The following is a 55864-nucleotide window of genomic DNA, read 5'->3' on the forward strand; positions in this document are numbered from 1 at the left end:
ACTCGGCCCCCGACACTTCGCCATTGCTCAGCGTCAGGTTGCCGTTGACCTGGGGCGCCAGCAGCGTACCGGTGATCTGTCCGCTGCCGTTGAGCTGGCCAGCCAGGCGCTCGACCATCGGCGCGAACGGCCGGCCCACCGACAGCTCCAGCCCGCTCAGGCGGAAGTCTCCGCTCAGCGGCTTGTTGCGCGCCAGCGGGTCGATGCGCGCCGACAGGGTCAGCTCGCCCAGGCGCCCGCCCACGAACTCCAGGCGCGTGTCCACGCGGCGCGGGCCCAGGGTGCTGTTCAGGCGCAGCGCCTGGTACGGAAAGTCCAGCCATCGATCCTTTTCCCGCACCCGCAAGGTGCCGCCACTGGCGTCCACCACGATCGACCCCTTGGGCCCGCTGGCCGGCAGGTCGAGGTTGATGTCGGCATTGAGCATGCCCTGCCAGGCGAAGTCCTTGGGCAACCACTGCGCCAGGCTTTGCAGCGGGAACTGCTTGAGGTGGTAGCGCAGGCGCGGGTCGGGCATCAGGCGCTGGTCTTCACCACACAGGCTGGCTTGCCCGGAGCGCCAGCAATGGGCGCCGAAATCCACCTGCCCATTGGCCAGGCGCTGCAACCTGGCCGGTGCCTGCAGCTGCCAGTCCTGCCCGCCCGCCTGCACCTGGCCGCGGGCCAGGCGTCCGCGCCAGTTGCCCTTGTCGAGCTGACCGTCCAGGCCCAGGTCGAGCTTGAGCTGCGGCCCATCGAGGGCCAGTTGCAATTGCTGCTTGCCAATGTCGCCCTGGCCTTTGGCGGTCAGGGTGCCCAGGTTGGTTTCGCCCAGGCGGATCGACCCGGCCTGCAGGTCGATCAGGGCACGCTGGGCGCTGTCCAGCCGGGCGTCCAGGTCAAGGCGTTGCACGCGGTTTTCGGCCTGGCCCAGTTGCTGGCCCTGCAAGGTCAGTTGCCCCTGCGGCGCCTTGAGCGTACCGGCCACATCGAGCCGACCCTTGAGCTGGCCTTGCAGTTGCGGCCACAGCTGGCCCAGGCGCGGCAGGTTGAGGTCAAGCTGACCGGCCAGGCGTTGCTGCACACTGGCGCTGCCGTTGATCTTGTTGTCCCCCAGCTGGATCAGCAAGGTGCCCAGGGTCCAGTTCTCGCCTGCACCGTCGGCCTTGGCCTGCAGCACGGCGGGCTGGCCGCGCAATCGCCCCTTGAGGTCCAGGTCGGCATTCAGGCGCAGCGTGTCGCCCTTGAGTTCGCCCTTGCTGCGCAGCGGGCCCGCCAGGGTACCCGGCAGCTCGGCCAGCCAGTACGCCGGGTTGAGCGCCGACAATTCCAGCGCCGCGTCCCACGCCACGCCCTCGGCAAACTGCACGGCGACGCTGCCGGCCACCTTGCCCTGGCCGGCTTCAAGGGCCAGCTGTGGCAGGCTGACCTGGCCCAGGTCGCCCTTGAACGGGCTGCTGACCTTGAAGGCACCTGCCGGCCCGTCCAGGTCGCCACTGAAATCGCCCTGGTAGTTGCCGTCGCGGTAGTTGACCTTGGCGTTCAGGCGCCGCAGCGTGACCTGCGGAGCCTCGTCCAGCGGGTACAGGCGCAGCCACGGGAAGTCCAGCCAGTCGATGCTGGCATCGGCAACCAGACCGCTCTGCCAGTCGGCAGTGGCGCTGAGCGTGACACGCTGCTGCGCGGCGGCGCTCAGGTCCAGGGCAGCGATCTGGGCGCCCTTGGCATCCACCCGGCCACGCAGGCTCAGGCTGATCGGCCCCTGCTCGGCCGGCAGGCGGCCGGCGCCCACCAGTTGGTAACCTTTTGCCAGGTCGCCATAGGCACTGAGTTCCAGCTGCTCGAACTGCAGGGTGTCCGGCAATCCGGCCGATGGCTTGAAGCCGGTGGCGCTCAGGCGTACCTGGGCCGGCAGGTGCTCGGCCAGGGGCTGCAACTGACCCGCCAGGCGCCCTTGCAGGTAGCCGCTGCTGTCGGCCTGCAGGTCGAGGCTTTTCTGCAGGTCGCCTTTTATCTGCACCGCCAGTTGCCAGGGCTGGTCGTCGATGGCCGGCAGTTGCACCTGGCCCTGCAGCTGCAACGGCCAGTCACCCACCGGTTGCAGCAGGCCGCTGAGGTTCAGGCTGAGGTCTTCGCGTTGCAGGTTCAGGCTGTCGATCTGCAGGCCCTGGGCGGTCCAGTGCGCAGCCAGTTGCAACTGGCTCAACTGCTCGCTGCCGTCCAGATGCAACTGGCCGACCTGTACTTCGCCCAGTTCGATCGCCACTGGCAACTGGAGGCTGGGCAACTGCAGCGGCCCGCTGTCGGGCGCTGCCTCGCTGGGGGCGAAGTCCAGGTTGACCTGCCCGGCGCGCAGTTGGTCGATACACAAGGTCATGCGCAACAGGCAGCCGGGCGACCAGGCAAACACCGGCGCAAGCACTTCGACACGGTCCTCGCCCTGCTGCCAGATCAGCCGATCGGCCTGCCATTGCCCGCCAAGGCGGCCTTGAAAATTGTCCAGCTGCAAGCCCGGCACCAGGCTCAAGGCCCAGCGGCTGCCGGCCTGGGTACCCAGCAGGATACCCACGGCCAGCACCAGCACGACCAGCAGCGCCAGCAGGGCCAGCCCGCCGCGTTTCAACACCTTGCTCACAACTCGGGCCCCATGGAAAAGTGCAAACGTATGCCGCCGTCATCGTCCAGCGCCTTGGCCAGGTCGAGCCGCAGCGGGCCGACCGGCGACACCCAGCGCACACCGAAGCCGACGCCGGTCTTGAGGCTGGGAAGCTCCAGGCTGTTGAACGAGTTGCCCTGGTCGACGAAGGTCGCCAGGCGCCACTTCTCGGCGATCGAGTACTGGTACTCGGCACTGGCGGCCACCAGGTAGCGCCCGCCGATACGGTCGCCATCGGCGTTCTTGGGTGAAAGGGTCTGGTAGTCGTAGCCACGCACGCTCTGGTCGCCACCGGCAAAGAAGCGCAGCGAGGGGGGCACCGACTTGTAGCCGTTGGTGGCGCTGCCGCCGAACTGCACCCGGCCCAGGAAGCGGTGGTTCTGCGCCACGGTGGTCAGGCCCTTGAGCAGCACGTTGCCATGCAGCAGGTTGGTGTCGGACAGCAGCCGTTCCTTGGCCACCTGCGCGTCGAACTGCAAGCGGTAGCCGTTGTGCGGGTCGATGCGGTTGTCGCTGCGCAGGTAGCTGTAGCTCACACCCGGCATCAGCAGGGTGCTCAAACCCGAATCGTCACCCAGACGGTACTCTTCGCGCTGCCACTTGAGCGATACCACGCGCTGCCAGCCGCTGGGCAGCTTGCTGTGCCATTCCGGGCCCACGGTGAGCAGTTTGCTGAGGCTGTCGGTGCCGGCGATCTCTTCGTTCTGGTAGCCGCCGGCAAAGCGCAGCTTGTCGGTCAACGGCGGGTCGAGCGGTATGTCGTACCACAGGCCGACGTTCTGGCGCGGCGCCGAAAGTTCGGTTTCCAGGCCATAGCTGTGGCCTTGCGGGTTGACCCAGTGGCGGGTCCAGTTGGCCTTGCCGCGCGGCCCGACGTCGGTCGAAAAGCCAAGGCCCAGGCCCATGGTACGGGGCTTGCGGGTTTGCAGTTGCACCTCTACCGGGATGCTCTGCGCCACGGCGGCAGTGGGCGCAGCGTCGACCCGCACGCCTTCGAAGTAGCCACTCGATTGCAGCGCGTTGTTCAGTTCGGCGATCAGTTCGGAGTCGTAGGGGGTGCCTTGCTTGAAGGGCACCATGCGTTGCAGCAGGCTCTCGTCGAACGGCGCGTCGCCTTCGAAGCGAACCTTGCCCAGCTGGTAACGCGGGCCGCTGTCGTATACCAGCTCGATATCCGCCACACCCGCCGCCGGGTCGACCGCCAGGCGCTGGCGCAGGAAATGCCCGCTGAAGAAACCGTAGCGCGAGGCCTGGTTCTGGATCAGTCGCTTGGCGTCCTCGTAGTTGCCATGGTTGAGCACTGCCCCAGGCCGCAGCGCCTTGCTCGAAGGAACCCGGAAGGCCGTCATCTCGCTGGCCGGGCCCTCGACGCGCACGGTCACCTCGCGCAGGCGCACCGGCTCGCCCGGCTCGATGCTGAGCACCAGTTGCGGGCCCTTGTCGGCCTTGGGCGAAGGTTTGACCTGGCTGTCGATCTGCGCCTGGTAGTAGCCCAGCGCCTGGGCGGCTTTTCTGGCCTGCTCCACGGCGCCGCGGCTGAAGCGCAGCAGCGCTTCTTCATCGCGGGTGCCAAGGCTGCCGATATAGCCTTCGACGTTGGCCTTGAGCTCGTTGTTGGCGGGCTTGATGCGTACTACCAGCTCGCTCTGTGCGTACACCGCGCAGCTGGCAACCCATAAAATCAACCCGCAGGTGAATCGTCCTGAATACGTCATAGGCGCGGATGCTACCAGAGCTTGGCGGTTGCCCGCAGCTCGCCGACGGTCTGATACACCACCCCTTCAGGCCTGTGCCTGGCGCAAACGCTGGGGATTGGGATGAAAAAACACATGCTCGCGGATTGGTCCTACAGCAATTTCACCGATTTCCAGGTAGCCCTGTCGCTTGTAGAACTCGAGGTAGTGGTCATTGCCGGTATTCAGTACCACCCCTTCGGACTGTTCGTCCTCGGCGCACCAGTCATGCAGCGCCAGCAGCAACTGTTCGCCATAGTGATGGCCCTGGAACTGCGGGTGAATGCCCAGGAGCGGCAGCACATGCACCGCGTCGCCCGGCACACAGGCCATGACCGCGGCCTGGTAGTCCAGGTAGCGCCGGGTACAGCGCAGGCCGGCGCTCAGCAGCATGCGCAGGCGCCACGCCCAGCTCTCGGTGATGCCCAGGCGCCGCTGCGGCGGGGCGATCAGGGCGATGCCGATCAGCCGGTCCTGCACCAGCAGGCCCAGCGCCGGCAGGTCCTGGAAGAAATGCTGACGCACCAGCTCGCGTACCGTGGCGCGCACGCGATGGTCGTAGCCGGGGCGATCGGCCTCGAACAGGTAGCGAAAGGTCGGCTCATGCCGGTAGGCCTGGTACAGCAGCGAGCGCGCCTCACGGCTGTAGCCGCTGTCGAGCTGACGAACTTCGGCCGGTACGGCAGGGGTATCGGACATGGTGACTCTCCTGGTGGGCTTCAATGCCTCTTTCTGAGTAGTGCGCGCTGGCCAACGTTCCCTTTGACTATAGGCCAGGACGCCACGCGTGCTGACACGCCGGGCGCCATCGGCTAGCATTCCCGATTTGCCTAGGATTGCGCCCCCCATGAAGATCGTCTCGTTCAACATCAATGGCCTGCGCGCCCGCCCCCATCAACTGGCCGCGCTGATCGAAAAGCACCAGCCGGACGTGATCGGCCTGCAGGAAACCAAGGTGTCCGACGAGCAGTTCCCGCTGGCCGAGGTGCAGGCGCTGGGCTACCACGTGCATTTTCACGGGCAGAAGGGCCACTACGGTGTCGCCCTGCTGTCGCGCCAGGCGCCGCTGAGCCTGGTCAAGGGCTTCAGCACCGATGAAGAGGACGCGCAGCGGCGTTTCATCTGGGGCACCTTCGCCGACGAGCACGGCAACCCCATCACCATCATGAACGGCTACTTCCCCCAGGGCGAAAGCCGCGACCACCCCACCAAGTTCCCGGCCAAGCAGCGCTTCTACGAAGACCTGCAGGCCCTGCTCGAATCCCGATTCCAGAACGACCAGCCACTGGTGGTGATGGGCGATGTGAACATCTCGCCCGAGGACTGCGACATCGGCATCGGCCCCGACAATGCCAAGCGCTGGCTGAAGACCGGCAAGTGCAGCTTCCTGCCCGAAGAGCGCGAGTGGATGGCGCGCCTGAAGAACTGGGGCCTGACCGACAGCTTCCGCCATCTGCACCCGGAAGTGGCCGACCGCTTCAGCTGGTTCGACTACCGCAGCCGCGGCTTCGAGGACGAGCCCAAGCGCGGGCTGCGCATCGACCTGATCCTGACCTCCCAGGCACTGCTGCCGCGCATCAAGGCCGCCGGGGTCGACTACGAATTGCGCGCCATGGAGAAACCCTCCGACCATGCGCCGATCTGGCTGGAACTGAACTGAGCCATGCGCTCGATGGCAGTCATTGGACTGTCATCGATCTGTCTTAATCTGCGCTCACCATCTTGAGTGCAGAGCACCCCCGGTAATGTTGCGATCTTTCTGTCTGCTGCTTGGCCTGCTGCCGGCGCTGTGCTGCGCCGAGCCGGCCAGCCTGCGCCTGCAAGGCTCCAATACCGTGGGCAGCGTGCTCGGCCCCGCGCTGGTACGCGGCCTGCTGCAGGCCCAGGGCGCCCGGTCGATCCAGACCCTGCCCGGCGCACGGCCCAACGAGGTGTGGGTGCAGGGGGTTTCGCCACAGGGCCAGACACTGCGCGTGAGCATTGCCGCCCATGGCTCGAGCACCGGCTTTGCCGCGCTCAAAAGCGGCGACGCCGACCTGGCGGCCACCTCACGCCCGATCAACGACAGCGAGCAGCAGGCGCTGCACGCGCTGGGCGACCTGAAAAGTGCCGACGCCGAACAGGTCATCGCCCTCGATGGCGTGGCCGTCATCGTGCACCCGGACAACCCGCTGCCCCAGCTGAGCACCACGCAACTGGCGCAGATCTTCGCCGGCCGCATCACCACCTGGGATGAACTGGGCGCCGGCAGCGGGCCGATCCACCTCTACGCCCGCGATGACCGCTCGGGCACCTTCGACACCTTCAAGGCCCTGGTGCTGGACGCCCAGCAGTATTCGCTGGCCAGCCACGCCAGGCGTTTCGAGTCCGGCGAGCAGTTGGCCGACGAGGTCAGTGCCGACCGCCAGGCCATCGGTTTCAGCAGCCTGGCGTCGGTGCACGGGGCCAAGGTGCTGGCCATCGTCGACGGCACCTCCCAGGCCATGCTGCCGACCCCCGCCCTGGTGGCCAGCGAAGACTACCCGCTGTCGCGGCGACTGTACCTGTACCTGCCGCCCGCCCAGCGCAACCCGCTGGCCAGTGCCCTGGTGGAGTTCGCCCAGAGCGCAGCGGGCCAGGCCATCGTGGCCAGCAGCGGGTTCGTCGCACAGCAGGTGCGGCCGGTCCAGGTACAGGCCTTGCCGGGCATGCCGGCGCAGTACCGCCAGTTGATCGCCAACGCCAGGCGCCTGAATGTCAATTTCCGCTTTCAGGAAGGCAGCGCCAGCCTCGACAACAAGGCGCTGCGCGATGTGCAGCGCGTGCTGGAGTACCTGCGCGAACACCAGAAGCTGCAGCACAGCGTGGTGCTGGTGGGGTTTGGCGACGCCAAGGACGACCCCGACCGCGCCGCCCTGCTCTCGCGCCTGCGGGCCATGGCGGTACGCCGCGAACTGGTGCGCGAAGGGGTGAACCTGCGCGAAGTGACGGGCCTCGGCGGTCAGATGCCAGTGGCGACCAATGCCGCCGAAGAAGGCCGAATCCGCAATCGCCGCGTGGAAGTCTGGGTCTACTGACTCACCCACCCGGGAAACCATTTGTAACAGCCTCCCCCCTCACCCTTTCCAGAGGCGAGCTAGGCTTTGGCTCAGTGACACCGGGCCCCTCTGACGGCTGATCGCCGCCATGTCGGAGTCACAGTTGTTTTCATACAACTACGACGACAAGGAGGGGCTCATGAGCGCTCTGCCGTTATTTCTCTTCGACGATTTCCTGGGCACGGCCGTGTGGCTGTGGCTGGTGTTCATCACCCTGGTGGTGGCTCTGCTGGTCCTGGACCTTGGCGTGCTCCACCGTCGCCCGCACGACATCGAAATGCGCGAAAGCCTGCTGCTGTACTCGGCCTACTTCAGCGTGGGGCTGCTGTTCGGTGGCTGGGTGTGGCTGGAGCTGGGTGCGCAGAGCGCGCTGGAGTTCTATACCGGGCTGCTGGTGGAACAGTCGCTGTCGATGGACAACGTGTTCGTCATGGCGATGATCTTCGGCTTTTTCGGCATCCCGCGCCGCTACCAGCACCGCGTGCTGTTCTGGGGCATTCTGGGCGTGGTGGTGCTGCGCGCCCTGATGATCGGCCTGGGCAGTGCGCTGGTGCAGGAATTCGACTGGATACTGTACCTGTTCGGCGCATTCTTGCTGTTTACCGGCCTCAAGATGCTGTTCACCCGCCACGAAACGCACCCGGACCTGGCACACAACCCGGTGATCAGGTTCGTGCGCCGGCACATGCGCGTAACCGATGACCTGCATGGGGCGCGCTTCTTCGTGCGCCTCAAGCCGGCTGGCCAGCCCAGGGCACTGCTGTACGCCACGCCGCTGTTCCTGGCCCTGGTGCTGATCGAGCTGGCCGACCTGGTGTTCGCGGTAGACAGCGTGCCGGCCATTCTGGCGATCACCCAGGACCCCTTCATCGTGTACACCTCCAACATCTTCGCCATCCTGGGCCTGCGTGCGCTGTACTTCGCCCTGGCGGCGCTGGTGCACCGCTTCGTTTACCTCAAGTACGCCCTGGCGCTGGTGCTGATATTCATCGGCGGCAAGATCTTCGCCCACGGCCTGATCGGCAAGGTGCCGCCGCTGCTGTCGCTGTGCGTGACGTTCGGGCTGCTGGCCGGTGGCGTGCTGCTGTCGCTGTTCAAGACACGAACGGCGGCCGAGGAGGTGAAACGGGTGGAGTAGCCTCGGGCAGCGTGTCGAATACCCTCGCGGATCAGGCCCGCCCCACCCGGTCAGCAGGCGATCCGCGAGGGCATCGACGCGGGCTCAGTGCCCGCTGCGCAGCATCTCCCGGGGCACGTACTTGCCGATCTCGTACTTGCCGATCGCCGCGCGGTGCACTTCATCCGGCCCGTCGGCCAGGCGCAGGGTGCGTTGCATCGCGTACATGTAGGCCAGCGGGAAGTCGGCACTGACCCCTGCCCCGCCGTGAATCTGGATGGCCCGGTCGATCACCTTCAGCGCCACGTTCGGTGCCACCACCTTGATCTGCGCGATCTCGCTGCGGGCCACCTTGTTGCCGACGGTGTCCATCATGTAGGCCGCCTTGAGGGTCAGCAGCCGGGCCATGTCGATCTCCATGCGCGAGTCGGCGATCTTGTCGATGTTGCCACCCAGGCGCGCCAGCGGCTTGCCGAATGCGGTGCGCTCGGCCGAACGCTTGCACATCAGCTCAAGGGCACGCTCGGCCATGCCGATCGAACGCATGCAGTGATGGATGCGCCCCGGCCCGAGACGGCCCTGGGCGATCTCGAAGCCGCGCCCTTCGCCCAGCAGCACGTTGTCATACGGTACGCGCACGTTCTCGAACAGCACCTCGGCGTGGCCGTGGGGCGCATCGTCGTAGCCGAACACCGGCAGCGGGCGAACGATCTTCACCCCCGGTGCATCGGTAGGCACCAGGATCATCGAGTGCTGCTGGTGACGCGGCCCGTCCGGGTTGCTCAGGCCCATGAAGATCATGATCTTGCAACGCGGGTCGCAAGCGCCGGAGGTCCACCACTTGCGGCCGTTGATCACCCACTCGTCACCGTCGCGCACCGCCCGTGCGGCCATGTTGGTGGCGTCGGACGAGGCCACGTCGGGCTCGGTCATGGCGAACGCCGAACGGATCTCACCGCGCAGCAGCGGCTCCAGCCACTGGCGTTTCTGCGCCTCGCTGCCGTAGCGCACCAGGACCTCCATGTTGCCGGTGTCCGGGGCCGAGCAGTTGAACGGTTCCGGCCCCAGCAGCGAGCGGCCCATGATTTCGGCCAGCGGCGCGTACTCCAGGTTGGTCAGGCCGGCGCCCAGCTGCGACTCGGGCAGGAACAGGTTCCACAGGCCCTCGGCCTTGGCCTTGTCCTTGAGTTCTTCCATGATCGCGGTCGGCTGCCAGCGATCACCTTCGGCAACCTGGCGTTCGAACACCGCCTCGGCGGGATATACATAGGCGTCCATGAACGCGGTGACGCGTTCGCGCAGTGCCTGGACCTTGGGTGAATAGGCGAAATCCATGAGCGGTACCTGCTGGGAAAGGCGAGTGATTTAAGAGATCTGGCTTGGATGCTAGATCACCGGGCAAAATCCACCTAGCCTATTCTCGGCGTGTATAAACATTCATAACCGATATATGATCGGGCCATAACTCCAACAAGAGCGGCATCCATGAACCTCAGCAAGGTCGATCTGAACCTGTTCATCGTCTTCGATGCGATCTACACCGAAGCCAACCTGACCCGTGCCGGGCAGATCGTCGGCATCACCCAGCCTGCGGTGTCCAACGCGCTGGCGCGGCTGCGCGAGACCTTCAACGACCCGCTGTTCGTGCGCACGGCCCAGGGCATGGTGCCCACGCCCATGGCCCAGAACATCATCGGCCCGGTGCGCAATGCCTTGTCGCTGCTGCGGGTGTCGGTGCAGGAGAGCCGCATCTTCAACCCCTTGCAGGCCAACAAGACCTTCCGCATCAGCATGACCGACCTTACCGAGGCGGTGGTGCTGCCATCGCTGTTCCAGCGCCTGCGCCGGCTGGCGCCGAACGTGGTGATCGAGAGCTTTCTGTGCAAGCGCCGCGAGACCACCAAGGAACTGGCCGCCGGACGCTTGGACTTTGCCGTGGATGCACCGCTGAACACCGACCCGCAGGTGCGTCACGTCAAGCTGATGCAAGACCCGTTCGTGTGCGCGATGCGCCAGGGCCACCCGCTGGCCAGGGACAGGATCAGCCTGGAGGATTACCTGAGCCTGACCCACATCCAGATCTCCAGCCGGCGCAACGGCCTGGGGTATGTGGACCTGGCGCTCGGCAAGCAGGGGCTCAAGCGCAAGATCGCGCTGCGCTCGCAGCATTACCTGATGGCCTCGCAGGTGCTGCAGCAGACCGACATGGTGATGACCGTGCCGGAGCGCTTCGCGCGGCGCCATCAACTGAGCTACGTGAGCCTGCCGGTGGGCGACGTGCCGCCTTTGGAAACCCACCTGTACTGGCATGAAAGCACCGACCAGGACCCGGCCAACCGCTGGATGCGCGAGCAGATGATCGAGTTGTGCCAGGCGGTGGTGGCGCAGGACGAGCGGGAGGCACGCGCATAAGCTGCGGGCTGCGTTGAAGCCATCGCGGGTCGAGCCCGCTCCCACCCGACCTGCGCTGAAGCTGTGGGAGCGGGCGTGACCCGCGACAGGCATCCCGAATGCCTGCTTGACGTATACGTCAACCAGCCAGTAGCTTAGCCGCATGCCCCCTTCCCCGAGCCATGCAATGAGCAGCCAGACCTACAGCATCTCCGACCTTTCCCGCGAACTCGACATCACCACCCGGGCCATCCGCTTCTATGAGGAGCAGGGCTTGCTCAGCCCCGAACGTCGTGGCCTGGAGCGTGTGTATTCGGCCCGCGACAAGGTCAGCCTCAAGCTCATCCTGCGCGGCAAGCGCATCGGTTTCTCGCTGGCCGAGTGCCGCGAGCTGATCGAACTCTACGACCCCACCAGCGGCAATCAGAAACAGCTGCACAGCATGCTGGCGAAGATCGCCGAGCGCCGCGCCCAGCTCGAACAGCAACTGCTCGACATCCAGCAGATGCAGCTGGAACTCGACACCGCCGAGGAGCGCTGCCAGCAGGCGCTGGCCACCACCCTGAACAATCAGAAAAACGGCCATTGAGGCCCACAGGAACCCTAGCCATGTCATTGCCTACCCATGTGCGTCTGGTCGAAGTCGGCCCCCGCGACGGCCTGCAGAACGAAGCCCAACCCATCAGCGTGGCGGACAAGGTCCGCCTGGTGGATGACCTGACCGACGCCGGTGTGTCCTATATCGAGGTGGGCAGCTTCGTCTCGCCCAAGTGGGTACCGCAGATGGCCGGTTCGGCCGACGTGTTCGCCAGCATCCGCCAGCAGCCCGGCATCACCTATGCGGCGCTGGCCCCCAACCTGCGCGGTTTCGAAGACGCACTGGCCGCAGGCGTCAAGGAGGTGGCCGTGTTCGCCGCCGCGTCCGAGGCGTTTTCGCAGCGCAACATCAACTGCTCGATCAGCGAAAGCCTGCAGCGCTTCGCGCCCATCATGCACGCGGCGCGCGAACACGGGGTGAAGGTACGCGGCTATATCTCGTGCGTGCTGGGCTGCCCCTATCAAGGCCAGGTAGATGCCGAGCAGGTCGCCCCCATCGCCCGCGAGCTGCGCGACATGGGCTGCTATGAAGTGTCGCTGGGCGACACCATCGGCACCGGCACCCCGGGCGCCACCCGCCGCCTGTTCGAAGTGGTCGGCGCGCAGGTGCCACGTGCCGAGCTGGCCGGGCACTTCCACGATACCTACGGCCAGGCGCTGGCCAACGTGTACGCCAGCCTGCTGGAGGGAATCAATGTGTTCGACAGTTCGGTCGCCGGCCTGGGCGGCTGCCCGTATGCCAAGGGCGCCAGTGGCAACGTGGCCAGTGAAGACCTGCTGTACCTGCTGCAGGGCCTGGGTATCGAGACCGGCATCGACCTGGACAAGCTGATCGACGCCGGCCAGCGCATCAGTGCCGTGCTGGGCCGCGCCAGCGGTTCGCGTGTGGCCAGGGCACGCGCTGCCCGGTAACGGTGCGCAGCAACAGGGTCAATGGGGGGCGAGTGTTACCGCCCCCACACCCGACAGGAAAAATCCGGGTAACACGGAAACAAATCAGCACAATTTCCCGTGACGATTTTTCCACCAAACCAGCAAACCATTGATTTTATTGGGTTTTAAAAAGTTGGCACGGCACCTGCAATATCTTTCGTACAACAACAATAAAAAATGCGACAACCCAATAAAAATAAGACGTACCGGCTCTGACATAACAAGAACAACACGGCAGAGGCGCAGCTAACAGATTTTTTTGAAGTGGATGGCTTTTCGGGGGCGTGCCCCGCGACCTGACAGAGAACAATAAAACTACCCCAAGGTAGCGCCCGTCTCGGTTGGATCAGCAATGATAAAGGTCGATCAGCGCTCAAAAAAATACGTTTGCTCTTGATCCCGGATGGGGATCGCAACGCAACAAGAGGCAAGGGTCGCCAAAAACAACAATAGACCACCCTCCAATAATAAAAAGAGCACACGCAACAAAATTTGAGGGGAGCCCAGGCTCCCCTCAGTGCTTGCTGCCCTACTCGTTCTGCTGGTCATCCTCTGGCTTATGCTTCTCCAGGCGGTCGACCACCCACGGCATCACCCCCAGCACCAGCAACGCCAGCACCGTGCTCACCAGTGCAGTGGCTTCGCGCCCCATGCCTGCGGCCACGCCGATGGCGGCGGTCATCCACAGGCCCGCAGCAGTGGTCAGGCCCTTCACATGACCCGCATCGTCCTCCTTGCCCTTGAGTATGGTGCCCGCCCCCAGAAAGCCGATGCCGGCGACGATCCCCTGCACCACCCGACTCAACGCTGCGTCGTCCGCCCCGGCCATGCGCGGCACCAGCACGAACAGCGCCGCACCGATGGCCACCAGCATGTGCGTGCGTACTCCCGCCGCCTTGCCCTTGAGCTCGCGCTCGAAGCCCAGCACCGCCCCCAGCAGCGCAGCCATCAACAGGCGCACCGTCACCTGCGTCAGTTGCTTGGCATCGGTGATATCGGCGAATTCGGCAATCAGTGTCGACCAGACTTGGTGCCACCAGGCGTCCATGAGCAGCGTCCATCAGCAAGGGGATACTGGATGGACAACAGCCTGGCGCGCGAGTGCTGTCGACCGCTGATCGGCCACGCTCAGCAACCCGGCCGGCAACGGAGTCACAGCTGTAAGCCCCCCGTTCGAGGACACCGCCATGCCCATTGAAATCAACGAAACCACCAAGCGCTGCACCCTGATAGCCGACGACCTGAACATCGAAGGTGAAGCGGCAGAGGTGCAGATCATCACCGATGCCGACCTGCGCATGTCGATCGCGACCCTGGCCGGGCAACGGGTGCCGATCACCGAGGCAGAGGCTGACGCGCTCACCGTGGCAGGTGCGGTGGATAGTCGCAGGCATTTGAAGACCTCCGAGGAGGGCTCGATCATATAAGGGCTGCAGGGTTTCAAGGGATAATCTGATACGGTTTTTATCCAGATATCTGCACCTGTTATGCAAACAGATGGGACGCCATAGTGCTCTGGCCTGATCGAGGCCTGATGAGCGACGAACCATGAGCGAACGAATTCCCGTCCAGATCGTTGAAATTGCCGAGCCCTCCACGTTCAAGAAGAAGGCCGCCAGCAGCGACAGACACATCCACACCCGTAGCTTCACCGGCTTTTTCCGAAACCTGCGCCTGGGTGGCGCGGGTTTTCTGTTTCTGCTGTTTTTCGGCACCGTCTGGCTGAACTGGGACGGGCGCCAGGCGGTCCTCTGGGACCTGGCCGACAGCAAGTTCCACATCTTCGGCGCCACCTTCTGGCCGCAGGACTTCATCCTGCTGTCGGCGCTGCTGATCATCTGCGCCTTCGGCCTGTTCGCCATCACCGTGTTCGCCGGGCGCGTCTGGTGCGGCTACACCTGCCCGCAAAGCACCTGGACCTGGGTGTTCATGTGGTGCGAAAAGGTCACCGAGGGCGAACGCAACCAGCGCATCAAGCTCGATGCGGCGCCCTGGGGCCCCAACAAGCTGGCGCGCCGCGCAGCCAAGCACACCCTGTGGCTGGGCGTCAGCCTGCTGACCGCACTGACCTTCGTCGGCTACTTCACCCCCATCCGGCCACTGACCCAGGAGCTGTTCACCCTGCAGCTGGGTGGCGTCAGCCTGTTCTGGATCCTGTTCTTCACCGGTGCCACCTACATCAACGCCGGCTGGCTGCGCGAGGCGGTGTGCATGCACATGTGCCCGTATGCACGGTTCCAGAGCGTGATGTTCGACAGGGACACCCTCACCATCGCCTATGACCCGCAGCGCGGCGAGTCGCGCGGGCCGCGCAAGAAGGACGCCAACCACAAGGCCCAGGGCCTGGGCGACTGCATCGACTGCCACATGTGCGTGCAGGTATGCCCCACCGGTATCGACATCCGCGACGGCCTGCAGATGGAGTGCATCGGCTGCGCTGCCTGCATCGACGCCTGCGACAGCATCATGGACAAGATGAGCTACCCACGCGGGCTGATCGGCTACAAGTCCGAGCACACCCTGCAAGGCGGCACCACCCAGTGGATGCGTCCGCGCCTGCTGGGCTACGTGACCGTGCTGGTGGTGATGATCGGCGCCCTGGTGATCGCCCTGCAGCAACGCCCGATGGTGTCGATGGACGTGATCAAGGACCGCGGCCTGTTCCGCGAGAACGCCCTGGGGCAGATCGAGAACATCTACACCCTCAAGGTCATCAACAAGACCCAGCAGCCGCAGACCTACCGCCTGCGCCTGGTGGACGCCGAGGGCTTCGAACTGCATGGCAAGACCGAGTTCACCCTGGCGGCCAGCGAGATGAGCGATATACCGGTCTCGGTGGCGATGCTGGCCGACCGTGCGCCCAGCAGCTCCCAGGAGATCAGCTTCGAACTCATCGACACCGACCAGCCGAACGTGCGCAGCCTTGCGCGCAGCCGTTTTGTCGCGCCTTTGAACCGCTGATCACATACACTCCGCTGAGTCAGACCGCCCAGAGCCATGATGAAACGCTACGAGAAATTCGCCGACGACATTGCCGAACTGATTCGCTCCGGGGTACTCGGCCCCGGCCAGCGCGTGCCGTCGGTGCGTTACGCCAGCCAGACCCACGGGGTCAGCCCGTCCACGGTGTTCCAGGCCTACTACCTGCTGGAGCGTCGCGGGCTGATCCGGGCCCGGCCGCGCTCGGGCTACTTCGTCAACACCCACGCCCCGCGCCAGTTCAACGAGCCGCAGATCATCGAGCAGGCCAGCGAATCGACCGAGGTGGACGTCAGTGAGCTGGTGTTCTCGATCCTCGACTCGATCAAGGACCCGCAGACAGTGGCCTTCGGTTCGGCGTTCCCCAGCCCCAACCTGTTCCCGCTGCCGCGCCTGGCGCGCTCGCTGGCCAGCGCCAGCCGCGAGATGGACCCGCGCATGGTGGTCACCGACCTGTCGCCGGGCAACCCCCAACTGCGCCGCCAGATCGCCCTGCGCTACATGGTCGGCGGCTTGATGCTGCCGATGGAAGAACTGCTGATCACCAACGGTGCGCTGGAGGCGTTGAACCTGTGCCTGCAGGCGGTAACCGAGCCGGGTGACCTGGTGGCCATCGAGGCACCGGCGTTCTATGCCTGCCTGCAGATTCTGGAGCGGCTCAAGCTCAAGGCGGTGGAGATTCCGGTGCACCCGCGCGAAGGCATCGACCTGGGGGTGCTGGCGCAGACGCTGGAGCGGCATCCGGTCAAGGCCGTGTGGTGCATGACCAACTTCCAGAACCCGGTGGGCGCGAGCATGCCGGAAGACAAGAAGAAGCAGCTGGTCGAGCTGCTGAGCGTGCACCAGGTGCCGCTGATCGAAGACGACGTGTATGCCGAGCTGTACTACGCGCAGCAGGCGCCCAAGCCGGCCAAGGCATTCGACACCGAAGGGCTGGTGATGCATTGCGGCTCGTTCTCCAAGAGCCTGGCGCCGGGCTACCGGATCGGCTGGGTGGCGGCCGGGCGCTATGCGCAGAAGATCGAGCGGCTCAAGCTGATGACCTCGCTGTGTGCATCGATGCCGGCGCAGGCGGCGATTGCCGACTACCTGCAGCATGGTGGCTACGACCGCCACCTGCGGCGCCTGCGCTATGCGCTGGAAGAGCAGCAGAACGCCATGCTGGCGGCAATTGCCCGGCACTTCCCGGCGCAGACGCGGGTCAGCCACCCCAGCGGCGGGTACTTCCTGTGGTTGGAGCTGCCGGAGCAGATGGACTCGCTGAAGCTGTTCCAGATGGCATTGGCCCAGGGCATCAGCATTGCGCCGGGGCCGATCTTTTCGCCGACGCGGCGGTTTCGCAACTGCATCCGCCTCAATTACGGCAGCCCCTGGACCGAGCAGTCGGAGCAGGCGATGGAGACGCTGGGGCGGATTGTGCGGTCGTTCTGAGGGGCTGGCATGACGGCCAACTACCCATCGCGGGTCAAGCCCGCTCCCACATGACTGCGGTGATCCTGTGGGAGCGGGCTTGACCCGCGACTGGGTCGGTGCAGCCCCTTGCCCACACCCGCACAATCGCGCACCATCCCCTCCCGCACTTGCCCACGGATGGCCCCGGATGAAACCGCTGTACCTGCTACTGGCCCTGCCCCTGCTGCCCGCCTGCAGCCTGATCGGTTTCGTCGCCAAGGAAAGCGTCGTGGGCGCCACCAGCCACTACGGCTTGAGCAGCACCACGCTGATCGCCGAACTCCCGCCCAACCACGGCGTCACCTATAACGCCAGCTACGCCCCGCTCGACCCGTACCGCTGCACCGTGGCCTCCCCCGCCACCGGCGGCATGCGCTCGCGCCCCAACCAGTACCGCACCGACCAGGCCGATGCGCACCCCGACGCGCGCACCGTCACGTTCAGGATCCCGCTGACCTACACCATCGGCAGTTGCACCCAGCAACTGGACAACATCACAGTGAGCATCAAGTCCCCCAGCGGGCGGTACAGCCTGGCGGGGGTCGAGGTATTGCCGGCACTGCCCGACGGCACTGGGCCGGTGCGCGACGCAGACCCCGAGCTGGTTGTGCGCCGCCTGTGCGGCACGGCCTACCACATCGTGCCCGGGCATGAGCGCCACGTGCTGGCCAGGGACATCGACTGCCTCGCCGCCGACAGCCAGTGGCAACCCCTGGAGCGGACCTCCAGGCACCCCGGCCCGGTCGCCAACGTCGCCTACACCCAGCTGAACAAGACCGACCTGCGCTTCGTGTACCGCCTCATCGACAAGGAGTGGCCGCTTTATCCCGAGAACTGGTCACCGGTCGGCAATGGCATGAAGCCCTGCGCTTCACAATGGAAGTGGGTTGGCGAAGCCTCCTGCAGCTACCGCCAGCAGACCTTCAGCACCTTCGAGATGGACGGGCGCCAATGCACCACCTACCCGGGCTGCTCGTAACCGCGTCGCCCCTTCAACGGGCCTCCCCCGCACGCGGCTTGTAGAACAGGAACCTGGGGGTTTCGGCGGTCTTCAAGTACGTCCTGGCCCACGCGGGATGCACATGGCGGTCATGAAAGTACATCGCACCATCGGTGCTGTCGGTCAGTTGCTGATTCAGCGCCTTGCGCGCGATTTCCTTGGCCACGGTGTACTGCACCGGCTCTTCCACATCGTCCGAGCGCCCGTCGCACCACCACGAGAACTGGCATGTACGCTCCTTGATGCCCTGCTTGACCACCTCGCACACGGTGCCCGGAAACCCTTCGTGCCCCAGCCGGTTCATCACCACGCTGGCCACACCCTGCATGTCCGCCGCCTCACCGCCCTTGGCCTCCCAGTAGAGGGTGCGCGCCAGGCAGGTGATCGCGTCATCCAGCGCGGCCTCGCCCTTGGGGTCGACCGCCTGCACTTCGCTGCGGGTGATGGCCTGGTCGCTGGGTACGCTGGCCTCGCGCCCCTGTTCGGCAGCCTTCTGCTCCAGCACCTGGGCCTTGTCTTCGGCTACCACCGCAGGCGGCGCCGCGGCGGCAGAGCCCGGCAGAACAGCGATCAACCACACGGCAAGACAGCAAACTGCAGCGAATGAGCGCATGACCGAGCCTTCTTGTGAGCCTCTGATAGATGCACAGTAGCTGCAACCGGCGATTTGCGCCGCCCTACCCCAGCAGCTCGCGCAGGCGGTACCACAACATGCCCAGCGCCAGCAGTGGCGAGCGCAGGGCCGGGCCGCCGGGGAAGGTCATGTGCGGCACCTTGCTGAAGATATCCAGGCCCTGGCTATGCCCGGCGTGGATCGCCTCGGCCAGCAACTTCGCCGTCCAGTGGGTGACGTTCACCCCGTGCCCCGAATAGCCCTGGGCGTAGAACACGTTGGGGTGCTGCTGCAGGCGTCCCACCTGCGGAAAGCGATTGGCGGTAATGCCGATCTTGCCGCCCCACTGAAAGTCGATGCGCACATCCGCCAGCTGCGGGAACACCTTGAGCAGCTTGGGCAGCATGTAGCCGGCGATATCCGCCGGGTCGCGCCCGGAATAATGGCAGGCCCCGCCGAACAGCAGGCGCCGGTCGGCAGTAAGGCGGTAGTAGTCCAGGCCGACCTTCTGGTCGCACAGCGCCAGGTTCTGTGGGATCAGCCCGGTGGCGCGCGGTGCCGACAGCGGCTCGGTGGTGATGATGTAGCTGCCGGCCGGCAGCACCTTGCCGCTCAGGCGTGGCTCCAGGTCGTCCAGGTGCGCATTGCACGCCAGCACCAGGCTGCCGGCCCGCACGCTGCCGCGCGCGCAGCGCACCTGCACGGTGGGGCCATGCACCAGTTCGAGCACCGTGCTGTGCTCGAACACCTGCACCCCCAGCGACGCCGCCAGGCGCGCCTCGCCCTGCACCAGGTCGAGCGGGTGCAGGTGGCCGGAGCCCATGTCCAGCAGCCCGCCGGCATACACCTTCGACGCCACCACCTCGTGCATCTGCTGCGGCCCGTAGAGTCGGGTCTGGTGCCGATAGCCCAGCGCCTCCAGGCTCTGCTGTTCAGCCTGGAACGCTGCGTACTGCGCCGGGGTATTGGCCAGCTCGCAGAAGCCCCAGCGCAGGTCGCAGTCGATGCCGTCCTCCTGCACCCGGCGGCCCACCACCTCCACCGACTCGATGCCGGCGCGTTGCAGGTAGGCCACCCCTTCCTGCCCCACGTAGCGGGCAAACCCCGACACCTCGTGGCCGATGCCGCGAATCAGTTGCCCGCCGTTGCGCCCGCTGGCACCCCAGCCGATGCGCCGCCCCTCCAGCAACACCACCGAAAGCCCGCGGCGAGCCAGTTCGATGGCGGTGTTGACCCCCGTGAAGCCACCGCCGATCACGCACACATCGGCGATCAGGTCCTGCTCCAGCGTGGGGTAGTCGGCCTGGCGTCTGGCCGTCGCTGCGTAGTACGAACGGGCGTGTTGCGCATTGCCATTCACGTTGTTCATTTGTTCGATTTCACTTTGCTCCACGAGCGGGTCATCAAGCGCATGATGGCCGGCGTGGGGGTGCTGGAGATGTACAGTTTGTCGAGCACCGCCTGGGGCGGATACACCTCGGGGTTGTCGACCAGGTCGGCGGCCATGTACTGGCGCGAAGCCGGCGTCGGGTTGGCGTAGCCCACCAGGGTGCTGACCTTGGCGATCACCTGCGGGTCCATCAGGTAGTTGATGAAGGCGTGCGCCTCCTTGGGGTTGGTGGCATCGGCCGGGATCGCCAGCAGGTCGAACCACAGGTTGCTGCCCTCCTTGGGAATCGAATAGGCGATGTTCACGCCGTTGTGGGCTTCCCTGGCGCGGTTGGCCGCCTGGAACACGTCGCCGGAGTAACCGAAGGCGATGCAGATGTCGCCGTTGGCCAGGTCCGTGACGTACTTGGAGGAATGGAAGTAGGTGATGTACGGGCGCAGCGCCAGCAGCTTGGCCTCGGCCTTCTTGTAGTCCTGCGGGTTTTCGCTGCGCGGGTCCAGGCCCATGTAGTTGAGCACTGCCGGGAACAGCTCGTCGGCAGAATCCATGAACGACACGCCGCACTGGCTGAGTTTTTTCAGGTTCTCGGGCTCGAACAGCACCGCCCACGAATCGATATGGTCGATGCCCAGCACCTGCTTGACCTTGTCGACATTGTAGCCGATGCCATTGGTGCCCCACAGGTAGGTCACCGAGTGGCGGTTGCCGGGGTCGTTGTCCTCCAGTTTCCTGAGCAGCACCGGGTCGAGGTTCTTCCAGTTGGGCAGTTGCGAGCGGTCCAGCTCCAGAAACGCCCCGGCCTTGATCTGGCGCGCCAGGAAGTGGTTGGACGGCACCACCACGTCGTAGCCGGTGCGCCCCGCCAGCAGCTTGCCCTCCAGGGTTTCGTTGGAGTCGAACACGTCGTAGATCACCTTGATCCCGGTCGCCCCCTGAAAGTCGGCCAGGGTGGTGGGGCCGATGTAATCGGTCCAGTTGTACACGCTGACGCTTGGCTGGGCCTGTGCGGCGGCCCCCCACAGCAACCCCAGGGCCACCGGCAACACGGATTTCAACAGACGCATATCGACACCTCTTCTGATTGTTTTATCGATGATCGGCAGGTCAGCGCATCACACGCTCAGCAGCAGGAACTCACGCTCCCACGAACTGATCACGCGCTTGAAGTTCTCGTGCTCGGCGCGCTTGACCGCCACGTAGCCGCGCACGAACTTGCTGCCCAGGTAGCGTTCGATGGTCGGGCAGTCTTCCATGTGCGCCAGCGCGTCCTCGATGGTGATCGGCAGGCGCAGGTTGCGCCGCTCATACGCACGCCCCTGCACCGGGGCGCTGGGCGCGATGCCCTCGACCATGCCCAGGTAGCCGCACAGCAGGCTGGCGGCAATCGCCAGGTACGGGTTGGCATCGGCGCCGGGCAGGCGGTTCTCAACGCGCATCGACTCGGGGCTGGAGGTGGGCACGCGCAAGCCCACGGTGCGGTTCTCTTCGCCCCACTCCACGTTCACCGGTGCCGAGGTGTCGGGCAGAAAGCGGCGGAACGAGTTGACGTTGGGCGCGAACATCGGCAACACCTTGGGGATGTACTTCTGCAGGCCGCCGATGTGCTGCAGGAACAGCTCGCTCATGCTGCCGTCGTCATTGACGAAGATCGGCTTGCCGGTGGCGCTGTCGACCACGCTCTGGTGCAGGTGCATGGCGCTGCCCGGCTCGTCGCCCACCGGCTTGGCCATGAAGGTGGCGGTGACGTTGTGCTTGAGCGCGGCCTCGCGCATCGTGCGCTTGAACACGGTGATCTGGTCGGCCAGGTCCAGGGCGTCGCCGTGGCGGAAGTTGATTTCCATCTGCGCCGGGCCGTCTTCGTGAATCAGCGTGTCCAGGTCCAGGCCCTGGGCCTCGCACCAGTCGTAGACGTCCTCGAACAGCGGGTCGAACTCGTTGGCGGCATCGATGGAGAACGACTGGCGGCCACTTTCGGCGCGGCCCGAACGGCCCAGTGGCGCCTGCAACGGCAGGTCCGGGTCTTCGCAGCGCTGGGTCAGGTAGAACTCCATCTCCGGTGCCACGATCGGTTGCCAGCCCTTGTCGGCGTACAGCTTGAGGACTTTCTTGAGCACGTTGCGCGGCGACAGCTCGATGGGGTTGCCCTGCTTGTCGAAGGTGTCGTGGATCACGATCGCGGTGGGCTCCAGCGCCCAGGGTACCGGGTAGATGGCCGTCGAGTCGGGGCGGCAGAGCATGTCGATGTCGGCCGGGTCGAGCAGGTCGTAGTAGATCTCGTCCTCGACGAAGTCGCCGGTCACAGTCTGCAGCAGCACACTTTCCGGCAGGCGCATGCCTCGCTCATGCAGGAACTTGTTGGTGGGGGCGATCTTGCCGCGGGCGATACCGGTCAGGTCGGTGACCACGCATTCCACTTCAGTGATCTTGTGTTCTTTCAGCCAGGTGGACAGCTGATCGAAGGGGGTATTCATGAGAACCTCGTTGTCGTGATGCAGGGCATGCGCAAGGGTGTGTGTGGCGCGGGCGGGCAAGGCCTGGCTTCCCCTGCGCCGCGTTGAGGTCTATCTTGGTGCCGCAGCTGCGGCTGCATCTATCCACTTTGAGCAGAAGAAAATGCACCAAAGCAGTGCATTCAGAGGTTCTCATGACAACCCCGTCGCCCTTGCGGGTACAGGCCTTCACCAGTGCCGATGTGGCCGAACAGGTACGCGCCACGCCAGGCTGGGCACAGCACTACCAGCAGATGTCACCCGGGCACTTTGCCGGCATGGTGCGCTGCCTCGACCTGCAGGGCGTGGAGGTGTACGAAGAGCGCATGAACACCCGGGTGGAGCAGAGCTTCAGCGCCCCCGGCGGTTCGCTGTCGTTCTGCTTCGACCGCAGTGACAACAGCCTGTACGTGCTCAATGGCGAAAGCCGCAACATCTGGATCACCCCCGAGAACTACCAGGAAGTGGCCGTCGTGTTCGGCCCTGCGTTCGTGCGTGAGCACGGCGTGGACGTTGCGGCGCTCGAAGGTCTGTTCATGGCACCGCTCAATTCCCAGCGCAATGCCTTGTTCAGCGGCTGGCTGAGCAGTACCCTGACGCGCCTCTCGCAGAGCGAGGACGCGCCGTGCCAGCAGGTGCTGGCCAGGCAGTTGCTGGACGATTGTCTGTACATTCTCGACACCGCCTCGGTGTGCCTGGACCGCGGCGAGCTGTGGCGGCGCACCGAGGAGCGCACCATCATGCGCAAGGTCAGCGAATGGGCGGCGGATTCGCCGGAGGAGTCATTGAACCTGCTGCAACTGGCGCAGGTGGCCGGCAGTTCGGTGCGTCAGTTGCAGCATGCGTTCAAGGCGTACACCGGCATCACGCCCAGCCACTGGCTGCGCCTGCGCCGCCTCAATGGCGCGCACCGCGAGCTGCTGACCGCGCGCGGCCACACCGTGGCGGAAGTGGCAATGCGCTGGTCGTTCTGGCACCTGGGGCGGTTTTCCAGCAGTTATCAGGCGCTGTTCAAGGAGTTGCCCAGTGAAACCCTCAAACGACGCAAGGAGACACGGTATGGCTTTTGACTGGCATGGCGGGGTGATTACCCGGGATACACCGGTGGGCGAGGATTACCGCAACACGCAGAACGTGCGGCGGTTCATGCGTGAGCAGTGTGGCGAGGATTTCAGGTTCGACCGGCCGTTGATGGCGTGGATAGTCGATGGTACGGCGCGGACGATGGGGGATGTGGTGGATGAGTGGGCCAGACGTCGTAGTGCTTAGCTGAACCCGCGACATCCCTGCGCAAGTACCCACTGGCAGCCCAGGCTGGTATTGTGCCGCCCTGCAAACCCAACTGGATGACTGTGAGGAAATGACGTTGAACGCTGATGCGAACATGACCGGGGACCTGTTCGAAGTCGACAAGCGCCTGGGCCTCAAACCCGTGGTGGACTTCAACACCTACCTGCGCGCCGCATTCGCCGACGGCGCCTGCGCATGCAGCCGCTGCCTGGAAAACAAGGGCGACGAGAGCGGCTACGCCTTCGCCCATACCTTCGACTTCCAGGGCCAGGTCACCCATCGCCGCTTCGCCACCACCACCGCCAGCGATGTGCTGATGGTCCTGAAAAAAGCCTGGCTGTCCTACACCAAGGCCGAACTGGATGTCAGCGGCAACCTGGACCTGGACGCCATCAAGGCCTTCGTCGAGCCACAGCTACACAAACGCCTGGTGCCACTGTTCGTCGCCAGCGGGCTGGTTGTCGAGGTCGACGGGCAACTGGTGCTGCAAGCCCAGGCCGCCGCCTGACGGCCATGCCTGGGGCGCGTTGCCGGCAGAGCCGGCAACGCGCCCTGGCGCAACCCGCGCGCGATTGCACCCCCGCGCAGGCTACACACAGGCATTGTGACACTGTAGTATTGAGAACTATTCACATTCACTGTCGAGTCGTTCCCGGTGCACACGCCTTCCTCCAAGCTCGGCTTCTTCTTCAGCGACCACCACCGCTGGCTGCTGCAACACATCCAGAAGCGCCTGCGCAACCGCGCCGACGCCGAAGACACGGCTGCCGAGGCGTTCTGCCAATTGCTGGTGGCGCGGGTTGATCCGGACAGCATCCAGCAACCGCGGGCCTTTCTGTCGACCATCGCGCGCCGGCTGATCTTCGACCGCCACCGCCGCCGCCAACTCGAAAATGCCTACCTGGAACGCCTGTCGAGCCTGCCCGAGCAGGTAGCGCCCTCCCCGGAGGAACAACTGCTGCTGGTCGAAGCGCTGGTGGCCATCGACCAAGCGCTCACCGGCCTGCCCGCGGTGGTCAAGGCAGCCTTCCTCTACAGCCAGCTCGATGGCCTGAGCTATGTGGAGATCGGGCGCAAGCTCGCGCTGTCGGAACGCACCGTCAGCCGCTACATGAAACAGGCCCTGCGCCAGTGCTACCTGGCCGAGATGGCACCATGAGCAAGGCCCGCCTCGACCCGGCCGCGGAGCAGGCCATCGACTGGATGGTGCGCCTGAGCGCCGACCGCAACGACACCCGCCTGCACGCCCGTTTCGATACCTGGCTCAACAGCGACCCGGCCCATGCCCAGGCCTGGGGCCGGCTGCAGGAGCGCCTGGGTGGCGCGTTCGGCACCGTGCGGGCGCTGGACCAGCGCCTGCCCGGCCAGGCCGGCGAAGCCCGGCGCGTGCTGATGCAGCCCGGCACCTCCCGGCGCGATGTGCTGCGCGCCATCGGCGGGCTGGGCCTGCTGGGCGGCGGGTTGTGGCTGGCGGCGCGCAGCGAGGTCGGCACCACGCTGATGGCCGACCTGCACACCGGTACCGGCGAGCGGCGCACCCTGGAACTGGAAGACGGCAGCCAGCTGAGCCTGAACGCTAGCACTGCCGTCGACCTTCAATTCGATGCCCACCAGCGCCTGGTGCTGCTGCGCCAGGGCGAACTGGTGATTGAAGTGGCACCCGACCCGCAGCGCCCCCTGCGCGTGCGCACCGCCCAGGGCGAAATCCGCGCGCTGGGCACGCGCTTTCTGGTCAGCCAGCAGCCCGACGCCACCCGCGTGGTGGTGCTGCAGCATGCGGTGCGCGCACGCCTGCACGATGGCAGCGAACTGGACCTGCAGGAAGGCCAGGCCGCCCTGCTGCACGCCCAGCGCATCGAGCGTCTGGGCCGTGACGAGCGTCACCGCGCCGACTGGCTGAACGGGCACCTGAATGTACTGGATGACCCGCTGGATGCAGTGGTCGACGCGCTGCGCCCCTACACCCGCGGCTTCGTGCGGGTCGCGCCGCAGGTGCGCAACCTGCGCGTGCAAGGGGTGTTCCCGCTCAACGATCCGCAGCGCAGCTTCGGTGCGCTGGCCGAAACACTGCCGATCGAGGTACGACACTACGGCCCGTGGTTGACCCTGATCGGCCCGAAAAGCTGAGCCCGAGAACCCTCTGAAAAGTTTTTATGAAAAACAATCGCATTTGTGTCCGGTTTTCATTTCTCATCCCACCTATCTCCTGACTGCACACACAATCAGGAGAATTCCGTGCTCAACCCTTGGTCCCGCGCCCTCCCCGTCGCCGTTGCCCTGGCCACCCTGAGCTGCGCCGTGTCTGCCCAGCAGCAGGCACTTGCGTTCAACCTGCCGGCCGGCCCGCTCGCCGCCACGCTCAATGCCATCGCCAGCCAGAGCGGCCAGATCATCTCCCTCGACCCGGCCCTGGTGCAGGGCAAACAGGCCCCGGCCGTCCGTGGGCAGATGAGCGCCGAGCAGGCCCTGCAGGCCGCACTGGCCGGCAGCGGCCTGCAACTGCTGGTGACCGGCAGCGGCCACTTCAGCGTGGTGCCGGGGGTAGACACCGCAGGCGCACTGGAGCTGGGCGCCACCAGCATCACCGAGGTGCGCAACCTGGCCACCACCGAAGGCTCGAACTCCTACGCAGCGCGGGTCACCACCATCGGCAAGGGCGAACACACGCTCAAGGAAATCCCCCAGTCGGTCAGCGTCATGACCCGCAAGCAGATGGACGACCAGGGCCTGACCAACCTCAAGGACGCCGCCAACCAGACCACCGGCCTGGTCGGCCAGCAAGGCGTGGGCAAGGGCATGATCCTGATGTCGCGCGGTTTTCAGATCGACGACTGGCAGTACGACGGCGTGCCGATTCCGCGCAACACCTACTCGCTGGGCAACTGGGCGACCCAGGACCTGATCTTCTTCGACCGCATCGAGTTCCTGCGCGGTGCCTCGGGCCTGCTGCAGGGCACCGGCAGCCCGGGCGGCGCGATCAACCTGGTGCGCAAGCGCGGGCAGGACAAACCCACCGTGACCGTCACCGGCAAGGCCGGCTCCTGGGACCACTACGGCCTGCAACTGGACGCTGGCGGCCCGCTGAACCCGCAGGGCACGATCCGCGGGCGCTTCGTCGCCGACGAAGACCAGAGCCAGTCGTTCATCGACTACGAGTGGAGCAAGACCCACTCGCTGTACGGCGCGCTGGATTTCGACCTGAGCCCGGACACCACCGTGGGTGTGGGCGTGAGCTACTCGGACAACACCTCACGGCCCATGCTGCGTGGCCTGCCGCGCTATGCCGACGGACGCCCTGTCGACGTGCCGCGCTCGACCTATACCGGCGCGCGCTGGAACCACTCCGAAATCGACGTGACCACGGTGTTTGCCGACCTCGACCACCGCTTCAACGACGACTGGAAGGTGCATGCCGCCGCCGTGTACATGAGCGAGAGCAACGACTCGCTGCACCAGCGGGTGCAAACCACCGGCCAAGGGCTGAATCCTGACGGCAGCGGTGTCCAGTATGCCAACTGGTACACCGACTTCGACTCGACCAAGGTGGGTCTGGACGCCTACGTCAACGGCCATTTCGAGACGCTGGGGCTGCAACAGGAACTCATCCTGGGTGGCAACTATTCCCAGCTCAAGACCGACGATGTGTTCGCGCGCACCTTCATCAACGGCGGCAATATCTTCGATATCGACCACGACCGCCCCAAACCCAGCTACGACAGCCTGATGCGTGACGGCGGCCGAGCCACCGCAAGCGAATATGACGTGCGCCAGAAAGGCCTGTACGGCAGTTGGCGGGTCAAGCTGGCCGAGCCGTTGACCGTAGTGCTTGGCTCGCGCGTGAGCTGGTACGACTTCCGCTACTCCTCAGTCATCACACAGGGCAACACGGTGACGGTCGCTGACCCAAGCGTCATGACCGAAACCGGTGTGGTTACCCCCTATGCCGGCATCATCTATGACCTGACCCAGGAATGGGCGGCCTACGCCAGCTACACCGACGTGTTCCAGCCGCAGAGCGAACTCGATGCCGCACAATCGGTACTGAAGCCGATTGTCGGCAGCAACTACGAAGTGGGCCTCAAGGGCGAACTGATGGATGGCCGGGTCAACACCTCGTTCGCCGTGTTCCGCTACGACCAGAACAACCGAGCGATCACCGACGCCTCTGCGCAATGTGGCTCCGGCGATTGTTCGAAAGCGTCCGGCAAGGTACGCAGCCAGGGTTTCGAAGCCGAAATCAGTGGCGAAGTGATGCCCGACCTGCAGCTGTTCGCCGGGTACACCTACACCACCACCACGTACATCAAGGACCCGGAGAACGAAGGCAAGGTCTTCAACCAGTGGACCCCCAAGCACATGCTGCGGGTATGGAGCGACTACCGTTTGCCGGGCGACTGGAGCCGCGTAAGCGCGGGCCTGGGCTTCAGCAGCCAGAGCCACACACTGGGTTACGAGAGTACGTTTGATGTGCCCGGTTACACGGTGTGGAATGCACGCCTGGCCTATCAGCTGACGCCTGAGGTGAGTGTGGCAGTCAACGCCAACAACCTGTTCGACAAACACTACATTGCCTCGGGCTACAACCAGCTCGGCGGCAACAACAACTACGGCGAGCCGCGCAACATGATGTTCAGCGTCAAGTACACGCCGCAGTTCTGAGGCGCCTGCTTCGCCGGCAAGGCCGGCTCCTGCACGGCCTGTAGGAGCCTGCCTTGCCGGCGAATGCCCCGACGCGGTGTCACCTGCCCAGCGCCCTGGCCATCACGATGGTGCGCTCTTCCCCCTCCACCACCTCGCGTACCACCGCATACCCCAACCGCGCATAGAACGCCTGCGCCGTCAGCGAGGACGGTACCCGCAGCGCCTGCACCCCCGACGCACCGGCCAGCTCTTCAACATGCAGCATCAAGGCCCGACCGATGCCCAGCCCCTGCCGGTCCGGCGCCACGAACACCGTGCGCACCACGTCCCCCTCCAGGCTCGCGGTACCCACCACCTGCCCGCCCAACTGCGCCACCACCACCTGCCGGCGCGCCATCAACCCCAGCAGCGCCTCGGGGGAAAAACTCTGCCCCACCCGCGCAATCACCGCCGGCGAATAATCCTGGCTGTTGCTCGTGCGCAAGGCCTGGACAATCACCCGGCTGATCGCCGGCGCATCCGTTTCCAGTGCTTGGCGCACCTGACATGTTTCGCTCATCACCGCCCCACTCCAGCCACCCTGCATTTGAGAATGAATGCTATTATCGCCTTCCTTTTTTCGACACCCGAGCCCTGTCTTGTCCGCGCCCACCCGCTACCTGCTGAGCGACTTCCATGCCCTGGGCCAGCGCTACGACGTGCACTATAGCCTGCCCGAAGGCGACGGCGGCGAGGACGATCCGTGCCTGATGCAGGGCCATATCAGCGAACATCGCCTGGCCCCCGGCTTCAGCCTGGTGAACTCCGACGTGCAGGCCTTCCACACCTACCGCGCCGATTCGCTGGACATGCCCGACCTGACCCTCGCGCTGGTACTCCAGGGTCAGGCTTCGATCACCTACACCCGCACCCAGCCCCTGCAACCAGGCGCCTGCATCACCGCGCTGTGCGGCGATGGCCGGCCGATGTCGGCACTGCACCGCGGTGGCGCGCACCTGCGCGGGCTCAACCTGTCGCTGCGCCGCCCGCAGGATGTGGGCGAAGAGGCCTTGGCCGAGCTGATCGAGGCTCGCCTGCGCGGCCACGGCTCGGCCCTGAGTTGCTGGGCCCTGCCCGCGCACTTGCTGGCGGCCATCGAAGACATGTTGTCCGGTCGCTGGCAAGGCACCCTGCAGCACCTGTTGTGCCAGGGCCTGAGCCTGCAACTGCTCAGCCACGGCCTAGCCAGTTTCGACAGCCTGCCGGCCCCTTCGTCGGGCCTGTGCCCACGCGACCGGCTGATGCTCGAACGGGTGCGCGAGCACCTGCACCAGCAGCCCGGCGACGAGCACGACCTCACCGAACTGGCGCGCCTGGCCTGCATGAGCAGCAGCTCGCTGCGCAGCAAGTTCCGCGCGCTGTACGGCGAAACGGTGTTCGGCTACCTGCGCAACCGGCGCCTCGACCAGGCCCGCCAGTTGCTCGAACAGGGCTGGCAGATCCAGCAGGCCGCCCACCATGTCGGCTACCGCCATGCCAGCAATTTCGCCACCGCGTTTCGCCAGCGCTTTGGCCACGCCCCCCGCGAAACCGCCTGAAGTTCCCCACCCGACGCACGCTTTGGCAGCGCCCATAAGCAGTCTGGCATCTGCCAAACGTGGCCCCGCGAGCAACTGTGAATAATACGCAGACGATAACGATACTCTGCGGAGAACGATTCCCATGCAGCGCCGCCTTGCCCCCTCTACCCGACCGATCAGCAGTGTGCGTATCGCCCTGCTGGGCGGGGCCTTTGTCTCCCTGATGGCCAGTGCCGAGGAGTCCGCCGAAAAGCCGGTGCTGACACTGCAGGCCACCGACGTACAGGGCGAGGCGTACCGGCCGCAGACCACCGAAGGCAGCGCCAGCTACACCACCGGCGCGATGTCCACCGCCATCGGCTTGCCGATGGCGATCCGCGAAACCCCGCAGTCGGTCAGCGTGGTGACCCGCCAGCAGATCGAGGACGAGGGCCTGAGCAACACCGCGCAGATTCTCGACAGCGCGCCGGGCATTTCCCATGTGCGCAACGACAGCAATCGCCTGTCGTTCTCGGCGCGTGGTTTCACCATCGACAACTTCCAGTTCGACGGCCTGGCCTCGCCGATCAACGGCTTCTGGAACTTCGGCGCCACCGAGATGGACTCGGCCATCTATGATCGCGTCGAGATCGTGCGCGGCTCCACCGGCCTGCTGACCGGCGCCGGCAGCCCGTCGGCGGCGGTCAACTTCGTGCGCAAGCGCCCGCTGCCCGAGTTCGCCGCCAGCGGCTCGGCAGGCATCGGGCGCTGGGACGAGCGACGGGGTGATGTGGACGTGTCGGCCCCGCTGACCGAGGACGGGCGCATCGCCGCGCGGGTGGTGGCCGCCTATTCGCAGAAGGACAGCCACGTCAGCTACCTGGACTACGGCTCGCGCACCTTGTACGGCGTGGTCAGCAGCGAACTGGGCCCGCGCACCCGGCTGACCACCAGCCTGGAGTACCAGAAGAACGAAACCGACGGCATGGGCAGCGGCTTTCCGCTGTTCTACAAGGACGGCGGGCGTACCGACTTCGGCCGATCAGCGGCCAACAACACCAAGTGGGGCTACTTCGGCACCGAGTCCACCACCGCCTTCGTCGACCTCGAGCACCAGCTGGAAAACGACTGGAAGCTGCGCGCCGCCTACAGCCGCTTCGAAGGCAACTACCGCATGCGCTACCTGTACCGCGGCGGCTACCCGGACCGCGAAACCGGGCGCGGCATGTCGGCCAGCTTCCTCAAGTACGAGGGCGAACGCACCCGTGACGACTGGCACCTGACCGCCAGCGGGCCGTTCCAGCTGCTGGGCCGCAGCCACGAGCTGGCGTTCGGTGCGATGAGCATCGACGACGACCTGACCATCGACCAGTTCAGGCCGCTGGGCACGGTACCGGATACCGGCAACTTCATGGACTGGAACAGCAACCACATTGCCGAGCCCGCCTGGTCCAACGTGCGTGCCTCGGGCGATGCCACCCACACCCGGCAGAACGGCGGCTACGCGGTAACGCGCCTGTCGCTGGCCGACCCGCTGCACCTGATACTTGGCGCACGGGTCAGCAACTGGGAAATCGACCAGGACTACTACGGCAGCCTGCGCCAGTACCGCTACCGCAACGAAGTGACGCCCTACGCGGGGCTGGTGTATGACCTGAACTCGACCTACAGCCTGTACACCAGCTACACCAGCATCTTCAACCAGCAGAACGCGCGCGGGCCGGACGGCAGCATCCTCGACCCGGTAACCGGTGACAGCTACGAGGCCGGCATCAAGGCCGGCTACCTGGACGGTCGCCTGAACGCAGCGCTGGCGGTGTACCGTACCCAGCAGGAGGGCCTGGCCGAAGCGATCCCGGGGGCGAACGTGGAGGGGCGCCCCAATGAGCAGGCGTACAAGGCCGGCACCGGGGCGCGGGTCGACGGCTTCGACCTGGAGCTGGCCGGGCAGCTCACCGAGCAGTGGAACCTGTCGGCCAGCTACACCCACTTCATTGCCCGCAATGCCGACGACAAGGCGATCAACACCAACCACCCGCGCACCCAGGCCAAGCTGTTCAGCACCTACCGTCTGGGCGGTGTGCTGGACAAACTGACCGTGGGCGGTGGCGCGACGTGGCGCAGTGGCGTGTCACGCAGCGACGTGGCGATGCCGGGCGGTTTCACCGACCTGGAGCAAGGCGGCTACACGCTGGTCAGCCTGATGAGCCGTTACGCCCTCAACGACCACCTGAGTGTGAGTGCGCATGTCGACAACCTGTTCGACAAGCGTTACTACGAGCAGATCGGCTTCTACAGCCAGGGCTGGTACGGCGAGCCGCGCAACCTGCGCCTGAGCGTGCGCGCCACCTTCTGACCGCATCGCGGGTCAAGCCCGCTCCCACAAGTACTGCGCCGGCCCCAGGAACATCGCAATACCTGTGGGAGCGGGCTTGACCCGCGATGGGCTGCAAGGCAGCCCCGCCTCAATCATCCCTCAACCCTGCGCTCGAATATCCAGGTGTCATGCACCCCATGCCACGGTGTATCGCGCACACCCTCCACCACCCGCACCACCTCGAACCCAAGCGCCCTGGCCAGCCCATGGCTGGCGCCGTTCACCGACGCCGCGGTCAGGCGCAGGGTGCCGAAATCTTGCGCCGCCAGCAGCGCGCCGATGCCTTCGCTCATCAACCCCTGCCCGCTGTACCCGACGTTGGCCCAGTACCCCAACACATGCGCATGCTCGCCCGCAGGGTCCGGGTGCAGTCCCGCACAGCCAATCACCGCGGTCTGATCGGCCGTGAGAATGAAGTAACGTTTCTCGGCCGCCACCCGCGCGTGGTCCAGCAACGCCTGGCGCAGGTTGTTGCGCGTGTCCTGCAACGCCGGTGCGGCCTTGGCCCACGGCAAAAACGGCTGGTGCAGCACAAAGCTGTCGATCAACGCCTGGTTCACCCACGGCGCCAACACCGCATCCGGCATCACCACCACCGTCCTGGGCGTACTCGCCACCACCTGCAACACCATGTCTGCACTCCCCTTGCTGTTCATCCTGATCCCGATGATTGTCACAAAAAATTTCACCGGTGCGACATTTTGTCTTTCATTGCCGCCTGAACAGGTTCAAAATAAAACTGTACCGTACAGTACTAAACATGAATCCACGCCCCCATGCCCGCGCAGCTGGGGTCGTGTCATGGACAAACAGGAATGAAAAACACAGATAACCCGGGGGCCCCTGCCCCTGCTTCAACTCGCCTTGCCTTTTATACCTTCGGTACCCTGCTCGGCCTCAGTGGCCTGGCCCTGGCGGTCGGCGGTGTGCGCCTGGCCACCCTCGGCGGCTCGTGGTACTACCTGCTGGCCGGCCTGGGCATGCTGCTGGCCGGTGTGCTCTATGCCCGGCGCAAGCCGCTGGGCGCCGGCCTGATGGCGCTGGTGTTCGGCGCCACCGTCATCTGGTCGCTGTGGGAAGTCGGCCTGCGCTTCTGGCCACTGGTGCCGCGCCTGGCGCCGTTCCTGGTGATCGGCCTGGTGGCGGCGGTGTTGCATCCGTACCTGGCCGGCGGCCGTCAACGTGGCCTCAGCCATGCCTGCGCCGCCCTGTTCGGGCTGGCCCTGGTGGCCGGCGGCGCCTCGACCTTCGTGCCGCACGGGGTCATGCACGCCACCACCCAACCGGTGCTCGACACCCCGGCCACCACGGCCGGCACCCCCCAGGACTGGCAGCACTACAGCAACGGCCCGCAGGGCACGCGCTTCACGCCGCTGGACCAGATCAACAAGGGCAACATCGACAAGCTCCAGGTGGCCTGGACCTACCGCACCGGCGAGATCGCCGAAGGCGCCTCCGAGTCGCAGAACACGCCGATCCAGATCGCCGACACGGTGTACACCTGCACCCCGTTGAGCAAGGTCATCGCGCTGGATGCCGACACCGGCAAGGAGCGCTGGACCTTCGACTCCAAGCCCGCCAACGACAAGACCTGGAACCGCTGCCGCGGCCTTGGCTACTACGAGCCGGCCAAGGTCCAGAAGCCGTTCCAGTTCGCTGACCTGGCACCCGCCCCACGCGCCACGGGTGGTGTGTGCGCCAAGCGCATCGTGCAGGTCACCATGGATGCACGGCTGATCGAGATCGACGCCGACACCGGCAAGCCGTGCGAAGACTTCGGCGACAAGGGCTCGGTCGACCTGACCCAGGGCCTGGGCCTGGTGGATGAAGGCGTGCCGTACTACGCCTACACCTCCGCGCCCACCGTGGCACGCAACCTGATCATCCTCGGCGGCTGGGTCTTCGATGGCCGCTCCACCGACGAACCGTCAGGCGTGGTGCGTGCCTTCAGCGCCGATACCGGCGAACTGGTATGGGCGTGGGACCTGGGCAACCCGGCCATCACCAAGCTGCCACCGGAGGGCGAAACCTATACCCGCAGCACGCCGAACATGTGGTCTACCCCGGCGTTCGATGACGAACTGGGCCTGGTCTACCTGCCTACCGGCAACCAGCAGCCCGATTTCTGGGGTGGCGATCGCCCGGCGCTGACCGAGAAATACTCGTCTGCCGTGGTTGCCCTGGACATGGCCACCGGCCGCGAGCGCTGGACCTTCCAGACCGTGCACCACGACATCTGGGACTACGACGTGGCTGCCCAGCCGGCGCTGTACGACGTGCCGGACGGCAAGGGCGGCAAGATCCCCGCGCTGATCCAGCTGACCAAGCGCGGGCAGATCTTCCTGCTCGACCGTCGCACCGGCAAGCCGATTGCCGACGTGGTCGAAAAACCCGTGCCCCAGGCCCATGCCGAAGGCGACTGGGTAGCCAAGACCCAACCCTACTCGGTAGGCATGCCGGCGCTGGGCGCCGAACCGCTGACCGAACAGGACATGTGGGGCGCGACCTTCTTCGACCAGCTGATGTGCCGCATCAACTTCCGCGAGCTCAACTACGAGGGTGAGTTCACCGCACCGAGTACCCGCGACACCCTGATCTACCCGGGTTACTACGGTGGCTTCAACTGGGGCGGCGCGGCCATCGACGAGCGCAACGGCTACCTGTTCCTCAACGACATCCGCATCCCGCAGGTGGTCAAGCTGGTCAAGCGTGAAAACGTCGACCTGTCGCACCTCAAGTCCGGGCACGGCGTGGGCAGTACCTACCCGATGGACGGCACGCCGTTCGTGATCGACCACAAGGCCTTCAACTCGCCACTGGGTATCCCCTGCCAGAGCCCGCCATGGGGCGTGTTCGCCGCCATCGACCTGAAAACCCGCAAGCAGGTCTGGGAACGTCCGGCCGGTACGGTGCAGGACGCGGTGATCAATGGCGTGCGTGCCAACCTGCCGATCCCGCTGGGCATGCCCACCCTGGGCGGCGGCGTGAGCACCGGTGCCGGGCTGGTGTTCTATGCCGGTACCCAGGACTACTACCTGCGGGCACTGGACATCGTCACGGGCGAGGAAGTGTGGAAGGGTCGCCTGCCGGTCGGCGGCCAGGCCACACCGATGAGCTACGTGTCGCCGCGCTCGGGCCGTCAGTACGTGGTGGTGGTGGCCGGCGGTGCGCGCCAGTCTCCAGATCGCGGGGATTACGTGATAGCGTACGCGCTCCCTGACAAAGAGTAGCGCCCATGACCCCGTTGCACCGTGCCCCGACTTCCCCTACGAGCCGAAGTGTGGAGCGCAGGCGCAACCTGCTGGTGACCGCCAGCGAGCTGTTTCTGGAGCACGGCTACGATGGCGTCAGCATGGACGCCATCGTAACCGCGGCAGGCGGTTCCAAGGCCACCATCTACCGCTACTTCGGCAGCAAGAACGAGCTGTTGGTGGCGGTGGTGGAGTACCTGTGCGACGACTTCATCATCGACCTGCGCCAGCTGGACACCAGCACCCTGGGGCTGGCCGAGGGGCTGCGGCTGATCCTCGACCAGTTGGTGGCGGTGGTCACCAGCCCGCGGCACGTGGCGTTCTACCGCCTGGTGGTCAATGGCACGGCGCATGTGCCCGAAGTGGGCCAGACCTGGTACGAGCATGGCCCGCAGGTGTGGCATTCGCTGATTCTGCGCTTGCTCGAAGGCCAGCGCGGGCAAGGGGCAGTGGCCGCGGATGCATCGCTGTCGGAACTGCCGCACGTGCTGTTCGATGCGCTGTTCTCGCACCTCACCACACGCACCGTGATGCTCGGGCAGCACTGCACGGCCGAAGCGTTCCGGCCGATGATCGATGAGCTGACCGGGTTGGTGCTCAGGCGTTTGCAGCAGGGCTGATCGTTTTGGCCCATTCGCCGGCAAGGCCGGCTCCTACAGGTCGTGCACCGTCTGTAGGAGCCGGCCTTGCCGGCGAAGCTTCAGCTCACCACGCGGTAGCACGGCTCATACGCCGCCCCACCCGGCAGCTTCATCCGATGCTGCTCCACGAACGCCTGCAACAGCTTGTCCAGTGGCTGCATGATCGCGGTATCGCCATGGATCTCGTACGGCCCATGCTCCTCGATCAGGCGAATGCCCTTGTCCTTCACGTTGCCCGCCACGATCCCGGAGAACGCCCGGCGCAGGTTCGCCGCCAGCTCGTGTGCCGGCAAGTCGCGGCTCAGCTGCAGGCTGGCCATGTTGGCGTGGGTCGGGTCGAACGGGCGCTGGAAGCCCTCTTCGATCTTCAGCATCCAGTTGAAGTGGAACGCATCGTTGCGCTCGCGGCGGAACTGCTTGACCTGCCTGAGCCCCTCGGTCATCTGCCGCGCCACCTGGGCCGGGTCGTCGATGATGATCTCGTACAGCGCATGGGCCGCCTCGCCCAGGGTGGCGCCGACAAAATCATGCAACTGCTGCAGGTACGCCTCGGCGCTGCGCGGGCCGGTGAGGATCACCGGGAACGGCAGGTCGCGGTTTTCCGGGTGCATCAGGATGCCCAGCAGGTACAGGAACTCCTCGGCCGTGCCTGCGCCACCAGGGAAGATGATGATGCCGTGGCCCACGCGCACGAAGGCTTCCAGGCGCTTTTCGATGTCCGGCAGAATCACCAGCTCGTTGACGATCGGGTTCGGCGCCTCGGCGGCGATGATGCCCGGCTCGGTCAGGCCCAGGTAGCGACCGATGCTCATGCGCTGCTTGGCGTGGGCGATGGTGGCGCCCTTCATCGGCCCCTTCATCACGCCCGGGCCGCAGCCGGTGCAGATGTCCAGCTTGCGCAGGCCCAGCTCGTGGCCGACCTTCTTGGTGTACTGGTATTCCTCGGTGCTGATCGAGTGGCCGCCCCAGCACACCACCATCTTCGGCTCCACGCCCGGGCGCAGGGTGCGCGCGTTGCGCAGCAGCTGGAAGACGTAGTCGGTGATGCCCTGGGAGCTTTCCAGGTCGATGCCCATGCGGTCCAGTTCGCTTTCGGTGTAGACGATGTCGCGCAGGGCGCTGAACAGCATTTCGCGGGTGCTGGCGATCATTTCGCCATCGACGAAGGCGTCGGCCGGCGCGTTCAGCAGCTCAAGGCGCACGCCGCGGTCCTGCTGGTGGATACGGACTTCGAAGTCCTTGTAGGCGTCGAGAATGGTCTTGGCGTTGTCGACGTGGGCGCCGGTATTGAGGATGGCCAGGGCGCACTGGCGGAACAGGGTGTAGATGCTGCCGGAACCGGCTTCGCTCAGTTGCTGCACTTCACGTTGGGAGAGTGTCTCCAGGCTGCCTTTGGGGCTGACAGATGCGTTGATTACGTGTCTTGGGGTCATTCTGGATTCCATATGTACGACGCCAGCGAACGGCTGTGGCATCGGGGTATTAACGCCTGACGCAATGCTGCATACAGGTTTTATCAGGTGGCCGGTCGCAATGGCAAACGGTCTGCCTGAAAGAGTAGGCGCGATCCCCCGGCGATGCCTCAGATTCCGTGCGCCGCCCAGCACTGCGCCACCTGCTCGGGCTGCTGCGCCTCGACCCCGCGCAGATCCCTCGGGTAGGTGACCCCCGCCTGCTCCTCGAAGCGCGTGGCCACGAACTGCCCGTTGCTGGCGCGCAGCACCTGCCCCGTCACCTGGCACGCGTCCGACACCAGGTACACCACCCCCGGCACCACCCACTCGGGCTTGAGGTCATCCGGCTCGCCCTCCTCGCCCCACATGCGCGTGCGCGCCACCGGCGAAACCGCGTTGACCAGAATGCCGTGTGCGGCGCCCTCTTCGCTCAAGGCATTCATGATGCCCAGCTGCGCCATCTTGCCGGCGGCATAGGCCGCCAGCCCGGTCTGCGCGTAGCACGCATACATGGCCCGGTCGGAGGTCGTCAGTACCACACGCGGCGCGGCGCTGGCCTTCAGGTGCGGCCAGGCGTGCTTGCACAGCCACAAGGGCGCCTGCACGTTGATCGCCAGGGCGCGCTCGACAAAGCCTGCATCCACCTGCTCGATCGGCTGGTACCCCACCCAGCCGGCGTTGTGGATCACCCCGTCGAGGCCGCCGAACTGCTCCACAGTGCGTGCCACCAGCGCCTCACAGGCCGATTCATCGGCCAGCTCGGCGCAGTGCCCGAGTACCTGGTGCCCCGCCGCCTGCAGGGCCTGGGCCGCCCGTTCGACCGGGCCGGGGTCGGTGCCGCAGCCGGCGCGGTCGGCGCCGCGGTCGGTAATGACCACCCGCGCGCCACGTTCGGCCAGGGCCCTGGCGTAGGCAAGCCCCAGGCCGCGGGCGGCGCCGGTGACGAGAAAGGTGCGATGGGTGAAGTTCATGGGCGCTCTCCTGTAAAGTCGTCGAGCCTATCGAGCGCGCCGCGCAAAGTTGAATATTATCGAAGGCCGGTTCCGATACCCGTCAGATATCGCACCGCGCCAGGGACGCCGCCATGATCGAGACCCGCCTGTTACGCCAGTTCATCGTCGTTGCCGAAGAACTGCACATCCACCGCGCCGCCGAACGCCTGCACATGGCCCAGCCGCCGCTGAGCCAGGCGATTGCGCGGCTGGAACAGAAGCTCGGTTGCACGCTGCTGGTACGTCACTCGCGCGGGGTGTGCCTGACCGGCGCCGGCCAGGCCTTCGTCGAGACCGCGCGCGCCACCCTGAGCCTGCTGGACCAGGGCGCCGAACACGCCCGCGAGGTGGCCGACGGGGTCAGCGGGCACCTGCGCATCGGCAGCCTGGCACTGGCCGGCTACCCGCCGCTGCTCGAGGCCCTGCGCCGGTTTCGCGCGCAGTGGCCCAAGGTGCGCCTGAGCCTGCAGCAGCAACCCTCGGCGCAACTGGCCGAGGGAGTGCTGGGTGGTGAACTGGACGTGGCCTTCATGCGCCAGCTGCCGGGGCTGAGCGAGCGCCTGCACAGCCGGCTGATCCTCGACGAGCCGCTGCTGCTGGCGGTGCCTGCCGGGCACCGACTGGCCCACGGTGGCCCGGTGCACCTGGGCGAGGCCGCAGACGAAGACTTCGTGTTCACCCCGCCGGCCCTGGGCAGCGGCTTTCACCAGCAGATGCTGAGCCTGTGCGAACGCGCCGGCTTCACCCCGCGCATCAGCCAGCAGGCAGCGCAGATGCAGACACTGGTCAGCCTGGTGGGCTGCGGGTTCGGCGTGGCCCTGGTGCCGCAGGCGGCGGCGCGGGCCAACCGTCAGGACGGCGTGCACTTCTGTGCCCTGCACGACACCCCGCCGCTGGGCCTGTACATGGTGTGCCCGGGGGAGCAGAGCACCCCGCAGGCACGCCACTTCATGGACCTGTTCGCACCGGCTACAGGGCAATCCCCAGTGCCTGGCGCAACTGCGCGGCACGCGGCTCTGCTGCCGGGCTGACCAGCGCGTAGTTGTAGGCGCCCTGCGACCAGTAGCGGGCCTGCAACTCGCCGTCCACCCGCTCGCCACTGGGCATGCGCGCATAGTGCTCGCCGGGCGAGCGCAGGAACAGGCTGACCCGCTCGCCGCTGGCATCCTGGAACAGCAGCAGCGCCGCCGGCCCCTGCTCGTTGCTGAGCAACCGCGCGCCCACCGGCGTGAAGCCATAGGCCGAGAGGTCCGGCAACTGCCCTGCCTGGGCAAAGTGCTCGCCCAGCCAGGCCTGCAATTGCCCCGGCCGCTGCACGTTCAGGTCCAATGTGCCCGACTGGGCAAACAGGCGGTGCGCCTGCACGGCATCGGCCATCGGTGCGAGGCCCGCCTGCAGGCTCGACTCGCGCGCCTGCCAGCCGCCCAGGCCACCGATGCCCAGTGCCACCAGCAGCATCGCCGCGCTGGCCCATTGGCGGCGATGGCGCTGGCGCACGGCGCGGCGCACGGCTGCCGGGTCGAGCCGCGGGTTCGCGGGCTGCTCGGCCAGCCCGGCCAGGGCGGTGCGCAGCAGGCGTGCATCGGCGCGCCAGCCCTCGACCCGCGCCGCCTGCTCGGGGTGGGCTGCCAGGTACAGTTCCACCTCGCGGCGGCGCGCCGCCTCGAGGCGTTCGTCGACATAGGCGTGCAACTCGTCTTCGGACGGGATCAGCCGGCTCATTTCAACCTCCGCAATGCCGGGGGCGGCGTATTGCCCTCGGCCAGTTCTCGCATTGCCGCACGCGCCCGCGACAGGCGCGACATCACCGTGCCAATGGGCACGTCCAGGGCCTGGGCGGCCTCCTTGTAGCTCAGGCCCTCGACAGTCACCAGCAGCAACAGTGCCCGTTGCTCGGTGGGCAGGCGCGCGAATGCGGCCAGGCCCGACTCGGCGAGCACGATATCCTCGGTGCTGCTGCCCACCGCCTCGTCGCGCCCGAACCACGCCAGCCAGCGGGCATGCCGGCGCTCGCGGCGCTTGGCGTCGATGAACAGCCGGTACAGGATCGCGAACAGCCAGGCGCGCAGGCTGTCATCGCCACGCTGCTGGCCGCGCCGGCTCAGGGCGCGCTCCACCGTGGCCTGCACCAGGTCGTCGGCGCTGCTGGCCTCGCGGGTCAGCCACAAGGCAAAGCGGCGCAGGCGCTGGAGCATGTCGCGCAACTGGTCGTCATCAAGATCGTTCATGGTCGGGGTTCTGGGCGGCTGGCAGTCAGTGTACGAGGCAGACGCTCGCCGCCGAAATTTATTCCCGCCGGCGTGGAATAAAACCTGGTGCGGTGCGTCGTACCGGCTCATTCACTGACCGGATCGCCGCCATGAGCACTCCGTTAAACGGTCGCGCCCGCACCCTGCGCCTGGCCGTCATCGGCCTGGGTATCGCCGCCCTGGGCGCAAGCTTTGCCTACGCTGCCGGCTGGATCGGCCCGCAGCGCCTGACCCCGCAACGCATCATCGACACCTTCGAGACCCAGGCCGGGCACTACCCCGGCTATCGAAAGAACCACGCCAAGGGCCTGTGCGTGAGCGGCTATTTCGACAGCAGCGGCCAGGCGGCCAGCTGGTCGCGGGCCCGGGTGTTCAGCCAATCCAGAGTGCCGGTGATCGGACGTTTCGCCATCGGCGGCGCCAACCCGTTCAGCGCCGACGCCAGTGTCGCCACCCGCAGCCTGGCGCTGCAGTTCAGCAGCGACGACGGTCAGCGCTGGCGTACCGGCATGAACACCCCGCCAGTGTTGGCCGTCAGCGATGCCGCAGGGTTCTACGAACAGGTGCTGGCCTCGACGCCCGACCCGGCCACTGGCAAGCCGGACCCGGCGGCCCTGCAGGCGTTTTTCGCCAGGCATCCCGAAAGCGCCGCCTTCCGCCAGTGGGCCAGGGACTACAAGCCCTCCGACAGCTTTGCCAGCTCGGCCTTCAACAGCATCAACGCGTTTCGCCTGGTGGATGCGGCGGGCAAGGTGCAGTACGTGCGCTGGAGCCTGCAGCCGCACAGCGACTTCGCCCCGTTGCCAGCCCAGGTCGACGACAGGAACTTCCTTCAGCACGACCTGCAGCAACGCCTGGCCAAGGGCCCGCTGCGCTGGACCCTGCGCCTGACCCTGGCCGGCGCCGACGACCCGGTGGACGACCCCGCGCGCCCCTGGCCCGTCACCCGCCAGCAGGTTGATGCCGGCACCCTGGTGATCGACCACGTCGATGCGCCCGAGCAGGGCGAATGCCGTGACCTGAACTTCGACCCGCTGATACTGCCCGACGGCATCCAGGCCTCGGCCGACCCGATCCTGGCCGCCCGCTCGGCCGCCTATGCCGAATCCTTCAACCGGCGCAGCCGCGAAACCGCCCTGGGGGCCCACCCATGAACCTGCACCCGTCCACCCGCTTCCACCCGTTGGCGCGCCTGCTGCACTGGCTGATGGCCGTGTTGATCCTGGCGATGCTGTTTGTCGGCGTGAGCATGGTCGCCGACCTCTCGCCCCGCCACCCCTGGCTGGTCAGCCTGCACAAGGCCATCGGCCTGGCCCTGCTGGTGCTGGTGGTGCTGCGCATCGCCACACGCCTGCGCTACGCCACCCCGCCCCTGCCCAGCGACCTGCCACGCCTGCAGCAGTGGGCCGCCAAGGCTTCGCACCTGCTGCTGTACGGGTTGATGCTGGGCATGCCGCTGATCGGCTGGGGCATGCAATCGGCCGGTGGCTACCCGCTGCCGTGGCAACTGCCGGCCATCGCGCCCCACGACCTGCGCCTGTACGCCCTGCTGCGCGCCCTGCACGGCTGGCTGGCGTACCTGCTGTTTGCCACGGTGCTGGTGCATATCGCCGCCGCACTGGTACACGGTTTTGTCCGCCGCGATGGCGTGTTGCGCAGCATGTGGCCGGGGCGCTGAGCGCGGCGGCGCAGCAACAGGCAACCTACCTGGCAACGGGCATAACGTTAACACGTTAACTTTTTTCGCTCGCAAGCCTGCAAAGGCTTTCGGAGCAAAAAGATAATATGTTAATTATATGCCCGCACCGCAGCAGCGGCTGCCGCCAGAACAACAACAAAAGGTAGATTGCATGTCGTTTTCCCGCCGTCCCCTGACGGCCAGCGCCGGCCTGTGCGCCGCGCTTGCGCCGTTGCTTGTGCAGGCCGATTTCATCCAGGACAGCAAGGCCAGCCTGGAGGCCCGCAACTTCTATTTCAGCCGCGACTTTCGCCAGCACGCCGCGCCCCAGAGCCAGGCGCGGGAGTGGGCCCAGGGCTTCATCCTGCGCATGGAATCGGGTTACACCGAAGGCACACTGGGTGTTGGCCTGGATGCGCTGGGCGAGCTGGGCCTGAAGCTCGACTCCAGCAAGGCGCACCGGGGCACCGGCCTGCTGCCGTTCGGCGCCAGCCAGGAGCCGGCGCACGACTACAGCGAACTGGGCCTGACCGCCAAGTTGCGCCTGGGCAAGAGCGTGCTCAAGCTCGGCACCTTGCAGCCCACCTTGCCGGTTGCCTCGATCAACGACGTGCGCCTGCTGCCCTCGACCTACAACGGCAGCCTGCTGACCTCGCAGGACATCGACGGCCTGACCCTGAACGTGGGCCGTCTGGAAAAACAGAACCTGCGCGACTCCTCGAGCAACGACCAGATGAGCTATGCCGGTGTCCAGAGCAGCCACCTGGACCTGGCAGGCGGCACCTACGCGCTGCGCCCCAACCTGGCGCTGAGCTACTACTACGCGCAGATGCACGACCTCTACCGCCAGCAGTACGCCGGGCTGGTGCATGACCTGCCGCTGGCCGAAGGCGTGAGCCTGCGCAGCGACCTGCGCTACTTCGACACCCGCGAACAAGGCAACGCCAACCTGCGTTCCGCTGCGCGGGTGGACGGCGGGCGCATCGACAACCGCTTCTTCAACGGCATGCTGACCCTGGGCGTGGGCGCGCACAAATTCGGCCTGGGCTACCAGAACCTCTCGGGGGACGGCGACTTCGCCTACCCGGGGCTGGACCCGTACTCGGTCAACCTGGTGACGGTGAATGTGTTCACCAAGGCCGAAACCGATGCGTGGCAGGCGCGCTACGACTACAACTTCGCCGCGCTGGGGCTGCCGGGGCTGAGTTTCATGACCCGCTATGTGAATGGCAACCATATCCAGACCGCGACGGTGAGCGGCGGCAAGGAATGGGAGCGCGACACCGACATCGCCTATGTGGTGCAGAGCGGGCCGCTGAAGAACGTGAGCGTGCGATTGCGCAATGCGACGTTCCGTTCCAGTGGCGGGTTGACCAGCGATATCGACGAGAACCGCTTGATCGTGGGGTATACGCTGGCGTTGTGGTAATCGCCGAGGGGCCGCGTGGCGGCCCTTTCGCGGGTCAAGCCCGCTCCCACAGCCACACCGCTGCCTTGCAGGACGGTGCAGACCCCGTGGGAGCGGGCTTGACCCGCGATGCGCCCAGCGCTATTTCACCTGCCCTCTTCCTAACATTCTTGGGAATGCTTATCATCTGCATCCTTTTTCCCCGGAAGTCGCCAGGATGAGCGCCCCCACCTCACCCGCCAACGCCGAAGTCGGCCAGCTCTACCAGCACCATCACCTGTGGTTGCAGCACTGGCTGCGCCGGCGCCTGAGCTGCCCGCAGCGCGCCGCCGACCTGATGCAAGACACCTTCGTGCGCATCCTCGCCTCGTCCGAGTCGCTGGAGCTGGTGCGCCTGCTGCGCGAGCCGCGCAGCTACCTGGCGACCGTGGCGCGGCGGGTGATGATCGACCACTTCCGGCGCCAGAAGCTCGAACAGGCCTACCTCCAAGCCCTGGCCGCCCAGCCGGTGTACGAGGAGATCTCGCTGGAAGAGCGCCTGCTGATTCTCGAGACCCTGCGCGAAGTCGACCGCCTGCTGGCCGGGTGCGGCGCCAAGGCGCGCCAGGCGTTCCTGATGGCCAACTGGCTGGGCATGACCTATGGCGAAATCGCCACGGCGCTGGGCGTTTCGCTCAGTTCGGTGAAGAAGTACATGTACAAGACCACCGAGCGCTGCCTGCTGCTCGCCTTCGACGAGCAGCCATGAGCAACGACCGCGAAGCGCAGCGCCAGGCGCTCAAGGAAGCCGCCCGCTGGCATGTGCAGCGCATGGCCGGCGATGCCAGCCCCGGCCTGGAACGGGCCTGGCGGGCATGGTTGGACAGTGCCCCGCAGAACGGCTGGGCCTGGGCCCGGGTCGAGCAGTTGCATGGGCAACTGGCCAGTGTGCCGGGTGGGCTGGCGTTCGATGCCTTCAAGCGTGCCGAAGCCCAGGGCCTGACCCGCCGCGGCGTGGTCAAGGGGCTGCTGCTGGCGACCGGGCTGGGGCTGGGTGGCTGGGCCAGCTACCGCAGTACTCCGGCGCAGGCGTTGCTGGCGGACGTGCACAGTGGCACGGGTGAAATTCGCAGCGTCACTCTGGCCGACGGTAGCCAGCTGGTGCTCGATACGACGTCGGCGGTGAACATTCGCTTCGACAGCCGGCAACGGCTGATTCAGCTGGTGCGCGGGCGCATCCTGCTTACCAGTGGCAAGGATGTGCAGCAGCGGCCGTTGCGGGTGCAGACCGCGCAGGGCGTGGTGCAGGCGTTGGGCACGCGCTTCAGCGTGGCGCAGCAGGCCGGGCACAGCGAGGTCGAGGTGTTCGAGCATGCGGTGCGGGTCAGCCCCTTGCTGGGGGAGGCGCAGCGCCTGGAGAGCGGGCAGGCGTGCGGGTTCAGTGATCAGCGGGTGGATAGCCCGCAGCTGGCATCGGCCGCCCAGGCGGCGTGGAGCCTGGGGCAACTGGTGGTGGAGAACTGGCGGCTGGGTGATCTGCTCGACGAGCTGGGGCGGTACCGGCCGGGGTTGCTGACCTATGCGCCGCAGCTGGCAGAGCAGCGTGTGTCGGGCAACTTCTCGTTGACCGACAGTGATGCAGCGCTGTCGGCGCTGGCGCGCTCGTTCGATTTGCGAATCGAGCGGCATGGTCGGTACTGGGTGCGGGTGATGTAGGCGCCGGCCTTGTCTGGCCGGCTCTTGACCTGCACAGCTCAGTGTTTGATGCAGCAAAAAAAATTCCTCATCCCGCGGTACCTTTTCTCATTCTCATCCGCCTTGTCTGAAACACCCCCTTTCGCGCATCCCTTCTGCATCCGACGAGGCCCCCATGTCACCCCGTTCCCCCCGCCTGCTCCCCGCCCACCTGCTGGCCGCCGCCATGGCCGCCAGCGTGCTGCCAGCCCCCTCGGCGATGGCCGATGAAGTCAGCAGCAGCCGCACGGCCTACAACATTCCGGCCGGTTCGCTGGCCAGCGTGCTCGGCGCCTTCGCCGCCGCCAGCAGCCTCAACCTGTCCTACGACGCCGCCCTCACCCGCGGCAAGCAGAGCCCCGGCCTGCAAGGCCAGTACGCCACCCTCGACGGCCTCGGCCGCATCCTGGCCGGCAGCGGGCTGCAAGCCTTCCCACAAGGCGACGGCAGCTACTCGCTGCGCCCGGCCCCCAGCAGCAACGGCGCCCTGGAACTGGGCGCCACCAACGTCGACGGCACCCGCACCAGCAGCACCGGCGACAGCACCGACAGCTACACCGTGCGCAGCGTCAGCATCGGCAAGGGTCAGCATTCGCTGCGCGAAACCCCGCAGTCGGTCACGGTCATCACGCGCAAGATGATGGACGAACAGAACCTCACCAGCCTCGAACAGGTGATGGAGAAAACCCCCGGCATCACCGTTCACGACTCGCCCATGGGCGGCAAGTACTTCTACTCGCGCGGCTTCATGATCGCCGGCCAGTACCAGTACGACGGCGTACCGCTGGATGTGGGCGGCAACTACGTGCAGGCCAACAGCTTCTCCAGCGACATGGCCTATTACGACCGCGTCGAGATCATGCGCGGCGCCGCCGGCATGATGAAAGGCGCCGGCAGCTCGGCCGGCGGGGTCAACTTCATTCGCAAGCGCGGCCAGGACAAGGCCGCCACCCACGTCACGCTGTCGGCCGGCACCTGGGACAACTACCGCGCCCAGGTCGACACCGGCGGCCCGCTCAACGACGCCGGCACCCTGCGCGGGCGCGCCGTGGTCGCCCAGCAGGACCGCAAGTACTTCTACGACATCGGCGAGCGCGAAGACCAGGTGGTGTACGGCGCACTGGACTACGACCTGAACGAGGACACCACCCTGGGCCTGGGCCTGGCCTACGAAAAGCTCGACGCCAAGCCCTGCTGGCAGGGCCTGCCGCGCTACAGCGACGGCAGCGACCTGAAGCTGTCGCGCTCCACCTGCCTGGGCGCGTCGTGGAACCACTGGGACAGCGAGCGAACCAGCCTGTTCGCCGACCTTACCCACCGTTTCAACGCAGACTGGGCGCTCAAGGTCGCCTCGATGTACACCCACAACGACCAGAACATGCAATACGCCATGGGCGAAGGCACCGTGCCGGTGGGCAGTACCCAGGGCGCCTCGAAGCTGTACTCCGGGCTGTTCGACTACGACCAGGACGACTACGGCTTCGACGCCAACCTGGACGGCCATTTCCAGGCCTGGGGCCTGGAGCACGAGATCATCGTCGGCGCCAACGCCAGCCGCTCCAAGGGCCGCGACCGCTACGAACTGATCAACCTGACCGAGCTGTACGGCGTCACCCAGAACCCGTTCAACCCCAACCCGCACATCCCCAAGCCGGGTGACTCGGTCTACGAGAAGGAGTCCTACCGCGGCGGGCCGATTCCGGTGACCTCCGACACCCGTCAGTTCGGCACCTACGCCACCCTGCGCCTGAAGCTGGCCGAGCCCCTTACCGCCGTACTCGGCAGCCGCGTCAGCTGGTACCGCAACAGCAGCGACAGCTACACCCAGGCCTGGGACTACTGGCAGCGCAACCGCAGCCAGGAAAACGGCCAGGTGACGCCGTTCGCCGCGTTGATCTACGACCTGGACGACACCTGGTCGGTGTACGCCAGCTACGCCGACATCTTCCAGCCGCAAAGCACCTACACCAAGGCCGACGGCAGCTCGCTCAAGCCCAAGACCGGTGCCAGCTATGAGGTGGGGGTCAAGGCCGAGTGGTACCAGGGTCGCCTCAATGGCGCCTTCAACCTGTTCCGCAACACCGAGCAGGGTCGCGCCGAGGCTGACTACAACACGGTATGCGGCGGGTCGTCCGACGGTTTCTGCTACACCGACAGCGGCAAGGTGCGCGCCCAGGGCTTCGAGGCCGAGCTGAGCGGTGAGCTGATCGAGCGCCTGCAGGTGCTGGCCGGCTACACCTACACCCAGGTCGAATACCTCAAGCGCATCGACGACGAACGCCAGGACGCCACCTTCACCGCCAGCTACGTGCCCAGGCACATGGCGCGTGTATGGACCAACTACGACCTGGACGGCGCCCTGCAGCGCTGGAGCGTGGGCGGCGGGGTCAGCGCGCAGAGTGCCAACCACTTCGTGGACCGCAACACCAAGATGGTGCAGCCCGGCTACGCCCTGTGGAGCGCCCGCATCGGCTATCGCCTGGATGACAACTGGAGCCTGGCCCTCAACGGCAACAACCTGTTCGACAAGCACTACTACAGCAGCGTCGGCGCCGCTGGCTGGGGCAACTTCTATGGCGAGCCGCGCAACCTGATGGTGACCCTGCAAGGCGACTTCTAACCCACAGCAACAAGGCTGAAGTCAATTAAATGATTATTACTATCGTTTACAGGCTTTAGCCTTGGGGACAGCTGCGGCACAATGGCCGCCTTGCTCCTCTGCCTTGGATAGCCATGAACACCGCCCAGCAACCCCCGCTGCTCAAAACCCCCGCCTTCGACCTGCGTCCGCTGATGGTGGTCAACATGGCCTGCACCATGGCGATGATGGCCTTCGTCGCCCTGATCGGCCCCATCGCCCGGGTGCTGGGCCTGGCAGCCTGGCAGGCGGGGGCGGCGGTCACGGTAGCCGGGGTGGTGTGGATGCTGCTGGCGCGCCCCTGGGGCCGGGCCAGCGACCGCTTCGGTCGCCGCCGGGTGCTGCTGGTGGGCACCGCGGGGTTCACCCTGGCCTATTGGGCCCTGTGCCTGTTCATCGATGGCGCGCTGCGCTACCTGCCGGCCACCTCCCTGGCCTTTGCCGCACTGGTGATCGGCCGCGGCCTGATCGGTGCGTTCTATGCCGCCCTGCCGGTCGGCTGCGCCGCGCTGATTGCCGACAACATGCAACCGCAACAGCGCGCCCGCGCCATGGCCTCGCTGGGTGCGGCGAACGCCGTGGGCCTGGTGATGGGCCCGGCACTGGCCGCGCTGCTGGCGCGCCACAGCCTGAGCCTGCCGTTCTATGCGATGTCGGTGCTGCCACTGCTGGCATTGCTGGTACTGCAGTTCAAGCTCAAGGGTCAGGAGCTGCACCTGAGGCAACCGCCCCGCCCCGTCAGCCTGACCGACCCGCGCCTGCTTCGCCCGCTCACGGTGGCCTTCGTGGCGATGCTGTGCGTGTCGCTGGCGCAGATCACCGTAGGCTTCTTTGCCCTTGACCGCCTGGGCCTGGCGCCTGCCGATGCCGCCCAGGCGGCGGGCATTGCCCTGACCATGGTGGGTGCGGCGCTGATCTTCTCGCAGGTGCTGGTGAGCAAGCTGCAATGGCCGCCGCTGCGCATGATCCGCGTGGGCGGCTGCATCAGTGCGCTGGGTTTTGCCAGCGGCGCCCTGGCCGACAGCGTGGGCATGCTGTGGGCGTGCTACTTCGTCGCTGCGGCCGGCATGGGCTGGGTGTTCCCGGCGTTCCAGGCGCTGGCGGCGAACGCGGTGGATGCCGGTGAACAGGGCGCGACCGCAGGCTCTGTGGGCGCGGCACAGGCCCTGGGCACGGTGATCGGGCCGCTGGCCGGCACCCTGATCTATGCCCTGGACCCGCGCCTGCCGTACCTGATGGCCGCCTTGCTGCTGCTGTTGATCGCCTTGTGGCCGGTGCCTGCACGCCAGTAGGCGGGTTCGGCGACGGAATGTGTTTTAATGCGTCGCCCATTATTTTTGACATCAAGGCGGCTATGGACACGGGGACACGACTCAAACTGGTACGTGAACGCACCAAGCTCTCGCAACGGGAGCTGGCCAGGCGCAGCGGCCTGACCAACTCGACGATTTCACAGATCGAGCAGAACCGCGTCAGCCCATCGGTGAGCTCGTTGAAAAAGCTGCTGGAAGGCATCCCGATGTCGTTGGCGGAGTTCTTCAGTTTCGACGAACCGCCGCGCGAAGAACGCTTCGTGTTCCGCGCCAACGAGCAGCCCGACCTGGGCAGTGGTGGCTTGCGCATGCTGCTGGTCGGCGCCAGTGTCGAAGGTCGGCAGATGCGCATGCTGCGCGAGCTGTATGCGCCGGGCGCCGACTCCGGCGAAGAGCCGATCGTGCACACCGAGGGCGAGGAATGCGGCCTGGTGACCCGTGGCACCATCGAGTTGCGGGTAGACGGCCAGGTCAGCGTGCTGAACTCCGGCGACGGCTACTACTTCCCCACCACCCTGCCCCACAGCTTCAAGAACATCGGCCAGGACGAAGCCGAGATCATCAGCGCCAACACCCCGGCGAACTTCTGATGAGCATCGCTGCAAGCGGCAAGCTGGCTCGGCCTCGCTTGCCGCTTGCCGCTTGCAACGGCCCTTCTACATCCAGCCCAGCCAGTGCCACCAGGTTGCGGCGAACACCAGCATCAACCCGTACCCCACCAGCGTCACCACGATCCCGACCTTGGCAAACTGCCGCGCGTTGAAGGTTTCGGTACCCAGGCACACCATGTTCTGCGGTGCGTTGATCGGCAGGATGAACCCGTAGCTGACCACAAACCCCAGCACCATGGTCATGCCCAGGCGGCTGAAATCCCCCGGCAAGGTCTGCAGCACCGCGATCAGTATCGGCAGCAGCGCCGAGGTCAGCGCCGTGGCACTGGCAAAGCCCAGGTGGATCACGATCAGAAACGCCGCCAGAATCGAGAACACCCCCAGCGTGCCCAATTGATCCAGCCCGGTATTGGCCACCACCTGCCCGCCCAGCCATTGCCCGGCCTGGGTGGTCAACAGGGTGGTGCCCAGGCTGATGCCGACGCCGAACACGATCACCGTGCCCCACGGAATACGCGCCTGCACATCCTTCCAGGTCATCACCCCGAAGCGCGGCAGCAACAGCAGCACCAACCCGGCGTAGGTGGTCGAGGTGGTGTCGAAGTGATGCAGCTTGCCTTCGGTGGCCCAGGCCAGCAGCAACAGCAGCGACACCCCCAGCAGACGCTTCTGCGCCCCGCTCATCGGCCCCAGCGCCTGCAACTGCTCGGCCACCGCCGCCTTGCCGCCGGGAATGCTGTCGCTCTCGGGGGGCAGCATCCTGAGCACCAGCACGATCAGCACCACCGACATGATCAACGCCCACGGCGCCCCGGCGATCAGCCAGTCGATCCATGACACCCGTGCACCGAGCATCTTGTCCATGAAGCCGACCGTCAGCAGGTTCTGCGCGGCTGCGGTCTGGATGCCGATGTTCCAGATGCTGGTGCCCTGGGCCACGATGATCATGATGCCGGCGGCGATGTTGGAGCGCTTGTTCACACCGAACGCGGCGATCACGCCCATCATGATCGGCACCACGCAGGCACTGCGCGCCGTGGCACTGGGCACCACCAGGCTGAGCAGGATGATCACCACCATCGCCCCCAGCAGAATGCGTCGGGTGCTCACGCCCACCCGGTTGAGCGTGACCAGCGCGATGCGCCGGTCCAGCCCGGTGTGGGTCATCGCCGCTGCGATGAACAGGGCCCCCACCACCAGCGCCAATGCCGGGTTGGCAAAGCCCGTCAGGGCCATGCTCACGGCTGCCGACGAGCCGTAGATCACCGACGGGTCGGCAAGGGTCGGTGCGGTGCCCAGCAAAAATGCCAGCAGCGAGGTGATCATGATCGCACTGGCTTCGTACGACACCGCCTCGGTGATCCAGATCACCACCGCAAAGGCCAGGATCGCCAGCACGCGGTGACCGGCCACCGGCAGGTCGGCCGGCAGCGGCAACAGCAGCACGCCGACCAGCGCGACGATGCCCAGCAGCAGGCCCACGGGCAACAGGGGTTGAGCGCCAGGCGCTGCAGGAGGATTGGCGGGGGTACTCATGGACAGGACTTCTTTGGCAACAAAACAGGCCCCTATCATCCCCAGCGCCTGGCCGGTACGCGCTGACCCGGGTCAATACATGGCCAAGACGCCCTGACCAGAGCGCTTTGTAGGACATTCCAACAGCCTGTGGCGCGGCGACCCGTAAGCTCGAAAAAGACTGACCGGTCATTTGTAGTGAATAAAAAAAATCACTACAAAACCTATTGACGGCATTCGTTGCCCCTTGCATGATGAGGCCGTCTCCCTGATCGGGAGCGCTGGCAAAGGGTGTTCCAGACAGTTCGAGCGGTTTCGGGCTGTCCGTGGAGAGGGACTGTCCAAAAGGCAGAGTGAAGAAAGCCCCTGTTGCGACGCTGCTGTAGCAGCCTTGGTAGATCGCTACATGAAGTAGCGCAGGTTTGAACTCACCAACGACGAATAGGTAATAGGGGGCTTTATGATCAACTTGAACAACCAACCCACCATCGACCAATTGGCTCAGCTGTTCGCTGCCCGCAAGGACAGCCTCGATGACCACCTGCTGTGGGTCAGTGCCACAGGTGACGTGCACATCGACAAGATGCCGCCGCACACTGTCGAAGAGGCGATCGATGCGAAGCGTGAAATGCGCGCCCGTTTCAGGATGTTCCGCCGTGGCAAGGGCTACGTCGGCAAGAAGGCAGCGGCAGACACCGCGTTTGTCGCCAAGGTGCTGGAGACCCTGCAACAGGAATGGCCCGCCATCCGCGAGCGCCAGGACGTGAAGGTGATCGACCGGCTGTGCTGAGCCAGGCGAATTGAAAAAGGCGACCTTCGGGTCGCCTTTTTCATGCGTGCCTTATCGCCTCATCGCGGCTTTGGCTCGCCCCACCGTCTGCGCACATTCCCTGTGCGCCACGACAGGGCGTAACCGCAGGCATCAGGCCTGACGACGAAACCGCGGGTGCTCCATCGGCACGGCGTCGGTGGCCAACGCCCGGGCCCGGTCCACACCGCGCACCAGCGCACGGCTCATGGTTTCACCCGGGCACGAGGGGTAGTACTCCTCGAACAGCGCCTTGCCCCGGCGCCCGTACACCCCCAGGAACATCTGCGTGGCCCCGGTGCGCGACAACCGCACCTGCACGTCGATGCTGGTGCCATCGCTGAGTTCTTCGTCATGGCTGCGGCTGTGCAGCTGAGAGTCGGCCCACGCCCAATAAGTCTCTTCCCTGATGCGCATCGCACTGCTCCTTGTTCGTTCGAACCGACAGTAAGGCATACAACCGCCAAGGGGGCTAGCGACAGCCGTCGCCCCATTGAGCGAGGTCAAGAAAGCCGCATAAAACGGCAGATTCAGCGTACCGGTCGTCTGTTTGCGAAATAGCCTACAACCCACATGAAAAAGCCCCACACACCGCAGCACAGGCTGGATGGCGGGGCCTCTTCGGCGTCGTGGCTACTTCTTGCGCAGGCCCGGCAGAAACCGGCGGCGCTCGCTGCGCGGTGGCACCGTGGAGCGCACACGTACCGGCGCGTCTTCCAGGGTCATGTTGGCAAACCCCAGCTGGAACGCTGCTTGCCCGCAACGCACCTGGCTGTTGATGGGAAACTCGTCACCATCGTCTTCGAAATACGATTCCTTCATACCCGGCTCCCCTGCTGTGGATCACTACCGGCACGCAGATGAATGCCTAGGAAATAGTGACCTGTTGCTTTCAGAGACTAGCCGGACATTTGAAGACTGCCTGGTCACTTATTGTCGCACCCGACCAGTGGCCTATGGCTACCTGAGTTTGACCGCGGTGCCGGTGACGAACACCACCACCATGCCGCCACGAGCCGACGGCATGCTGATTTCGTAATCCAGGCCGATCACTGCATCGGCCTGCAGGCTGCGGGCGCGCTGGCGGATTTCGTCGGTGGCCTGGATGCGCGCTTCTTTCAGGGCGCTTTCCAGGGTTTGCGAACGGCCGCCGAAAAAGTCGCGAAAGCTGGTGAAGATGTCGCGTACCACGTTGATGCCCTGCACCGATTCGGCGCTGACTACATCCAGGTAGGCCGCGACTTCGCGCCCTTCGACAGTGCCAGTGGTGGTGAGGATCATTGCGTACTCCTGAGCGTTGTCGGGGCATGCCCCGACCCAAAAGAACACGATGGTAACAAACCCGCACTTTCGCCGCCCGTCACTTGCGGCCCGCCCAAGTGCGGCTATTTTCATTGGAACGTTGTTACAGCGTATTAATACTTCGGACGGAGTCGAAGCATGTCGATACCACGTTGCATGAGCGTTCTTGCATTGGGCCTGGTGCTGGCCGGGCTGGCGGGCTGCAGCAGCATCGATGCCCGCACCACACAATACGTCGGGGCGCCCCATCCTTCGCCCACCGCTGCGGCTACGGTCGAGGTACTGCGCAGCGAACCGACCCGCCCCCATGTCCGCCTGGGCGAGATCGTGGTCGATGCCAGCGTGTCCCCGCCGCCACCGATCACCGACGTGGAGCAGAAGCTGCGCGAACAGGCCGCCAGTATCGGCGGTGACGCCGTCGTGGTGGTCTACGACCGCATCCAGCCGGTTTCGGCCTATGTCAGTGGCCCGCTCTGGGACCGCGATATCCGCTCCATCGACGGACGCAAGCTCAAGGGCATCGTCATCAAGTATCAGTGACCCTGTGGTCGCCGGTGGTGCCGGCGCCAGCCTACGCGCCCATTCGCCCCCTGGGGCCCCTGCCTCGCTGGCAAGGCCGGCCCCTGCCCAGAAGCGCAACATTGAACAGGCACCACCGTCATGCAAAGGACCACCGCCACTTGTCTCGTACTGCCCTGCGCCCTGCTGTTCCTGCAGCACGCCCTGGCGGACAACGCCGAAACCGCCAACAAGAGCAACAACCCGCTCAACCTGGCACCGGGCCTGAACCTGCAGGACTACTACACCCCCTCGGTGTACGACAGCAACGTGCACACCAATGATTTTCTGGTGCGCGGCACCCTGCCGGTCGCCCCTGGCGAACTGCTGCCGGTACCGCAACTGCTGCGCGCCACCCTGCCCATCAGCACTCGACCCGACCCCCACGGCGGCTACAGCACCGGCATCGGCGACCTCAACCTGTTCGACATCTTCCTGCTCAAGACCGAAGGCGTGCAGCTGGGCATCGGCCCGCAGCTCACCGCCCCCACTGCCGAGCACGACGAGCTGGGCACCGGCAAGTGGCAGGCGGGGCTGGCGGCGGTGGCCATCGACGCCTCGCCACGCGGGCTGCTCGGGGCGCTGGTGCAGTACCAGAGCTCGTTTGCCGGCGACCATGACCGCGCCCACGTCGAAACCGCCACCCTGCAGCCATTCATCATCCACAACCTGCCCAAGGGCTGGTACCTGCGCTCCACCGGCACCTGGACCTTCGACCTGAAGAACGACACCCACTACATCCCGCTGGGCCTGGGCGTGGGCAAGGCCTGGAAGGCCGGCAGCAACATCCTCAACGCCTTCATCGAGCCGCAGTGGACAGTGGAAAAAAAAGGTGACGGCCTGCCGCAGTTCACCGTGTTCGCCGGCCTCAACGTGACCTTCGGCAAGTAGCCAGCCCATGACCGGACCCTCCGGCAGCCAGCACCCTGTGCGTTCAATTGAAGGAGCACCACCATGCATACCCGACCTGTCCTGCGTTACCTGCCGGTGCTCGTGCTCAGTGGCGCGCCGCTGCTGGTGCAGGCCGACAACGCGCGTGACTGGCAGAACATCCCGATCGACCTGAACATGGTGTTCGGCTACTACAACCGTATCGACACCAACACCCCGATCGACACCGCCCTGCCCATCGACGGCCTGTCCCTGGATGCCGACCTCTACATCCTGCGCCTGGCGCGCTCGTTCAGCATCGACGGACGCAACAGCGCGATCCAGCTGGTGCAGCCATACGCCGACGTGTCGGCCTCGTTCGACGATGCACGTTTCTTCAATGGCACCAAGCACAACGGCGGCATGGGCGACACCCAGATCGTGTTCGCCCACAACTTCTTCGGCGGCCCGGCGCTGACCGCCGAGGAGTTCGCCAGCTGGACCCCGGAAACCTTCATGACCGGCGCCGTATGGCTCACCGTGCCCAATGGCGACTACGCCAAGAACCGCGTCATCAACATCGGCGCCAACCGCTGGGTGGTCAAACCCGA

52 protein-coding genes (2 of these 52 cut by a window edge) are annotated in these 55864 nt (G+C 65.9%); 33 read left to right on the plus strand and 19 right to left on the minus strand.

The window, feature by feature from the left end:
• From CR917_RS16660 to CR917_RS16670, 3 genes are all read right to left on the minus strand, one after another.
• Positions 1–2614: the 5' portion of a translocation/assembly module TamB domain-containing protein gene (locus tag CR917_RS16660; RefSeq protein ID WP_104572628.1), read on the minus strand. The gene continues 1061 nt to the left of window position 1, outside the view; only the first 2614 of its 3675 coding nucleotides appear in the window; it begins with the start codon at positions 2612–2614; its stop codon lies off the left edge, out of view.
• Positions 2611–4350: an autotransporter assembly complex family protein gene (locus CR917_RS16665; RefSeq protein ID WP_104572629.1), complete on the minus strand. Its 1740-nt coding sequence runs from the start codon at positions 4348–4350 to the stop codon at positions 2611–2613. Before CR917_RS16665 ends, CR917_RS16660 begins: the two co-directional genes overlap by 4 nt.
• 66 nt (positions 4351–4416) lie before the next feature.
• Positions 4417–5067 carry an N-acetyltransferase gene (locus CR917_RS16670; protein WP_043860883.1) on the minus strand — a complete coding sequence of 217 codons (651 nt, stop codon included), beginning with the start codon at positions 5065–5067 and terminating at the stop codon, positions 4417–4419.
• Between the two features lie 148 nt (positions 5068–5215).
• On the opposite strand from CR917_RS16670, the gene xthA reads away from it, so the two are divergent.
• From xthA to CR917_RS16685, 3 genes are all read left to right on the plus strand, one after another.
• Positions 5216–6028 (plus strand): exodeoxyribonuclease III, encoded by an 813-nt coding sequence (gene xthA / locus CR917_RS16675; RefSeq protein ID WP_043860884.1) that lies wholly within the window; start codon positions 5216–5218, stop codon positions 6026–6028.
• Positions 6029–6113: 85 nt separating this feature from the next.
• Positions 6114–7424 (plus strand): substrate-binding domain-containing protein, encoded by a 1311-nt coding sequence (locus tag CR917_RS16680; RefSeq protein WP_104572630.1) that lies wholly within the window; start codon positions 6114–6116, stop codon positions 7422–7424.
• Positions 7425–7584: 160 nt separating this feature from the next.
• Positions 7585–8583 carry a TerC family protein gene (locus CR917_RS16685; RefSeq protein WP_078480753.1) on the plus strand — a complete coding sequence of 333 codons (999 nt, stop codon included), beginning with the start codon at positions 7585–7587 and terminating at the stop codon, positions 8581–8583.
• An 84-nt stretch (positions 8584–8667) separates the two neighbouring features.
• Here the strand turns inward: CR917_RS16685 and CR917_RS16690 are convergent, their stop codons facing one another.
• Entirely contained in the window at positions 8668–9897 is a 1230-nt protein-coding gene (locus tag CR917_RS16690) for an acyl-CoA dehydrogenase (protein WP_043860887.1), read from the minus strand.
• 150 nt (positions 9898–10047) lie between these two features.
• Here CR917_RS16690 and CR917_RS16695 point away from each other — a divergent pair, with 150 nt between their 5' ends.
• From CR917_RS16695 to CR917_RS16705, 3 genes are all read left to right on the plus strand, one after another.
• Positions 10048–10974, plus strand: coding sequence for a LysR family transcriptional regulator (locus CR917_RS16695; protein ID WP_104572631.1), 927 nt, complete (start codon positions 10048–10050; stop codon positions 10972–10974).
• Positions 10975–11140: 166 nt separating this feature from the next.
• Positions 11141–11542: a MerR family DNA-binding transcriptional regulator gene (locus CR917_RS16700; protein ID WP_043860889.1), complete on the plus strand. Its 402-nt coding sequence runs from the start codon at positions 11141–11143 to the stop codon at positions 11540–11542.
• Positions 11543–11562: 20 nt separating this feature from the next.
• A complete protein-coding gene (locus CR917_RS16705; protein ID WP_104572632.1) occupies positions 11563–12462 on the plus strand; it encodes a hydroxymethylglutaryl-CoA lyase in 900 nt (299 codons plus the stop codon).
• A 550-nt stretch (positions 12463–13012) separates the two neighbouring features.
• Here the strand turns inward: CR917_RS16705 and CR917_RS16710 are convergent.
• Positions 13013–13531 (minus strand): MgtC/SapB family protein, encoded by a 519-nt coding sequence (locus tag CR917_RS16710; RefSeq protein WP_058541229.1) that lies wholly within the window; start codon positions 13529–13531, stop codon positions 13013–13015.
• Positions 13532–13670: 139 nt separating this feature from the next.
• Here CR917_RS16710 and CR917_RS16715 point away from each other — a divergent pair, with 139 nt between their 5' ends.
• The 4 genes from CR917_RS16715 to CR917_RS16730 all read left to right on the plus strand — a co-directional run bounded on the left by CR917_RS16715 (position 13671) and on the right by CR917_RS16730 (position 17893).
• Positions 13671–13910 (plus strand): DUF3203 family protein, encoded by a 240-nt coding sequence (locus CR917_RS16715; protein ID WP_054915115.1) that lies wholly within the window; start codon positions 13671–13673, stop codon positions 13908–13910.
• A gap of 121 nt (positions 13911–14031) precedes the next feature.
• The gene (ccoG, locus tag CR917_RS16720; RefSeq protein WP_043860893.1) at positions 14032–15444 is read left to right on the plus strand and encodes a cytochrome c oxidase accessory protein CcoG; all 1413 of its coding nucleotides are present in this window, start codon (positions 14032–14034) and stop codon (positions 15442–15444) included.
• Positions 15445–15483: 39 nt separating this feature from the next.
• The gene (mapR, locus tag CR917_RS16725) at positions 15484–16893 is read left to right on the plus strand and encodes a GntR family transcriptional regulator MpaR (RefSeq protein ID WP_043860894.1); all 1410 of its coding nucleotides are present in this window, start codon (positions 15484–15486) and stop codon (positions 16891–16893) included.
• Positions 16894–17062: 169 nt separating this feature from the next.
• Positions 17063–17893 (plus strand): hypothetical protein, encoded by an 831-nt coding sequence (locus tag CR917_RS16730; protein WP_104572633.1) that lies wholly within the window; start codon positions 17063–17065, stop codon positions 17891–17893.
• Between the two features lie 13 nt (positions 17894–17906).
• On the opposite strand, the gene CR917_RS16735 is transcribed toward CR917_RS16730, so the two are convergent.
• The 4 genes from CR917_RS16735 to CR917_RS16750 all read right to left on the minus strand — a co-directional run bounded on the left by CR917_RS16735 (position 17907) and on the right by CR917_RS16750 (position 22388).
• Entirely contained in the window at positions 17907–18527 is a 621-nt protein-coding gene (locus CR917_RS16735) for a cell wall hydrolase (protein WP_104572634.1), read from the minus strand.
• Between the two features lie 64 nt (positions 18528–18591).
• Positions 18592–19896, minus strand: a complete 1305-nt coding sequence (locus CR917_RS16740) for an FAD-binding oxidoreductase (protein ID WP_058541233.1) — start codon at positions 19894–19896, stop codon at positions 18592–18594.
• Complete coding sequence (locus tag CR917_RS16745) at positions 19893–20981, minus strand: polyamine ABC transporter substrate-binding protein (protein WP_104572635.1); 1089 nt, start codon at positions 20979–20981, stop codon at positions 19893–19895. The genes CR917_RS16740 and CR917_RS16745 overlap by 4 nt, the downstream gene beginning before the upstream one ends.
• A 48-nt stretch (positions 20982–21029) precedes the next feature.
• Positions 21030–22388, minus strand: coding sequence for a glutamine synthetase family protein (locus CR917_RS16750; RefSeq protein ID WP_043860899.1), 1359 nt, complete (start codon positions 22386–22388; stop codon positions 21030–21032).
• Between the two features lie 173 nt (positions 22389–22561).
• On the opposite strand from CR917_RS16750, the gene CR917_RS16755 reads away from it, so the two are divergent.
• From CR917_RS16755 to CR917_RS16780, 6 genes are all read left to right on the plus strand, one after another.
• The gene (locus CR917_RS16755) at positions 22562–23476 is read left to right on the plus strand and encodes a helix-turn-helix domain-containing protein (protein WP_054915122.1); all 915 of its coding nucleotides are present in this window, start codon (positions 22562–22564) and stop codon (positions 23474–23476) included.
• Positions 23466–23675 carry a DUF6434 domain-containing protein gene (locus CR917_RS16760; protein WP_043860901.1) on the plus strand — a complete coding sequence of 70 codons (210 nt, stop codon included), beginning with the start codon at positions 23466–23468 and terminating at the stop codon, positions 23673–23675. Before CR917_RS16755 ends, CR917_RS16760 begins: the two co-directional genes overlap by 11 nt.
• Before the next feature lie 91 nt (positions 23676–23766).
• A complete protein-coding gene (locus tag CR917_RS16765) occupies positions 23767–24204 on the plus strand; it encodes a hypothetical protein (protein ID WP_054915124.1) in 438 nt (145 codons plus the stop codon).
• Between the two features lie 147 nt (positions 24205–24351).
• Positions 24352–24855, plus strand: a complete 504-nt coding sequence (locus CR917_RS16770; protein WP_104572636.1) for a sigma-70 family RNA polymerase sigma factor — start codon at positions 24352–24354, stop codon at positions 24853–24855.
• The gene (locus CR917_RS16775; protein WP_054915125.1) at positions 24852–25823 is read left to right on the plus strand and encodes a FecR domain-containing protein; all 972 of its coding nucleotides are present in this window, start codon (positions 24852–24854) and stop codon (positions 25821–25823) included. The genes CR917_RS16770 and CR917_RS16775 overlap by 4 nt, the downstream gene beginning before the upstream one ends.
• Positions 25824–25931: 108 nt before the next feature.
• Positions 25932–28355 (plus strand): TonB-dependent receptor, encoded by a 2424-nt coding sequence (locus CR917_RS16780; protein ID WP_104572637.1) that lies wholly within the window; start codon positions 25932–25934, stop codon positions 28353–28355.
• A gap of 79 nt (positions 28356–28434) precedes the next feature.
• Here the strand turns inward: CR917_RS16780 and CR917_RS16785 are convergent, their stop codons facing one another.
• The gene (locus tag CR917_RS16785) at positions 28435–28896 is read right to left on the minus strand and encodes a GNAT family N-acetyltransferase (protein ID WP_104573184.1); all 462 of its coding nucleotides are present in this window, start codon (positions 28894–28896) and stop codon (positions 28435–28437) included.
• A 79-nt stretch (positions 28897–28975) separates the two neighbouring features.
• On the opposite strand from CR917_RS16785, the gene CR917_RS16790 reads away from it, so the two are divergent.
• Positions 28976–29914, plus strand: coding sequence for an AraC family transcriptional regulator (locus tag CR917_RS16790; RefSeq protein WP_158255592.1), 939 nt, complete (start codon positions 28976–28978; stop codon positions 29912–29914).
• 124 nt (positions 29915–30038) lie between these two features.
• Positions 30039–32231, plus strand: a complete 2193-nt coding sequence (locus tag CR917_RS16795) for a TonB-dependent siderophore receptor (RefSeq protein ID WP_104572639.1) — start codon at positions 30039–30041, stop codon at positions 32229–32231.
• Positions 32232–32344: 113 nt separating this feature from the next.
• Here the strand turns inward: CR917_RS16795 and CR917_RS16800 are convergent, their stop codons facing one another.
• A complete protein-coding gene (locus CR917_RS16800; RefSeq protein ID WP_104572640.1) occupies positions 32345–32908 on the minus strand; it encodes a GNAT family N-acetyltransferase in 564 nt (187 codons plus the stop codon).
• 159 nt (positions 32909–33067) lie between these two features.
• Here CR917_RS16800 and CR917_RS16805 point away from each other — a divergent pair, with 159 nt between their 5' ends.
• Together CR917_RS16805 and CR917_RS27765 are read left to right on the plus strand one after the other, a co-directional pair.
• Complete coding sequence (locus CR917_RS16805) at positions 33068–35482, plus strand: membrane-bound PQQ-dependent dehydrogenase, glucose/quinate/shikimate family (protein ID WP_104572641.1); 2415 nt, start codon at positions 33068–33070, stop codon at positions 35480–35482.
• A 5-nt stretch (positions 35483–35487) separates the two neighbouring features.
• On the plus strand, positions 35488–36123 hold the full coding sequence (locus CR917_RS27765; RefSeq protein ID WP_104572642.1) for a TetR/AcrR family transcriptional regulator: 636 nt from the start codon (positions 35488–35490) through the stop codon (positions 36121–36123).
• Positions 36124–36203: 80 nt separating this feature from the next.
• On the opposite strand, the gene ppnN is transcribed toward CR917_RS27765, so the two are convergent.
• Both ppnN and CR917_RS16820 read right to left on the minus strand, forming a co-directional pair.
• Positions 36204–37577, minus strand: a complete 1374-nt coding sequence (gene ppnN / locus CR917_RS16815) for a nucleotide 5'-monophosphate nucleosidase PpnN (RefSeq protein WP_043860910.1) — start codon at positions 37575–37577, stop codon at positions 36204–36206.
• 149 nt (positions 37578–37726) lie between these two features.
• A complete protein-coding gene (locus tag CR917_RS16820; protein ID WP_104572643.1) occupies positions 37727–38569 on the minus strand; it encodes an SDR family NAD(P)-dependent oxidoreductase in 843 nt (280 codons plus the stop codon).
• A gap of 113 nt (positions 38570–38682) precedes the next feature.
• Here CR917_RS16820 and CR917_RS16825 point away from each other — a divergent pair, with 113 nt between their 5' ends.
• Positions 38683–39621 (plus strand): LysR substrate-binding domain-containing protein, encoded by a 939-nt coding sequence (locus CR917_RS16825; protein WP_043860912.1) that lies wholly within the window; start codon positions 38683–38685, stop codon positions 39619–39621.
• Here CR917_RS16825 and CR917_RS16830 read toward each other — a convergent pair.
• Positions 39560–40312, minus strand: coding sequence for an anti-sigma factor (locus tag CR917_RS16830; protein ID WP_054915133.1), 753 nt, complete (start codon positions 40310–40312; stop codon positions 39560–39562). The genes CR917_RS16825 and CR917_RS16830 overlap by 62 nt on opposite strands.
• Complete coding sequence (locus CR917_RS16835) at positions 40309–40818, minus strand: sigma-70 family RNA polymerase sigma factor (protein ID WP_054915134.1); 510 nt, start codon at positions 40816–40818, stop codon at positions 40309–40311. The genes CR917_RS16830 and CR917_RS16835 overlap by 4 nt, the downstream gene beginning before the upstream one ends.
• Positions 40819–40949: 131 nt before the next feature.
• On the opposite strand from CR917_RS16835, the gene CR917_RS16840 reads away from it, so the two are divergent.
• From CR917_RS16840 to CR917_RS16875, 8 genes are all read left to right on the plus strand, one after another.
• On the plus strand, positions 40950–41993 hold the full coding sequence (locus CR917_RS16840; protein ID WP_104572644.1) for a catalase family peroxidase: 1044 nt from the start codon (positions 40950–40952) through the stop codon (positions 41991–41993).
• Entirely contained in the window at positions 41990–42517 is a 528-nt protein-coding gene (locus tag CR917_RS16845; RefSeq protein ID WP_043860916.1) for a cytochrome b, read from the plus strand. The genes CR917_RS16840 and CR917_RS16845 overlap by 4 nt, the downstream gene beginning before the upstream one ends.
• A 172-nt stretch (positions 42518–42689) precedes the next feature.
• Positions 42690–43946 (plus strand): OprD family porin, encoded by a 1257-nt coding sequence (locus tag CR917_RS16850; RefSeq protein ID WP_058541245.1) that lies wholly within the window; start codon positions 42690–42692, stop codon positions 43944–43946.
• A 196-nt stretch (positions 43947–44142) separates the two neighbouring features.
• On the plus strand, positions 44143–44673 hold the full coding sequence (locus CR917_RS16855; RefSeq protein ID WP_043860918.1) for a sigma-70 family RNA polymerase sigma factor: 531 nt from the start codon (positions 44143–44145) through the stop codon (positions 44671–44673).
• Positions 44670–45620 carry a FecR domain-containing protein gene (locus tag CR917_RS16860; RefSeq protein WP_104572645.1) on the plus strand — a complete coding sequence of 317 codons (951 nt, stop codon included), beginning with the start codon at positions 44670–44672 and terminating at the stop codon, positions 45618–45620. Before CR917_RS16855 ends, CR917_RS16860 begins: the two co-directional genes overlap by 4 nt.
• A gap of 154 nt (positions 45621–45774) precedes the next feature.
• A complete protein-coding gene (locus CR917_RS16865) occupies positions 45775–48258 on the plus strand; it encodes a TonB-dependent siderophore receptor (RefSeq protein WP_088515182.1) in 2484 nt (827 codons plus the stop codon).
• 113 nt (positions 48259–48371) lie between these two features.
• On the plus strand, positions 48372–49568 hold the full coding sequence (locus CR917_RS16870) for an MFS transporter (RefSeq protein WP_058541248.1): 1197 nt from the start codon (positions 48372–48374) through the stop codon (positions 49566–49568).
• A gap of 62 nt (positions 49569–49630) precedes the next feature.
• Positions 49631–50179 carry a cupin domain-containing protein gene (locus CR917_RS16875; RefSeq protein ID WP_043859772.1) on the plus strand — a complete coding sequence of 183 codons (549 nt, stop codon included), beginning with the start codon at positions 49631–49633 and terminating at the stop codon, positions 50177–50179.
• Between the two features lie 66 nt (positions 50180–50245).
• Here the strand turns inward: CR917_RS16875 and CR917_RS16880 are convergent, their stop codons facing one another.
• Complete coding sequence (locus tag CR917_RS16880; RefSeq protein ID WP_054915142.1) at positions 50246–51736, minus strand: DASS family sodium-coupled anion symporter; 1491 nt, start codon at positions 51734–51736, stop codon at positions 50246–50248.
• A gap of 439 nt (positions 51737–52175) precedes the next feature.
• Here CR917_RS16880 and CR917_RS16885 point away from each other — a divergent pair, with 439 nt between their 5' ends.
• Positions 52176–52505, plus strand: a complete 330-nt coding sequence (locus tag CR917_RS16885) for a hypothetical protein (protein WP_043859774.1) — start codon at positions 52176–52178, stop codon at positions 52503–52505.
• A 132-nt stretch (positions 52506–52637) separates the two neighbouring features.
• Here the strand turns inward: CR917_RS16885 and CR917_RS16890 are convergent, their stop codons facing one another.
• The 3 genes from CR917_RS16890 to CR917_RS16900 form a co-directional block, all read right to left on the minus strand.
• Positions 52638–52940, minus strand: coding sequence for a hypothetical protein (locus tag CR917_RS16890; protein WP_043859775.1), 303 nt, complete (start codon positions 52938–52940; stop codon positions 52638–52640).
• A 216-nt stretch (positions 52941–53156) separates the two neighbouring features.
• Complete coding sequence (locus CR917_RS16895; protein WP_043859776.1) at positions 53157–53345, minus strand: hypothetical protein; 189 nt, start codon at positions 53343–53345, stop codon at positions 53157–53159.
• A 138-nt stretch (positions 53346–53483) separates the two neighbouring features.
• The gene (locus CR917_RS16900) at positions 53484–53804 is read right to left on the minus strand and encodes a YbjQ family protein (RefSeq protein WP_043859777.1); all 321 of its coding nucleotides are present in this window, start codon (positions 53802–53804) and stop codon (positions 53484–53486) included.
• A 177-nt stretch (positions 53805–53981) separates the two neighbouring features.
• Here CR917_RS16900 and CR917_RS16905 point away from each other — a divergent pair, with 177 nt between their 5' ends.
• From CR917_RS16905 to CR917_RS16915, 3 genes are all read left to right on the plus strand, one after another.
• On the plus strand, positions 53982–54365 hold the full coding sequence (locus CR917_RS16905; RefSeq protein ID WP_370409155.1) for a hypothetical protein: 384 nt from the start codon (positions 53982–53984) through the stop codon (positions 54363–54365).
• Between the two features lie 120 nt (positions 54366–54485).
• The gene (locus CR917_RS16910) at positions 54486–55274 is read left to right on the plus strand and encodes a hypothetical protein (protein ID WP_058541250.1); all 789 of its coding nucleotides are present in this window, start codon (positions 54486–54488) and stop codon (positions 55272–55274) included.
• A gap of 63 nt (positions 55275–55337) precedes the next feature.
• Positions 55338–55864 carry the 5' portion of a transporter gene (locus tag CR917_RS16915; protein ID WP_043859780.1) on the plus strand. The gene runs 379 nt beyond the window's last position, so 527 of the gene's 906 nt are visible here — the first part of the coding sequence; its start codon is at positions 55338–55340; the stop codon falls past the right edge of the window.

Origin of the sequence: Pseudomonas sp. BRM28 (genome assembly GCF_002939405.1) — a bacterium.
Classification (GTDB): Bacteria; Pseudomonadota; Gammaproteobacteria; order Pseudomonadales; family Pseudomonadaceae; genus Aquipseudomonas; species Aquipseudomonas palmensis.

What these genes read in the sequence shown, in the direction of transcription:
- CR917_RS16665 (WP_104572629.1), bottom strand. Translation starts at nt 4,350, where the DNA reads ATGACGTATTCAGGACGATTCACCTGCGGGTTGATTTTATGGGTTGCC.
- CR917_RS16670 (WP_043860883.1), bottom strand. Translation starts at nt 5,067, where the DNA reads ATGTCCGATACCCCTGCCGTACCGGCCGAAGTTCGTCAGCTCGACAGC.
- xthA (WP_043860884.1), top strand. Translation starts at nt 5,216, where the DNA reads ATGAAGATCGTCTCGTTCAACATCAATGGCCTGCGCGCCCGCCCCCAT.
- CR917_RS16680 (WP_104572630.1), top strand. Translation starts at nt 6,114, where the DNA reads ATGTTGCGATCTTTCTGTCTGCTGCTTGGCCTGCTGCCGGCGCTGTGC.
- CR917_RS16685 (WP_078480753.1), top strand. Translation starts at nt 7,585, where the DNA reads ATGAGCGCTCTGCCGTTATTTCTCTTCGACGATTTCCTGGGCACGGCC.
- CR917_RS16690 (WP_043860887.1), bottom strand. Translation starts at nt 9,897, where the DNA reads ATGGATTTCGCCTATTCACCCAAGGTCCAGGCACTGCGCGAACGCGTC.
- CR917_RS16695 (WP_104572631.1), top strand. Translation starts at nt 10,048, where the DNA reads ATGAACCTCAGCAAGGTCGATCTGAACCTGTTCATCGTCTTCGATGCG.
- CR917_RS16700 (WP_043860889.1), top strand. Translation starts at nt 11,141, where the DNA reads ATGAGCAGCCAGACCTACAGCATCTCCGACCTTTCCCGCGAACTCGAC.
- CR917_RS16705 (WP_104572632.1), top strand. Translation starts at nt 11,563, where the DNA reads ATGTCATTGCCTACCCATGTGCGTCTGGTCGAAGTCGGCCCCCGCGAC.
- CR917_RS16710 (WP_058541229.1), bottom strand. Translation starts at nt 13,531, where the DNA reads ATGGACGCCTGGTGGCACCAAGTCTGGTCGACACTGATTGCCGAATTC.
- CR917_RS16715 (WP_054915115.1), top strand. Translation starts at nt 13,671, where the DNA reads ATGCCCATTGAAATCAACGAAACCACCAAGCGCTGCACCCTGATAGCC.
- ccoG (WP_043860893.1), top strand. Translation starts at nt 14,032, where the DNA reads ATGAGCGAACGAATTCCCGTCCAGATCGTTGAAATTGCCGAGCCCTCC.
- mapR (WP_043860894.1), top strand. Translation starts at nt 15,484, where the DNA reads ATGAAACGCTACGAGAAATTCGCCGACGACATTGCCGAACTGATTCGC.
- CR917_RS16730 (WP_104572633.1), top strand. Translation starts at nt 17,063, where the DNA reads ATGAAACCGCTGTACCTGCTACTGGCCCTGCCCCTGCTGCCCGCCTGC.
- CR917_RS16735 (WP_104572634.1), bottom strand. Translation starts at nt 18,527, where the DNA reads ATGCGCTCATTCGCTGCAGTTTGCTGTCTTGCCGTGTGGTTGATCGCT.
- CR917_RS16740 (WP_058541233.1), bottom strand. Translation starts at nt 19,896, where the DNA reads ATGAACAACGTGAATGGCAATGCGCAACACGCCCGTTCGTACTACGCA.
- CR917_RS16745 (WP_104572635.1), bottom strand. Translation starts at nt 20,981, where the DNA reads ATGCGTCTGTTGAAATCCGTGTTGCCGGTGGCCCTGGGGTTGCTGTGG.
- CR917_RS16750 (WP_043860899.1), bottom strand. Translation starts at nt 22,388, where the DNA reads ATGAATACCCCCTTCGATCAGCTGTCCACCTGGCTGAAAGAACACAAG.
- CR917_RS16755 (WP_054915122.1), top strand. Translation starts at nt 22,562, where the DNA reads ATGACAACCCCGTCGCCCTTGCGGGTACAGGCCTTCACCAGTGCCGAT.
- CR917_RS16760 (WP_043860901.1), top strand. Translation starts at nt 23,466, where the DNA reads ATGGCTTTTGACTGGCATGGCGGGGTGATTACCCGGGATACACCGGTG.
- CR917_RS16765 (WP_054915124.1), top strand. Translation starts at nt 23,767, where the DNA reads ATGACGTTGAACGCTGATGCGAACATGACCGGGGACCTGTTCGAAGTC.
- CR917_RS16775 (WP_054915125.1), top strand. Translation starts at nt 24,852, where the DNA reads ATGAGCAAGGCCCGCCTCGACCCGGCCGCGGAGCAGGCCATCGACTGG.
- CR917_RS16785 (WP_104573184.1), bottom strand. Translation starts at nt 28,896, where the DNA reads ATGAGCGAAACATGTCAGGTGCGCCAAGCACTGGAAACGGATGCGCCG.
- CR917_RS16795 (WP_104572639.1), top strand. Translation starts at nt 30,039, where the DNA reads ATGCAGCGCCGCCTTGCCCCCTCTACCCGACCGATCAGCAGTGTGCGT.
- CR917_RS16800 (WP_104572640.1), bottom strand. Translation starts at nt 32,908, where the DNA reads ATGAACAGCAAGGGGAGTGCAGACATGGTGTTGCAGGTGGTGGCGAGT.
- CR917_RS16805 (WP_104572641.1), top strand. Translation starts at nt 33,068, where the DNA reads ATGAAAAACACAGATAACCCGGGGGCCCCTGCCCCTGCTTCAACTCGC.
- CR917_RS27765 (WP_104572642.1), top strand. Translation starts at nt 35,488, where the DNA reads ATGACCCCGTTGCACCGTGCCCCGACTTCCCCTACGAGCCGAAGTGTG.
- ppnN (WP_043860910.1), bottom strand. Translation starts at nt 37,577, where the DNA reads ATGACCCCAAGACACGTAATCAACGCATCTGTCAGCCCCAAAGGCAGC.
- CR917_RS16820 (WP_104572643.1), bottom strand. Translation starts at nt 38,569, where the DNA reads ATGAACTTCACCCATCGCACCTTTCTCGTCACCGGCGCCGCCCGCGGC.
- CR917_RS16825 (WP_043860912.1), top strand. Translation starts at nt 38,683, where the DNA reads ATGATCGAGACCCGCCTGTTACGCCAGTTCATCGTCGTTGCCGAAGAA.
- CR917_RS16830 (WP_054915133.1), bottom strand. Translation starts at nt 40,312, where the DNA reads ATGAGCCGGCTGATCCCGTCCGAAGACGAGTTGCACGCCTATGTCGAC.
- CR917_RS16835 (WP_054915134.1), bottom strand. Translation starts at nt 40,818, where the DNA reads ATGAACGATCTTGATGACGACCAGTTGCGCGACATGCTCCAGCGCCTG.
- CR917_RS16840 (WP_104572644.1), top strand. Translation starts at nt 40,950, where the DNA reads ATGAGCACTCCGTTAAACGGTCGCGCCCGCACCCTGCGCCTGGCCGTC.
- CR917_RS16845 (WP_043860916.1), top strand. Translation starts at nt 41,990, where the DNA reads ATGAACCTGCACCCGTCCACCCGCTTCCACCCGTTGGCGCGCCTGCTG.
- CR917_RS16850 (WP_058541245.1), top strand. Translation starts at nt 42,690, where the DNA reads ATGTCGTTTTCCCGCCGTCCCCTGACGGCCAGCGCCGGCCTGTGCGCC.
- CR917_RS16855 (WP_043860918.1), top strand. Translation starts at nt 44,143, where the DNA reads ATGAGCGCCCCCACCTCACCCGCCAACGCCGAAGTCGGCCAGCTCTAC.
- CR917_RS16860 (WP_104572645.1), top strand. Translation starts at nt 44,670, where the DNA reads ATGAGCAACGACCGCGAAGCGCAGCGCCAGGCGCTCAAGGAAGCCGCC.
- CR917_RS16865 (WP_088515182.1), top strand. Translation starts at nt 45,775, where the DNA reads ATGTCACCCCGTTCCCCCCGCCTGCTCCCCGCCCACCTGCTGGCCGCC.
- CR917_RS16870 (WP_058541248.1), top strand. Translation starts at nt 48,372, where the DNA reads ATGAACACCGCCCAGCAACCCCCGCTGCTCAAAACCCCCGCCTTCGAC.
- CR917_RS16875 (WP_043859772.1), top strand. Translation starts at nt 49,631, where the DNA reads ATGGACACGGGGACACGACTCAAACTGGTACGTGAACGCACCAAGCTC.
- CR917_RS16880 (WP_054915142.1), bottom strand. Translation starts at nt 51,736, where the DNA reads ATGAGTACCCCCGCCAATCCTCCTGCAGCGCCTGGCGCTCAACCCCTG.
- CR917_RS16885 (WP_043859774.1), top strand. Translation starts at nt 52,176, where the DNA reads ATGATCAACTTGAACAACCAACCCACCATCGACCAATTGGCTCAGCTG.
- CR917_RS16890 (WP_043859775.1), bottom strand. Translation starts at nt 52,940, where the DNA reads ATGCGCATCAGGGAAGAGACTTATTGGGCGTGGGCCGACTCTCAGCTG.
- CR917_RS16895 (WP_043859776.1), bottom strand. Translation starts at nt 53,345, where the DNA reads ATGAAGGAATCGTATTTCGAAGACGATGGTGACGAGTTTCCCATCAAC.
- CR917_RS16900 (WP_043859777.1), bottom strand. Translation starts at nt 53,804, where the DNA reads ATGATCCTCACCACCACTGGCACTGTCGAAGGGCGCGAAGTCGCGGCC.
- CR917_RS16905 (WP_370409155.1), top strand. Translation starts at nt 53,982, where the DNA reads ATGAGCGTTCTTGCATTGGGCCTGGTGCTGGCCGGGCTGGCGGGCTGC.
- CR917_RS16910 (WP_058541250.1), top strand. Translation starts at nt 54,486, where the DNA reads ATGCAAAGGACCACCGCCACTTGTCTCGTACTGCCCTGCGCCCTGCTG.